The following is a 57,671-nucleotide window of genomic DNA, read 5'->3' as shown; positions in this document are numbered from 1 at the left end:
ATCACTTTAAAACTTGCTTAGGAGCTCAAATCATTTAACTTTTAAAATTTATAATAATCAAGGACACAATCATGTGTCCTTGATTATTTTTTATTTATTATATTTAGATAATTGCTTTGCTCTTAATGGATCAATTATATTATATTTTTTCTTCAGATACATTCGCAAAACAAATGCAATAACACCCATACCAACATTAACTACAGCTGGCAAAACAATATTAATTGGTCTAAAAATTGGCACAACAGATACAATAGCTATCCATACATACACACCTACCAACATGACAATACCATATGCTATTAATTTCCATACAGCTGGTCGGTCTTTTTTATCCATAGCTAACATTCGATTATAATAGGCCATTAAAATACCAAAGATGATACCAACACTCATAATAGTAATAATCCCCATATTTTGACTATTATTTTTTTGGTTAGAAAACATTTGGATCAAACCAAACATGCCCAAAAAGCAAGTTAAATATAAGAGAATATTATCTAAAACTAACATAGTAAATGAAGTTTCTTTAGGCTTTTCTACTGGATGTAGCAATTCATATGCTTTTTCAATAGGAGATTTTCCATAATAATTGACTGCCGTTACTCCTTTTTTTTGAGCAACAACTATTTCTGGTAATAATTTATCGATCAGAATAGCAACTTGTTCTTCTGTTTGCTTTCCTTGATCTGCTAGTTGCTTTTTTAACTTAAAAACATAGTCTCTATTTTTATTACTAAGTAATTCATATAGATCATCTACACTAGCATGCTCTATATCATTAACTTTATTAATTTGCATTGCCTGCTTTTGCAAATGGAGTTTTTGTGCCTTAATTGTTTCAGCATTTTTTTCCTCTAAACTCATGTTTTTTTCCTCTAAACTCATGTTTTTCTCCTTTATACATTAAATCTAAATTCTATAATGTCTCCATCTTGAACTAAGTAATCTTTACCTTCAAGTCGTAATTTGCCAGCTTCTTTGACTTTTTGCATAGTTTCAAATTTATCTAAATCATCATAAGAAACTACCTCAGCACGGATAAAGCCTCGTTCAAAATCAGAATGGATAACTCCAGCAACTTGCGGAGCTTTCATACCATCACGAAAAGTCCAAGCTCTAGTTTCTGTGCCACCAGCAGTAAAAAATGTACGCAATCCCAAAATATGATATGCAGCCTTAATCAAGCGATCTAGTCCAGATTCTTCGACACCTTCTGCTTCCAAAAACTCCTGCCTATCACTCTCATCCATAGATGCTATTTCTTCTTCAGTAGCAGCACTAATACCTAAAGCTTCTGCATTTTCTGATTCTGCATGCTTTTTAACTATTTGATATAAACTATCTGATTCTGGATCCGCCATGGATGATTCGGCAATATTTGCTACATAAATTACTGGTTTAGTCGTTAACAAAAATAACCCTTTAACGATTTGTTGCTCGTCATCATTAAATTCAATAGAACGTGCAGCATTTCCTTCCTCAAGTACAGGTTTTAATTTTTCTAAGACAGCCATTTCAGCTTTAGCTGCTTTATCTCCTTGTTGTGCAACTTTTTGAACTTTGGCAATACGACGATTAACTGCATCTAAATCGGCAATAGCTAATTCCAAGTTAATTGTATTAATATCTTCTTCAGGATCAACTTTACCAGTGACGGAAGTAATATTATCATCTTCAAATGCCCTAACTACATGTACGATTGCATCCGTTTGTCTAATATTTTCTAAGAATTTATTACCTAGACCTTCGCCTTTTGAAGCTCCTTTTACTAATCCAGCTATATCTGTAAATTCAAAAGTAGTGTGCACCACTTTTTTAGCTGGGATTAATTCCTGAATTCTAGCTAAACGTTTATCTGGAACTTCAACCATCCCCACATTGGGCTCAATAGTAGCAAATGGATAATTGGCCATTTCGGCACCCGCTTTAGTAATAGCATTAAATAAAGTTGATTTACCCACATTAGGTAATCCTACAATACCTGCAGTTAATGACATTTTTTTCTCCCCTTAGTTATTTATATTTGGAATAATAATTTTATCTTTTGGTACATAAAATTCAGATTTTAAATTAACTGGATCTTTGGCTGTACGCAAAACCTTTTTATGTTTTTTATTAAAATCAGCACGTGACATCATAATTAGATGACCACATCCGAGACATTTTATTCTGATATCTGCACCAATTCGCAAAACTTCCCATTGATTTTCACCACAAGCATGTGGTTTTTTCATTTGAACCACATCAGCTAACTGATACATTAAAATCACTCCCACTATTCTTTATCTAAATCAATACCTAATACATCTAAGATACGATTTAATTCTTCCGTTGATTTAAAGCTAATAGATAGATGACCATTTCCTCGATTGCTGGAACTAATGTTAACTTTTGTGCCAAATTTATCCGAAAGCTTATTTTCACTGGCAGCAATGAATTTCGACTTATTAGTAACTTTTCTAGATTTTTCTTGACTCTTAGTATTAATCTTATTAACTAGTAATTCTAATCTACGAACTGTTGTGCCTTCATCGGCTACCTTTTTAGCCAAACTATCAATCTGACTTTTATCTTTTAAGCCTAAAAGTGTACGTGCTTGTCCCATTGATAACTTACCATATTGTAGTAGTCTTTTAGTTTTTGGAGGCAATGTTATCAAACGTAAATAGTTTGCAATATATGGTCGTGACTTGCCTAAACGTTTAGATACATCTTCTTGTGTTAATCCCAGATTTTTCTGAAGTGTTTCGTACGCTTGAGCTTCTTCTAAAGGCGTTAAATCTTCACGTTGCAAATTTTCCAAAATAGCAACTTCCATCATTTTTGCTTCATCAAAATCACGAACGATACCTGGTATCGTTTCTTTGCCTGCTATTTTAGAAGCACGAAAACGCCTCTCACCCGCAATTAATTCATATCCTTCAACAGATTTTCTTACAATAATTGGTTGAAAAACGCCATTTTCTTTTATTGATTCAGCTAGTTCTTGCAATCCCTTATCATCAAAATTTTTTCTAGGTTGGTAAGGATTAGGTCGAATATCATCTAATTTTATGTCCTTAATCTCCTCACCGTCTTTTATTTTTGGACCATCATCAAAAAGTGCCTCTAATCCTCTACCTAAGCTCTTAAAACCTTTAGATCTTTTTTCCATGAGATTTTAACACCTCCTTAGCCAATGAATCATAAACTTGAGCACCTCTAGATTTAGGTGCATATTCTGTAATTGGTTTTCCAAAACTTGGTGCTTCTGCTAATTTAGTAATCCTTGGAATAATAGTTTTATACACTTTTTTATTGAAATATTCTTTAACTTCTTTTACTACATCTGCACCTAAATTAGTCCGAGCATCCAACATCGTTAATAAGACGCCTTCGACACCAAGATTTTTGTTGAAATGCTTTTGAACTAATCTAATAGTATTAAGTAGCTGACTTAATCCCTCCATAGCATAATATTCACTTTGTACGGGAATCAAAATCGAATCCGAAGCAGTAAAAGCATTTATTGAGAGTTGTCCTAAAGAAGGTGGACAATCAATAAGAATAAAATCATATTGATCACTAATTTCATCTATGCCTTGTTTAAGTCTAGTTTCTCTAGCCATCAATGATGTTAATTCTATTTCAGCACCTGCCAATTGAATAGTTGCAGGTACTATGTCTAAATTTGGAGTTGAAGTATGATGTATTGTTTTGGACATGGATATTTCATCAATTAACACATTATAAACATCTTGATCAACAGATGACTTTTCTATACCAAGTCCAGAAGTGGCATTACCTTGAGGATCAGTATCAATAATTAATACTTTATAACCACGAATAGCAATACTAGCTCCCAAATTAATTGTCGTTGTAGTTTTACCAACGCCACCTTTTTGATTGGCTATTGAGATTACTTGTGCCATAACTACTCCCCTTTTAATATTTCAATTGTAATTTTATATGAATCTTTTGATTTATTTTCATGCTGTTTGACTATCATACCTGAATCTTTAACCATCTTTATAGCCTGCTTAATAGTATTAATTTGTACTGTAAAATCACTACCTGTTTTTACAGTAACTTTTCTTGAAGCTTTCGCCTTAGTTGCACCTTCTTGACCCATATTACTAAAATAACGATCAATATCTTGAGCCATATTCTCTGTTTCTTTAACAGTTAAATCTTTTTTTACTATCTCACTTACTGCCCTATCTTGATCAGATGCAGATAATGTAAGTAAAGCACGACCGTGACGTGGTGTGATTTTTTGAGCAACTAAAAAACTTTGTACCTTAGGAGTAAGCTTTAATAATCGGATCTTATTAGCAATATATGACTGTGTCCTACCAACCTGATGTGCCAATTGCTCCTGAGTAAGGTTATTAATTTTCATCAATTGTGCATATGCTTTTGCTTCATCAATCGGATTAAGATTTTCACGTTGTAAATTCTCAATCAAAGCTAAAGAAGCAACTTGTTCATCAGCCATTGAATTGACAATAGCTGGAATTGTAGCCCATTTAAGCAGCTTAACTGCACGATATCGACGTTCACCGGCAATGATTTCATATTTATCAGAATCTAATATGTGTCTGACAACAATTGGTTGTAATAATCCTTGTTCCTGAATAGTTTGGGCCAACTGTGCTATCGTTTCATCATTGAATGCTCTTCTAGGCTGATAACGATTAGGAACAATATTATCCAAATCAATATCCGTTATTTTTTTATTTTCCGGTAACTTATCTTTGTGACTAAAAAATAATGACATCATTAATTACCTCCGAAAAAATTAAAGGGGTTTACGATTAGGTATACCAGCTTGTCTAGGATACTTATTAGACACTTTTTTGATTTTTTTAACAGCTACTAGTGTTCTATCATCCATACTATCTGGTAAAGTAAACTCACATGTTTTTTCTATCTGACCACCTAATATTGTTAAAGCATTGTGTGCTTCAAATAACTCATCTGATAGCTTAGGTCCCTTCAAAGCAACAAAATAACCTCCAACCTTAACTAAAGGCAAACAATATTCACTTAAAACACTCATTCTTGCTACTGCTCTAGCTGTAACTATATCAAAGTTTTCACGTAATTTGATATTTCTACCTGCATCTTCAGCACGACTATGAACTAAAGTAATATTATCTAAGCCTAATTGCTTAACTAATTTATCCAAAAAAGTAAGACGCTTGCCTAAAGAATCAATAATGGTTAATTTTATATCAGGATATATTATTTTGATAGGTACAGAAGGAAAGCCAGCACCAGCACCAACATCACATAAAGATTCAGCATTGGATATCATTTCTCTGAATTTGATAATTGGTGTCAAACTATCATAAAAATGTTTCAAATACACCTCGTCTTCTTCAGTAATTCGTGTAAGATTTGTTTTTTCATTAGCAACAATTAATTGATGATAATATGTCCTAAACTGTTCTTGTTGCCTAGCACTAAGCTCTATACCTTGCTTTAATAGTAATTCTTTAAATATGTCTGAATTCATTTTTCACCCCAACGAAACTACTGTTACACAACTTATAATTTACCGCAATTTAGGCTTTAGGGCAACATAATACATACCATTTTACCTATGAAACTTTTTGCATAAATCATTACATAAATCATTAAAATATGTTTTAATATCACTAAAGGAGGTTGATACAAGCTTATGATTATATTAATACTAGTATTAGCATATTTAAGCTATCAAACTAATAAAGGATTTCAGATTGGCTTTGCACAACGCATTATTAACTTGGTTTTTTCTGCCATCATTTTTTCTATAGCAGTCATATTTCAAAATCCACTAGGAGATTGGCTTTTTATGGAATTCTCCAATAAAACACCTAATCTTAACTCAACAAATAATAGTTCTGATTTAATCTTATATCATTTCATTGGATTCTTCATTATCTTATTCATTGGTAAAATAATCAAAAGATTTATCAAAAAACGACTCCCAAAGAGAGAACATAATAAACATCATTTGATAGGATTACTAGATAGTATATTAGGGGCTTGTATTTCATTTTTTGCGGCATATTTCTTTGTATATATCATACTATCCATGTTTGAATTTTTCGAAAATCCATGGTTTATCCAGCAAACAATCGATGCACCATTCTTGAGATTTATCATTTATAGTACGCCTTTAATATCCAATGTTATGTTCAAGAGCATCTTTGGTATCAGTCAAACCTTAAGCTAAAAAAAAGATTCTTCAAAATTAATTGAAGAATCTTTTATTTTACTTCTAAATATAAATTGCGAAATTCTTGAATAAATTCTTGATCTAATCCTAATTGATTATGAATAAAATTGTCTATTCCGTCATATTCTTGTTTAATGGTTAATAAAGCCGTATCTAAATATTCATTGGCTACACCGGCTAGTGATCTAATATTAGAACGTAAAATATCATTACCACCCTCAGCTATAATTTTTTTATCCATAGCAGCCTGATAGTCTCTCAACGTAAAATTAGAATATAAATAATCCTGTCTAATTGTCTCCCAGTTAACACCTAACAAATATAGAATAAAAACAGTAGTTAATCCTGTTCGATCTTTTCCTTCAGAGCAATGAAAAATAGTCGCACCATCTTTTTGGGAGGCCAAAGTCTCTAATATCTTTTTAAACGCATTTTGCGAAAAAGGTTCCGTGATGCTACGACGATATTGGTAGCACATAGACTTAAATCCTGCATATTGAATCTTATCATAAGTCTGTCTCATAGCTATTAATTTTGTATCTAATTTTGCATCCCTATGGACTGGAATATGTACATCCTCTACACCTTCAATTGGAGTATCAGGGTTGACATTATATTCAGACGGCGTACGTAAATCAATCACCGTCTTCACTCCATAATTAATTAAAAACTTTTTATCATCATTAGATAAATCAATTATCTTTCCTGTTCGCAATAAACGTTTTTTTAGAATTTTTCGACCATCTGCACCTAGATAGCCTCCTAAATCACGAGCATTAGGAATTTTAATATGATCTAAAACAATTGGTTCTTGCATATATGCCTCCTCATTTTTTATTTATTCCATTGATTAATAAATTGATAAAAATTATCCATAGCAACATCAAGTTGTTTAATAATTGTTTTATTAATTAGATCATGACTTTGTTTGTCAAAATTTGTGGCTGCATAACCAATCAAAATCTCATTGGCTGGTAAAACTAAAGCTCCTTCATCAGATGATAATAAAATCTCACGCATATCTTCTTGAGCCCGAGATGCACCTTGTACACCATATGATGTACCTACTACCATTGTCGGTTTAAGTCGCATAACATCATTACCACTACCTAATGAATGCTTTCCTGTCCATTCCATAGCACTCTTTAAAGCGGCTGGAATTGCGTGATCGTACTCTGGTGTAGCAATAATTACACCATCAGCTAGACGTAATTTTTTTCTGAAATTTTGTACAGCTTCATTAGGATAATCATCTTTGGAAAATAGTGGTAAGTCATTAATTTCACAAACTTCAATGTTAAACTTATCCCCATAACGTTTAGCAATATATTGACATAAAAAACGGTTAAAGGAAAATTCTGCATTAGTTCCTACTATAGCTATTAATTTTAACATTGATTATCTAATTTCCTTCCATTAATTGTTTGATAAAAATCCATAAACTGATGCCAAAACTTATCTAAAAATTCAACTGTAGCTGAATCTAGATTCCCATCTTCATCAAATTTTTCTGAAGCATTACCTAGCATAAATTCATTACCATTGTAAACAATAGCTCCAACGCCAGGGGAGGCTAAAACATTCTTCAATCGAACTTGTGCTCTAGCAGAACCTGTATGTTGACTAGAAACTCCAATTACCATTACTGGCTTATTCAAAAATGGATGTTCTACTGATGATAACCATTCAATAACACTTTTTAAAGCAGATGATACAGAATTCTGATTTTCTGATGTAGCAATAATCACCATATCAGAATCAAGAATTTGGTTAGCTAAATTTTTAACACTATCAGGTTCAGCTAAACCCTCACAGAACAAAGGAATATTTTTAATTTCAGCTAATTTTATCTCATAATTATCTATATAATGTTTTTGAATAAATTTTAACAATTCTCGATTATAAGAAAACTTAGCATTACTACCGACTAAAGCAACTATTTTCATTAACTTAGTTCCTTAATCTTCATTATTCTGTGACAAAAATTCACTATACTGATTATCTATAATATCATGTAATACTTCTTTGCTAACACCTTGATGAGCCGCAAAGGACAAAAAACTAGACGATAAGATATAACCTATCTCCATTTCATCAGTCAAATCTGGTGAGAAATTCATATCGATAGTATGCTCTTCAGTATTAAATTTTAAAACTATTGTTTTTTTATTATCTTCCATAATTGTACCTTCTACTTTTTAATTTTATGATTGTTGCCATAATGCCTTTATACTACAATTATATATGATATTACAAAAACATGGAAAAGGGAAAATTATGATAAAAAAAATGGGACGTTCAGCATGTACATCAATTTTAATTGGTAAAAAAGCAACAATAGATCAAAGTATTATTATTGGTCGCAATGAAGACTGCAAGACTGCTTGGCCAAAACATTTAGCATTTAACCAACATCAAGTTAAAATCAATAATATTTTTAAATCAAAGGCTAATAAATTTACAATTGATTTGCCTAACGAAATTTTTTCATATTCATCTACTCCTGAATGGACAGATCAATATGGTCTCTTTGAAGAAGATGGATTTAATGAATATCATGTAGCAATGAGTGCAACAGAAAGTGCCTATGCCAATGAACGTGTACTAGCTTGTGATCCTTTTAATGAAGAAACAGGTATTCTGGAAGAAGCTATGATTACTGTTGTTCTTCCATATATTAAAACAGCACGTGATGGTATTAAACGATTAGGTAACATAGTAGAAACTCATGGTGCAGCAGAAGCCAATGGTATTTTATTTGCTGACAAAAATGAAGCATGGTATATGGAAATTGGTTCTGGTCACCACTGGGTAGCTCAAAGAATACCTGATGATTCGTATGCTGTCGTAGCTAATCAATTATCTATCCAAATCATTGATTTTAATGATGCAGATAATTTTATGTATTCCAACAATATCAACCAATTTGTTATTGATCATAATTTATGGCCACAAGATAAACCCTTTGACTTTAGGCGTATCTTTGGAACGCATGATGATTCTGATTTAACCTACAATACCCCACGTGTTTGGATAGGTCAGAAAATTTTAACACCATCGGTAAGCAACCAGCCTCAAAGTTTTGAATTGCCTTTTATTCAAAAACCTGATCATCCTATTTCAATTGAAGATGCCCAAAGAGTCTTAAGTGATCATTATAACGGCACACCGTATGACTTAACGAAGGCAAAGAATGTCAATAATTCCACTTTTAGACCTATTAGTATAGCAACTACACAAGAATCTCATTTATTACAATTAAAAGATCAGAATATGACACAGTGGCTTGCTTTAGGTATTGCATCACAAAGTGTATATATTCCTTTTTATCCTCAAGGTACTATTGTTCCCAACTTATTTAAATATGGCAAAAAAGAATACTCTGCCAACTCAGCATATTGGGTATTTAAATTAGCTGGAACTCTTGTAGACAGAAATTGGACTAAATATTCACCATATTTGATTAATACACAAAAAGAAGTTCGCTATACTCTGAAAAAAATTAGATATCAATATGATCAAAAGTTGGTTAACGAAACTCAACAAAATAAAGTTATAGATATAGTTAATCAGGCTAATAAAGAAATGGCCCAAGTAGCAATTAAAGCTTTTAAAAAATTGATTTCGCAACTAATTACCTTACAAACAGCTGACTCTCCTTTAAGTTTCAAAATTGATCCTAATTTATAATATTTATTAGATAAGGAGACAAAATGTCTAATTTCGTTTTTAAAACTAATTCTATAAATAATCTTGAGTCATATTATGATGCTATCGTAATTGGCTCAGGAGGTGCAGGACTTAGTGCTGCTATTCAAGCTCATGAACTTGGATTAAAAGTTGCAATACTCGAGAAAAACAATAAACTGGGAGGAAATACTGCAAGAGCATCCTCGGGAATGAATGCTGCTGAAACTAATATTCAATATCAGCAAGGAATTATTGACAGCATGACCAAGTTTTATCAAGAAACATTACAAGGTGGCGGTCAACTTAATGATCCAGATATGCTACATTTTTTTGTAGAACATGCTCCCCTAGCTATTGCATGGTTAAAAGACCACAATATTCTATTAAATGAACTCACCATAACTGGTGGTATGACGATTAAACGTACACATCGGCCTGCTTCTAAAGAACCCATTGGCAATTTTTTAATTACCAATCTTCTAAAAGAAATTACAAAGCAACATATAAGTGTCTTTAACAACGCCAAAGTCGTTGAGTTAATACACAAGGACCAAGATTTTGCTATTAAATTGGAAAATGGACAGCTTATTTCGGCTAAAGTCGTTATCTTAGCAACTGGTGGCTTTGGTGCATCAAAAGAAATAATCAAAAAATATCGACCAGATTTATTATCATATAAAACAACAAATCAAGATGGGACTACCGGTGATGGCCTCAAATTAGCTACTAAAATAGGTGCTCAACTTATCCAGATGAACTTTATACAAGTTCATCCAACTGCTCAAACAGATAATCAACACACATATTTGATAGGTGAAGCAGTACGTGGCGAAGGAGCTATTTTAATTAATCAAGCAGCCGCTAGGTTTGTAAATGAACTCGATACCAGAAAAATCGTAGCAAATGCCATCACAAATTTACATGAAGGCGGAGCTTGGCTAATCTTAGATCAGGAAATTCGTAATCATGTCAAAGCACTTGAATTTTATGATGCAGTAGGTTTAGTCAAAACAGGACAAACAATATCTGAATTAGCCAATGCTATCTCTATTAGTCCTCAAGCATTAATAAAGACCATCCAGCGTTGGAATCAAGCTATCGCCCAAAATAATGATGTCGATTATCATCGAACGACAGGGTTGGAACGTCCTATTGCTACTGCACCCTACTTTGCTATTCACGTCCATCCTGCTATTCATTATACTATGGGCGGAATTCATATTGACCAGCATGCTAGAGTACTAGATATATCGGGTAATATTATTAAGGGCTTTTATGCTGCAGGAGAAGTAACAGGTGGCTTACATGGAAATAATCGAATAGGCGGTAACTCAATTACTGAAACTATCGTTTTTGGAAGAGAAGCAGCGATCCAAGCCGCAAAATATATTCTTAGTAAATAATTTTTTTAATTTAAAATACCAAAAAAGCCTCTTGCTTTTAAAGCAAGAGGCTTTTCACGCATAAAACAAATTAAATCATTAACCTTTATCTGATCCAGCAGTAATTCCACTAACATAGAATTTTTGCATAATCATAAATAAGATCGTAATAGGAATAGCAATTATTACACATCCAGCAATAAACTGGGCAAAGTTAGAAGTGGATGCACCTTTAGATGATGTAAGCATATTATACAATCCATACGCAATCGTGTAATTCTTGGAATTACCTGAAGTTGATAAGATAATTCCTGAGAAAATAAAGTCAACCCACGGTGCCATAAATGTAGTTAATGCTGTATAAACAATCATAGGCTTAGAAAGTGGCAATCCAATGTGAATAAACACTTGCCAAGCGGTAGCACCATCAATTTCAGCGGCCTCATCAATAGCACGCGGCATTGTATCGAAGAATCCTTTGGCGATGTAGAATCCCAATCCTGATCCTCCAACATAAACAAGCAACAAACCTACTAAGTTCAACATGTTTAATGCTTTCAAAATATAGTACAATGCGATCATTGACATAAAGCCAGGGAACATTCCTAATACTAATGCAATTTGCAAGAATGGCTTTCTGAATCCAAAACGTAATCTTGACAAAACATATGCTACCGAAATGGTAATAAATGTAGACAAGATGGCAGAGGCAATGGCTACCAATAACGTATTAATAATCCAGTTAACTATAGGATATTGATTATTAGTAAAGATACCAATGTAGTTATCCAATGTGAATTTTTCAGGCCAGAACTCTGATACAAATCCTGTATTGTTGAATGAAAAACTGGCTAAAATAATCCAAACGATTGGTAAAATCCAAAGAATAGCTAAAAATCCTAAGAGCAAGTAACGCAAAGCTAATGATAATCTTCTTTGTGCAGAATATGATTTCATTTTTTTAGACATTATCTTTAGCCCTCCTTAAATGCATTAGTGTGACGATATGCAATCAATGATACTGTAGCACTAATAATAAAGATCAAAATACCTAAAACGGCTGAAGCGTTATACCTTTGTTGCTGACCGAAAACTAACTTGTAAAGCCAAGTTACCAATAAGTCAGTCGACCCAGCACCATTATAGTTGTTATTAAATGGTTTACCACCAGTCAATAAGAAAATAACATTGAAGTTGTTAATATTACCTATAAACTGTTGAATTAAAGCTGGAGACATAACAAACAAAATTTGAGGGAACGTAATGTATCTGAAAATTTGTACAGCTGAAGCACCATCAATCTTAGCTGCTTCAATTTGATCTTGTGGCAAGTTTTGAATAATAGCAGTAGATGTTAGCATAGATACTGGCACACCTATCCACATATTGACAACAATAACAGTTATTCTAGCTACCAATGGCGATGCTTGGTCGTCGATAAAGTGAATAGCATGAATACCTACCATTTTCAGCAAGGAATTCAACGGACCTTGTAAGTCCAAGAATTGTGCCATCATCAATAACGAAACGAACTGTGGTACCGCAAATGTTATAACGAATATTGTACGCCAAAAGTTCTTATGCTTGATTCCCTTCGACTCTATTAACAAAGCTAATAATACACCGAAGAAGAATGTAGTAACAGTAGCAGCAACAGCCCATATCAATGTCCATCCTAAAACTGGGAAGAACGTTCCAGCCAAATCACCACTAAGAACACTACCAAATGCACTAAATGCCGTCCATGAAAATCCTATAGAATGATGCGAATCATAATTAGTAAATGCCATGGAAATCATGAAGACAGTCGGCAAAACTGTAAACAATAAAATACCTAAAATTGGAAGAAACATCAAAGTCGAATGTAATCTAGTATTTAACAAAGATGCCAATTCTTCCATATTAGTCGGAATATGCTTGTGATCCCGATCTAATACGTACAAATTACGATTAGACTTTAAATTTATATAATATAAATAAATAAATCCAATAGTAAGTAAGATAGCAAGGATACCAAATAAAAGTATCAAAACTGAATTATCTGGCTGCTTGGTGAGATAAATTCCTTGTGCCTTATCAAAAACGACCTGCTTTTTCTTTATTTTTCCCAAGTTACTTAGCATACTTAATGCACTAATACCACTTAATACTAGCCATACAAAGTACACGATCTCAGTAACTAAGAATGAAAGCCCTTTAACCCATTGTTTGTGTTTTAGAGCATTTACACCCATTAAGAAAAATGACAATTTCGTAGCTATATCACCCTTAGCAAATGTCTCACCAAACGTTGCCTCAGGAGCTACATGCTTTTTCTTAAACATATTATCAACCTTTGCTTATGCGTTTTGTTAAATTAATAACAAATAATACTTATCAACTTAAATTAATTTTTCTTTGAAATCTTTGCTGCAAATTTATCAAGTTGTGCTTTGAATTGGTCAGCTTTAATCTTACCATCGTATGCACCACTGATAAGAGGACTAGCACCATCCCAGAAGATTGCCATTTGTGATAACTTAGGCATTGATACTGATTGTTTCTTAGCCATTGCAATAACAGCTTTAGCAACGTCATCATTCTTAATTTCATCACTTGCTTGAGCAGCTTTATTTACAGGAATTTGGCCTGCTTCTTTGTGTGCTACTAATTGTGCAGCTTTATTAGTAATGAAGGCAGCTAACAATGTTGCGTTCTTTGCGTTTGAAGTATGTGAGTTAACAGCAAATCCTTCAATACCTAAAAATGCTTGCATTGGAGCGTCTTTACCAGCAACATTAATCTTTGGATATACTGTTACTGCAAAGTTCTTACCTAAAATCTTCTTAATGTTTGCTGCGTTCCAAGGACCATCTAAGATAGCTTGTGCTTTATCTTTCTTCAATTGGTTCAATCCGTTAGAAGTTTGCATTACACCCTTGTTACCTTTTTGTTCTGCAAACCATTTCAATGCTGCAACACCATTTTCAGATGCAACTGTACTTCCCTTAGGATCTTCACCATTAGCACCGAATAACTTGTTACCTGCAGTAAAGAATACTGGGAACATAGTATATGCATTAGTAAAGTCTGTAGCAACTACACCTTTAGAAGTTAAAGTCTTCCAGTCTTTAACATCAGATGCGGATAATTTAGACTTGTTGTAGTAAAGTGTTTGTGCTTGTTCTGCAAATGGATATGCGTAAACCTTACCCTTCCATTCAACACCTTTGTAAGCTTCTGGAACATTGTCAGCTTTAATTTGCTTTACTGCATCTGGAGAAAGTGGGTTAATATAACCTGATTCTGCCATTTGACCTAATTGGTCATTTGGAACTTCAAAAACATCAGCTGCTTTTGCAGGGTCTTTACCAACATCAGTCTTAGCTTGTGCTGATCCATTAGGGCTTTGAGTAACTCTAACTTTAATTTTTGGATACTTCTTGTTAAATTCTTTAACAATCTTCTTGTAGTAACCAACTTGTTGAGTATCTACCCACAAAGTTAAAGGCTTACTACTCTCAGCTGACTTATCAGCACCTTTTTTACTACCACATGCAGCCAATGAAACAGCTGCTAAAGCAACAACACTACTTACACCTAATTTTTTCAACAAACTCATAATATATTTCCTCCTAGTTTTCAACTAGACAAAGAATAGATAGATATTTTTTTTGCAACGACGTTCTTCTACATCGTTGCAAGTATTAACATAAAAACAACGATTAACGAATAGCTTTTTGAGTATCTTTATCAAAGAAATGTGCTTTATTTACATCAAAGCCCATCTTAACTTTATCACCAGGTTTATGATAATCACGTGCATTAACATTAGCAACGAACTCCGTACCATTAACCTTTTGGTAAAGTTGGATAGTAGCACCCAAAAGCTCTGAAACAACAACTTCTGAATCAATCACAGCGTGAGGCCAAGTTTCAAGGAAAGCTTCCTCTGAGTGAATATCTTCTGGGCGAATACCAAATACAAGATCTTTATCAGCATAGCCTTTAGATTCCAACATGCTTGCCTTACCAGCAGGAACTTCAATATTAAGTCCCTTTCCGTCTGAAATATATCCATCCTTATAATGGACATTAAAGAAGTTCATTTGAGGTGAACCAATAAATCCAGCAACGAACATATTCACTGGTTTATTATACACTTCTAATGGAGTTCCTATTTGCTGAACTTCACCTACTGACATAACAACAACTCTATCTGCTAAAGTCATGGCTTCTGTTTGGTCGTGAGTAACATAAATAGTAGTTGTGCCTAATCTTTGATGTAACTTAGCAATTTCAGCACGCATAGTAACACGCAACTTAGCATCCAAGTTGGATAAAGGCTCATCCATCAAGAAGATAGGTGCATCACGCACAATAGCACGTCCTAGAGCTACACGCTGTCTTTGACCACCAGACAATTCAGATGGACGCTTTGTTAGATAGTCTTCCAAGCCCAAAATCTTAGCAGCATGTTTCACACGCTTATCAATTTCTTCCTTGGCATAGTGCTTTAATTTTAAACTAAATGACATATTATCATAAATTGTCATATGTGGATACAAAGCATAGTTTTGGAAAACCATAGCAATGTTTCGATCCTTAGGAGCAGTATCATTCATCACTTGGTGATCAATTTCAAATGTTCCTTCTGATATATCTTCAAGCCCAGCAATCATTCTCAACGTAGTTGATTTACCACAACCTGAAGGGCCAACGAATACAATAAATTCCTTATCCTTAATATGCAAGTCGAAGTCATTAACAGAATATCTGTCATTGCCTTCATACTTCTTGTAGATATGGTTTAAATCAACTTCAACCATTTGCCCTTACCTGCTTTCTCTATTTTTGATCAAATGCGGCTTCGATCTCCTCTAACCGCAATTTACCAGTATCAGAAACTATGTAATCTGCAGCCGCCATGACCTTTTCATCACCTATACCAACGGCAAATTGACCTGCCGCTTTAATAGATGCAACACCTGCTGCAGCATCTTCAAAACTAATAACCTCGTCAGATTCTAATCCCAAAAGTTCCTGTGCCTTTTGGTATATTTCAGGATCTGGCTTACCTTTGTGCAATGTACTTGGATCTACAATTGCATCAAACTTATCCATAATATTTAATTGATTTAAAATTGTTGGAGCATTTTTTGAAGCAGAAGCAATTGCCAATTTCAAACCTTGTTTTTTAGCATCTGTCAACAACTGCTCAATTCCTGGCAAGATATCACTAGCTGTCATAGCTTTTATAGATTCAACATATAAACTATTTTTTTCAGCAGCAAATTCTTCCTTTTGGGCTTCTGTATATTTATCTTCTTGATGTCCAAACTTAAGAATAAGATTAAGTGAATCCATTCGTGACAAGCCCCTTAAGCCATCACCCGCCTTAGCATCTAAATGGATACCTAACTTTTCTGCTAATTGACTCCAGGCTGCTAAATGATACCTAGCTGAATCTGTCAACACACCATCTAAATCAAAAATTAAGCCTTTAAGCATTGGGTTTCGCCTTCCTTAAGTTGTACTTTATCACCTTTTACAATAATTTCAAGATCTGCACCTTTAAGAAGTGATACCTTAATTTCTTTATGATCAGCATAAACTTCGATCAATCTGCCACGATAGTTTAATTTGAAACTATAATGATTCCATTTATCAGGAACAAATGGATTGAACTTCAAATGATCTGCATCATAACGCATGCCTGCAAAGCCTTGAACAATAGCTAACCAAGAACCACTCATTGAAGTGATGTGCAATCCATCAACTGTATCATTGTTGTAGTTATCCAAATCTAATCGAGCAGTTCTTTCATATAATTCAACAGCTTTTTCTTTCTTACCCAATTCAGCTGCCAAAATGGAGTGAATACATGGTGATAATGAACTCTCATGCACAGTCATTGGCTCGTAGAAATCAAAGTTCTTCTCTTTTTGTTCCATTGTATAATGGTCATTCAAGAAGTAAATACCTTGTAATACATCAGCTTGCTTTATGAATGGTGATCTCAAAATCTTGTCCCATGACCAGTTTTGGTTAATTGGACGCTGATCTTCAATTTCACTAACTGGTCTCAAATCTTTATCAAGGAAAGTATCGTGTTGAACAAAAATACCTAATTCCTTATCTTCAGGAAGGTACATATTATCAACAATATCTTGCCACTTAGCTTTTTCTTCATCAGTAACAGCTACACGCTTTTGTGCTTCGGCAGTTGCCTTAGGAAGTCTTTCCAAAGTATAACCAATCAACCATCTAGCCATAGTATTGGTGAACCAGTTATTATTAACATTGTTTTCGTACTCGTTAGGTCCAGTTACACCATGGATCATGTATTTACCCTTACGTTTAGAGAAGTGAACACGATCTGCCCAAAATCTTGCAGTACCTACTAATACATCCATACCTTCGTCTTTGACATAACTATCATCACCTGTGTAATTAGTATATTGATAAATAGCAAAAGGTATATCCGCATTACGGTGAATTTCTTCAAAGGTAATTTCCCACTCATTATGACATTCAATACCGTTAAATGTAACCATTGGGAATAAAGCACCCTTCAAGCCTTGTTGTTTAGCATTATGATATGCTCCTGGCAATTGCTCATGACGATACTCTAGCAATGCCTTAGTAACTTCTGGCTTAGTAACAGCCAAATACATTGGGACGATATATGCTTCAGTATCCCAATAAGTTGCACCACCATATTTCTCGCCCGTGAAACCTTTTGGTCCAACGTTAAGACGACGATCTTCGCCATAGTATGTCATAAACAATTGAAGAATATTAAAGCGAATACCTTGTTGTGCAGCTTCATCACCTGCAATAACAATATCACTTTGTTCCCAGCGTTTTTCCCAAATAGCAGTATGATCAGCTAAGTTATCAGCAAAACTTTCAGATTGAACAGCATCTAACAATTCTGTAGCTTTTTTAGCTTGCTCAGCTGGTTCAACATCACGACTAGTTACAACAACAACATCTTTTTCTAATTCGTAGGTGTCGTTTTCATTTAATTCAATTTCAACTGTTTCGGAAAGCACACCAGTAGTTGTAGTAACTTTGCCTTCGATTTTTTCACCATTTGCTTTTAAGCCTTGTTTTAACAAAACTGTAAATTGAGGAACACCTTCATATGGATTGGGTTTAGTAATGACTTGAACTGTTCTACCTTCACCATCTTCACCCAAAGGTTGCCAAAAATGTTCATCATAGTTACTATCTTCATTAACTACGTTACTATCGATCTTGGCATTAAACTTAATTTTTGCACTACCTTCTAAAACAGTAGCCTTGATATCAATTAATGCAGCTTCTTTGATTTTATTACTCAAGAAACGATTAAATTCAAACTTAACTTTAACGTCTTTGCCTTCATAAACATAGCTTCTAGTTAATAAACCTTGATGCATGTCTAATGATAAATAGAAATCTGAAAACTTAGACTTAGCTAAATCAACTCTTTCACCATTAACTGTAATTTCAACATTAATAAAGCTAGGTGCATTAAGTGATTTACCAAAATACTCAGGGTAGCCATTCTTCCACCAGCCAACCCTAGTTTTGTCAGGGAACCAAACACCTGCAAGATAAGTTCCTTGTAACCCATCTGCAGAATATCCTTCTTCAAAGTTACCACGTATACCCATATAGTCATTACCAATGGCAGTCATGGATTCTTGAAGACGTTTATCTTCAGGATTAAATATATGTGATGTTACCTTCCAAGGATCTACTTCAAAAATACGTTTCATTAATTTGTCTTCTCCTCCAGCTATTAACTGGCTTAATCTCTATAAGTCTATTATTATGTTTTTGAAAACGCTTTACAATACCATCTTTGATGTTACCGTTATCAAAATTAATTATACCCAATAACAAAGCCATGAGGCTCTAATATATCATTAGCAAAATTCTGGCTAAGAACCGCTTTCATCTTACAACTTACTGGTTTATCAGTTGTATTAAAGTATCCTAAAATTGACTGTCCTGATTCTGTACGCTTAATTCTAATTAAACCATCCTCAGTAACTCTCATTCTAGTGTTACCTTTTCCTAAAATGCGGGCATTCTGGAGCCTAAATTTAACAAGTCCTGCTATTTTTTGCCAAAATTCATCGCCCTTATGGCTCCAATCCATCGGTTTACGACAGTCTGGATCTGGTCCACCAGTCATACCCATTTCTGTTCCATAATAAATACATGGGCTACCAGTTTGCATAAAAGTAAAGGCAATCGTTTGATAGACAAGCTTTTTATCTCCATTAGCCATCGTTAATATACGTGGTGTATCATGCGAATCCAGAGTATTTAACATAACTTGGTTTGTTTGGGCACGATATAACATTAATTGATCACTAAGCAATTCAACCATTTGATGTGATGTCTTGGTGCCTAATAAAAAGTGATCTTCAATTTGTTGAGTAAAAGGATAATTCATTGTTGAGGAAAATTGATCACCATCAAGCCAAGATTGTGCTGAATGCCAAATCTCACCAACAATATAAAAGTCCTTCTTCAAACTATCAACCTTAGATCTAAATAACCTCCAAAAGTTATGATCAACTTCAGGTGCTACATCCAAACGCCAAGCGTCAATATCAAATTGTTTAATCCAATAACTTGCAATATCTAGAAGATAATTTTGAACCTCAACATTAGCCGTATTCCATTTAGGCATATGTGGTTCCCAAGCAAAAGTATCATAAGGTGGTTCACCTTGTCCTTTAGTAGGATCATGATATGGTTCAACCGGGAAATAATTAATGTGGAACCAATCGGCATATTTTGATTTAGAACCATTTTTAATCACATCATGCCATTGTGGTGAATTAACCCCTATATGATTAAATACTGCATCGAGCATCACCTTCATGCCACGCTTATGAGCCTCTTGGACCAATTGCCTAAACAATCCCTTATCACCAAAATCTGGATCGACTTCTTTGTAATCGATCGTATCATATTTATGATTAGAACTTGCTTTAAAAATTGGACAGAAATATAGTCCATTAACACCCAATTCACGCAAATCATCTAAATGATTAATTACACCTTGTAAATCACCACCATAAAAATCTTCGCGTCCAGGATGAGTTTGTGGATCCCAATCTTTTACATTTGGACGATCATTAGATTTATTACCGTTAGAAAAACGTTCTGGGAAAATTTGATACCAAACAGTACCTTTAACCCATTCTGGTGTTTTAACCATATCTATTTCATGAAAGTATGGCAAACGATAATAATTCTGAGTTTTATTCAATCCTTCTTTACATGCGGTTCTAAATCCTCTATCAGTTAAGAAGATTTTTCTACCAGATGTATCCTGAATCTCAAATAAATATTGAATTCGATGATATTGGGCAGTTAAAGTTACCCCCCAGTGATCATGAACTTGTCCCTTACTAATTAAGTGCATCTTTTTAATATGATAATGAAAAATATATTTACCTTCTTTATCAGGCATGAACATATATGGATCATTATAAAATACTGTAACTTTAGCAATATCATTTTTAGCAGTATGCAACCTAATACGTAAATGATCTTTATCATACAAAAAGGCATCTTCACTATCAGGACGATGACTTATAGCTGATAATTGCATTATAATATTCCATCCTATTTTTTAATTAATACAACACCAGATCCTGGAGCTAATGTTAATTGATTATTAACCAGCTCACAGGTACCGGTTTTGAGCTTGATATAATAGTTTCCAATAGGAAGCTCGATCATCTCTTTTTTTGAGCTCAAAGAGACTGCCACAATACCTACTTCATCTTCCAAATCTCTTTCATATACATAAGTATACTTATTAGTATCAAAAAGATAGTAGGTACCATTAGTAAATAAATCAGTCTTCTTTAAGTCAATTAATTGACGATAAAAATTTAATACACTATTATTATCATTTTCTTCGCCAGCAACATTATCGGCATTGGCTGGTACCCCGACATTCCATGGCTCACCCGTTGTAAACCCGGAATTATCACTATCATCCCATGGCATAACATTTCTAGCTGCGAGTTTATGCATCTTACTTACCATTTCAAGAGCTTGTTCTTTAGTCTTCCCTGCTTTAATTGCCGAAGCTAAAAACTCATCAACAGTTATATCATTAAATGGTTCTGCTGTATCGAAATGTAAGTTTTTAAGACCTAACTCCTCACCATAATAAATTACTGGTATACCTCTTTGCAAGTACATCAACATTGCTAAGCCCTTAACTTGCTGTTCATCTTTGGCAAATCGAGTAGCAACACGTGACATATCATGGTTATTCCAATACAGTGTTGGTAACGAAACATTACTCAATGTTTGTTGCCATACTACCTGATTTTGCTTAAACGCAGGAATATCCAAATCACGTGGCTGGTACCTAGTAGAAAAGCTTTCATCAAGTTTTGTCAAATCTTCAGTAAAATATCTGAAAGTAATCACAGTATCCATTAGCTCATTGCGAGGCAAAGTATAATCTACTGCCAAATTAACATTAGCACTGGCAGCTTCACCTAATAATAAGGTATCTGGATAATCAGCTTTAATTTGTTTACAAAATGGGCGTAACCACTTTTGCACTTGTGATAAATTAGCAAAAAATGGTTCAGCAACAATTGGCTGATCATCATCACTATCAGTAGGATAATTTTGACGTAAATCTGCTTTGCCAATGTGAATAAAAGCGTCTATTCGTAATCCGTCGATGCCTTTTTTGAGCCAAAACTCTGCTACATCTAACATAGCATGTCTAACTTCAGGATTTTTCCAATTGAGATCAGGCATTTTTTTATCAAACAAGTGAAAATAATATTCATCTGTTCCAGCAGGATCTTTCTCCCAAACACTGCCGCCAAAAAAGCTACCCCAATTATTAGGTTCCTTACCATCCTTGCCCTTAGCAAAAATATAGTAATCACGATAAATGCTATCTTTATTATGGATTGCATCTTGAAACCAAGGATGTTGATATGAAGTATGATTTAAAACAAAATCCATTATCACACGAATACCTGCATCATGTAATTCTGATAACAGATTCTCCATATCCTCCATAGTACCCATACTTGGGTCAATTGCATAATAATTAGACACATCATATCCATTGTCTACTTGCGGCGAAACAAACACTGGATTTAACCACACAGCGTTTATACCTAAACTCTTTAAATAGGGAATTCTTTGGCGAATACCATTTAAATCACCAATCCCATCACCATTACTGTCTTGAAATGATTTGGGATATATTTGATAAATAATTGCTCGATCATACCAATTAGCCATGATTATCTCCTTTCTTTTACTAATATCAATTTAACAAGAGTTATCACGTAAATATAGCCCCAATTAATATGTTACCGCTATCAAAAAAGAATATAAACTTATTTTTAAAAATATAATTCAAACAAAAAAACCTGTTTTTTTGAAAACAGGTTTTTAATAAATGTGTTAATTTCTTGTTGTATCTCGTTTTATTAATGTAGGTTCTATCAGTAATTCACCTTGTTGAGCACCTGATTGTGATATTTTTTGCAATAACATGTCAGATAATAACTCACCTAATTTTATAATAGGTTGCTTTACTGTCGTCAATTTTGGATGTGAAACTTGATCTAAAAAAATACCATCAAAACCGATTACTCCAAAATCTTTGGGTATTTCGCCACCTTTAGCTATGATAGCTCTCACAACACCAGTAGCTAATCTATCACTAGCACATATAAAGCAAGTATTATGTGCAAATTCCTTCCAATGTTCATCAATAAAATGCTGTGCACTATGACTATGATTAGGTAATCTAAAAATTTTTGGAACCTTATTATGACTTTGCAAAGTGTTGATATAACCAGCCTCTCTGGAATATTCAAACGCTTCCTTTTCATTGATACCTATAAAAATAATTGACTGATAATTTTTATTCAATGCATATTGAGTAGCTATCTGCTCTCCTACTTTATTATCTGTATCCACATAGTCATACCCGTAGCGATTCTCACCAAAGAGTACAAATGGTTTATCTAATTTATCTAGCCATTCAGAATCACTGGAACGAGCACCTGTAATAATATAGCCATCAGCATTTCCTTTAGTAATTTCATCAACACTAGTTAGCAATTGCAACGCATATTGGTGACGATTTAATCCTTGTGTAATACCAAACAAAAGATTCATATAATATGGTTCTGTAGTATCTATATTTTCTAAAATTATAAACTTAACTACATTTGTACGATTTTTAGCTAAGGCACGTGCAGCTGAATTGGGACTATAGTGTAAAGTTTTCATTGCTTTTTCCACTAAAGATCTTAATTCTTTAGTTACTTGCTCTGGGTGATTAATAACACGAGAAACTGTCATTTTTGAAACATTTGCTTCTTTTGCAACATCAGACAATGTGACCACAATTACCTCCTAAAAATACAATAAATCTATATTTTTATTCTAACGTATGTTATCAACAATTACCATTTAAATACAAGTCAGTTACTGAATAAATCACACTGTCAATTTATTGCGAAACTCACTTAAATCTGCTTTGCTAAAATTTAAAACTTTTAAAAAGTAATTATCAAATCCGCCGAATCCCTGATTAATAGTTTGAATAATTGTCTGAATAGATAGTGCATCAACTCCATTTAAGTTCATCCGCTCAATGATATTTTGTAAATCATCATCTGTAGGTAAAGTATGCTTAATTGAAAAAAGATATAATTCATTACTTAATAAATAATCAGCAATAATATCTTCTTCCTTAACGCCCAATCCTAGCAAAATAACCGCAGCTACTAATCCAGTGCGATCCTTTCCTGCAGTACAATGAAAAACAAGAGCATCGTTTTCATCAAGCGACAATATCTCTTGAAATACCCGCTTTAAAGCCATCTGACCAGTTTTATCCAACAATATTTTTTGATACCGTCGTCCTACAATACCCTGTGGAACTGGAAGACTATTAATTAAATTATTGACAGTTTCTGTAGTTATTTGATTTTCATAAGTAATATCTTCTTCATTATAAATATGGCAATCATAATGAGCTACACCATCCCATAATCTATCCCGCCAATATGATTGCTCATAACTAGTACGCAGATCACAATCAGTAACTATGTGTTTTTGAGCTAAAATTTCCATATCTTGCATTGTTAAATTATCTAATCTATCAGAACGATATATTTTTTTCCAACAAACTGATCGACCATTAGCTGTTACATAACCACCTAGATCTCTAAAATTCACAGCTCCATCCAAGATGATAAGTCTATCATTCATACAAAATAATCCTCCTCTTTTTAATAATATATTAATATATAAAAACATGCTATTTTGGATGCATTCATAAATATGTTTATTACATATAATTTTATAACACTTAGTAGATTTTTATAGTAATATTATTTACAATAATATTATTATATTTACAAAGAAGGCATATAATTATGAATAAAAGTTCAATCAAAATTGCTTATTTATATGAAGATCTGATGAATACTTATGGTGACTCAGGCGATGTTAAAATTATAAAATTTTTATTAAAAAAAGCCGGCTATGAAACTGAAGTAGACAATGTATCATTAGGCACTAATTTTGATGCTTCAAAATATGATTTTGTCTTTTTTGGTGGTGGGCAAGATTTAGAACAAACGATAGTTGCTAAAGATTTACCACGACACAAACAAACCTTACAAAAATATATTGAATCTGGCAATCCTATGTTGTGCATCTGTGGCGGATATCAATTATTAGGCTCTTATTATAAAACTAATGCTGGTATCACCATTAAAGGCTTAGATATCGTTCCAATACATACAGTTTTTAAAGCTGACAAAAGAATGATCGGCGATACACATTACATAACACAATGGGGTGAGGTTAGAGCTTTTGAAAATCATTCCGGACAAACATACTTTGATAATGATAAGTTAAAACCTTTAGGGAAAATGATCGAAGGATATGGCAATAATCCCCAAGATGGTGTTGAAGGTATGAGATATAAAAATCTTATTGGATCTTATTCTCATGGTCCCCTACTCAAAAATGAAAATATTGCCAATGCATTAGTTGATAAAATTATTACACGATATCATAGGAGGACAGAGCATGCCCTATAATTTATTAAGAAAAGAAAACCTAAGCCGGTATATCAATACAGACAAACATTTCGTTAAAACTATAGGGGCTTTTGAACTACTGACGTTAGGTATTGGCTCTGTAATTGGCACTGGAATTTTTATCCTACCTGGAACTGTAGCCGCAACAAAAGCAGGCCCAGCTGTCACTATATCCTTTATTATTGCGGCCTTCGTTTGTGCTTTATGCAGCATGTGCTACGCTGAATTATCAGCTAGCATCCCTATTGCAGGTAGTGCATATTCCTACGGTAACATATTATATGGAGAATTTATCGGTTGGATCTTAGGATGGGCTTTAATATTAGAATATATGCTGTCAGTAGCTGCAGTTTCTACAGGATGGTCTTCTTACTGCAACTCCTTATTGAGTAGTTTTAACTGGCAACTACCTCATTTTCTTTCTGGTCCCTTTAATCCAGCACAAGGAACATATGTTAATTTATTAGCAATTTTAAGCGTAATTTTCATTGCAGCCTTGTTATCGAAAGGTATGAAATCATCTCTAAAATTTAATAATATAGCAGTTCTGCTCAAAATCGGAATTATTTGTGTTTTTATCATAGTGGGACTTTTTTATATCAAGCCTAAAAATTATACACCATACTTTCCTTTCCATTTTTCTGGTATATTTAAAGGAGCAACTACAGTTTTCTTTGCTTTTTTAGGTTTTGATGTTATATCTGCATCAGCAGCAGAAGTTAAAAAGCCAGAAAAAAATATGCCTATAGGCATTATAGGTACTTTAATTATCGCAGTTCTATTATATATAGGAGTTTCTATCGTATTAACTGGTATGATTTCATACAACAAGTTGGACGTAGCCAATCCTGTAGCTTTTGCGCTAAAATCTGTGAACCAAGGTTGGATAGCCGATTGTTTATCAATAGGTGCAATAATAGGAATGAGTACTATGATGCTATCTATGATATATTCCAGTTCACGTTTAATTTATTCTATTGGACGTGATGGATTATTGCCAAACTTTTTAGGAAAAATCAATACAGTAGGATTACCAAAAAACGCCTTGATAGTTGTAACTATTATCATTGCCTTGATGGGTGGCCTATTTTCACTAGATGAACTCACTAGCCTAGTTTCCATAGGAACTTTGTTAGCTTTCACATTTGTTTCGTTTGGTGTTATTTTAATCAGAAGAAGAACCGATATACCATCAGGTACTTTTAAAGTGCCTCTTTACCCTTTTATCCCTTTACTTTCTGGCATATGTTGCATTGGTATGATGACTTTCTTATCAAAAAGAACATTTATTTTTGCCAGCATATGGTTTAGCATCGGCATTCTTATCTACCTATTGTATGGTTACAAGCACAGTAAAATTAATCAAATCAAATAACTGAACAAACTTTTTCAAAAGAGAAATAACTAATGCATAAGTTACTTCTCTTTTTGTTAGTTTAAAAAATAAAAATACAACTATTCTTACTGTACTTTTTTCAAACATAAGTTATAATCAAAAATAAGATTTGTTATTTTAATCATTATTCTATCTAAAAATTAATCAAGCATTTAATTAACAAGATGAAAGGAGTACTACCGTGAAAATCAAGATAAATAAATTAGTTACCTTATTAAGTATTGCATCAACAGGTTTGATGCTTTCAGCAGGTCACAATTTGACATTAACTCACAAAGCTAATGCAACTGAGATTTCTGCTACAAAAGATATAAGAACACAAACACTCGGAATAAAAAACTATAAGTTAGAAAGTCTAGATTTTATTTCAGGAAATCAAGCAATCATAGAACTGAATAACAATCATGCTAATTTGAACCCTAATGATTGGCAAGAACATAAAATAGTTTATAAACGTATAGATCAATTTAATAGAGCAACTGGTGCCAAAACTGCCTTTTTATCTAAATCAAATATAGATTCATTATCTAAAGGCAGAGTTAAACAATATATTAACCCTTCAGGTTGGCATCCCAATCTACCTGATCAAAAAATTTATAATCGTGGACACTTTATAGCTTATTCATTATCTAAAGGAATGGATAAAATGGGAAAATATAGCCCTAATCTCCAAAGAGGTGATCAAAACAATAGAAAAAATCTTTTCACACAAACTGATTTTTCAAATAAAGCATTACAAACTATATTCGAAGATAAGGTTAGAACCGCACTCATGCAAGATAAAAAAGTAATATATCAAGCAAAACCTATTTTTCGCGGTAGTGAATTGATGGCTCGAGGTGTTCATTTACAGGCTATCTCAACAGATAAATCCCTAAATTTTAATGTCTATATTTTTAATGTCCAACCTGGGTACCAGTTTGACTATCAAACCGGCAGAGTAGCTGTAGACAAAGATATGTACGTTTCGTTTAATAATCAAAAATTCAATAATTTTGATTATTATCATGCAAAAGTTAAACAGCTTAATGATCAAACATTCATCCACAAAATTTCTCACTCCAAGATTTATATATTTTTTAAAGAAAAATTGAATGCTTTATTGCAGTACAATTAAATGATCATAGATGTAGGATATAAATTACCTACATCTTTTTATTTATACAAAATAAATTGTCAATTTTAAAAATATAAAAACCTCTAGCTTTGACTGATATGTACCCAGAATACTGGACACATATTTATGAACTAGGCTGAACACATGGATGCTATCCTGTATTGTACAGGAGGCATCCATTTTGTTTTTGCCTGAATTCTTTTGTTATTATAGTAATCTATATATTCTTCAACTGCTTTTGAGAATTCTTCAAAGGAAGAATAGTCTTTCTCATATCCATAATACATCTCGTTCTTTAATCTCCCAAAGAATGTCTCCATGATGCAATTGTCATAGCAGTTTCCTTTACGTGACATAGACTGAATGATCCCACGTTCTTTTAATGTATTTCTAAAATAGGCATGCATATACTGCCAACCTTGATCCGAATGAAATACTAAGCCCTCAACAGAAGGAAACTTATCAAAAGCTTTATCAAGCATTCTTTCTATCTGCTTAAGATTAGGGCTTTTGGACAAATCATATGAGATAATTTCATTTGTATTCATATCCAATACAGGCGATATGTAACATTTCCCCCATGAAAAGTTAAACTGAGAGACATCTGTTGTCCATTTCTGCAATGGTGCTGTTGTACTGAAATCCCTATTTATTACATTATCAGCAATCTTACCTACTTCGCCCTTATAAGAATGGTATTTTTCCTTTGGACGCTTACCGGCTAATCCTGCTTCATGCATAAGGCGTTGAACTCGCTTATGATTTATATGATATCCACGATTTAGTAATTCATGATAAATTCTACGAACACCATATCTATGCTTGTTTTTTTCAAATATTTCTCTAATAACAATCAGTAATTCTTCATTGCGATCAGCAACTACATCTGATTTGTTAATCTCAAAATAATAAGTTGATTTAGACACGCCAATAGCTTTTAAGAGATATTTTAATTGGTATCCTTTTTCTCGGAGTTCTTTGATGATTGCTGCTTTTTCGCCTTGAGTTCCGCAGCCCATTTTTCGTGTCTCAAGGCGATTAATTTTTTTATTGCTTCATTTTCAGTTTTTAAGTATTCAGTTTCTGCTCTAAGACGAATTAATTCTTCACGTTCTGATGGGGTTAAATCAGTGGGTTTGGATTTCTTGCTCACGTTTGCTTCCTTCTTACTTTTTCTACCTTTTTTGAGATTTAATCCTTCATACCCTTTAATTTTATATGTCTGAACCCATTTAGACAATAATCCACTATCAATTCCTGCACTAATAGCAACAGATTTTTGTGATTCACCGGCAAGTACACGAGCTACTAACTGATATCTACATTCAGCCGAACGTTCTTTACATGTAGTTGAATGCCGAAGAGAATCAAGACCATATATATCTGCAATTCTTGACCATTGTACAATTCTTTTTCTAAAATTCTTTTGACTTATACCTTCTGGTGTCTCAATCCACTGACCAGAGCGATATAGTTCTACAGCATTAAGTTTAAAAACATAATCGTATTTCATACAAAACCCCTTTCACCGGTTTGTCCAGTAAAAGGGGTACATATCAGACTTAATGCAAATCTAGAGGTTAATTTTATATATAAACCTACTTGTTTATTTTACAATACATTTAATCAGTTACAGTTTCAGTAGCTGTATTAGTAAATTTATAGACAATAGCTATTACCAATCCTACATAAGCAACAATAGCTAGTAATATTAATACCATTAAATTACTCATAAAGTATCCAGTACCTAGCCCACTAGTTATCGCTTGTCTTAAACCAGCAATAGCATATGACATAGGTAAAAATTGATGTATATTTTGGAAGAAACTATTAGTTACTTCTATTGGAAACATTCCCCCAGCTCCGCCTATTTGCAAAACAAATAGTAATAAACCAGGTAACAGACCCCATCTACCAAACATAAATGTCAACAATTGCATAATACCCAACATAGCTAAAGCATATGCTATACAAATAGTAAATAATTCTACTACGTTGAAAACTTTTAATCCTGATGCGATTAAAATAATATTTTGAACTAGCACCATACCTAAACATGCAATAATTGCTAATTTAAATTCACGGAGGATTAATGATCTATATGATGTGATTTCTGTCATTCTTCGATTAGCTGGAAATTCCACTAATAATATTAATACACCTATGAATAATGCAGTAGCCATAATGAATGGAGCTAAAGCATGTCCATAGTTAGGTACCACACTAACTGTATCATGTTTTAATTCTGCTGGATCAGAAAACATATCGCTATTGGCATCAGCAGCTTGTGTAGAATTCAATTTATCTGCTCCTTGTGATAATTTGTCAGATAATGTTCCACTGCCTTGGCGTAATTTATTAATTCCTTGCAATAAAATTGAGGACTTACTATTTAATTGACTTGAGCCATTAGCTAAGCGATCAATACCTGATAATAAAGCGGGAACTTTTTCATTTAATTGAATTAAAGCAACATTTAATTGATTCGAACCAGATAGTAGCGTTTTACTATTCAAATCCAATAATTTCAACCCACCATTAATCTGAACAATACCACCAGCATATTGGCTAAATCCTAACTTAAGCTTATCAAAACCACTCAACAATTTAGCTGAATTAGCATCTAAAGTTGCTGCACCAGACATTGCCATATCTACTCCATCAGTATATTCATCAATTCCTGATACCAATTGTTTTATTTTACTTTTTGAATCTACTAATTGTTGCGTACCAGCAGCAATTTGTGATGTAGCAGCTGATAATTTCTTTAATTTATCTGGCATGTTATTCAACATATCCTTATTATCAGATACTTTAGATAATAACCCTTTGGTTTCTGAAAGTAATTTTTTAGCACCCACTAATGCAGATTCTATATTTGCAATTTGACTTGATAACCCTTGCAATTGAGCAGGACTTAACTTAGATTGCATCCCCTCCAGCGATAGCAAAAGTGGCACTACAGATTCACCGACATATGCCTCTAAACTAGCATTACCAGCCTGAGCATTAGTTTTTATATCCTTAACTAATCCTAGAATCTTTTGCTTAGTACTTTCATTTATTTGACTTTCGCTGTTAACAAGTTGAGCAATTTTGTCTGCCTTAGTTGCATTTTGATCACTATAATTTATTGCTTGATCAATATTTTTAGCCTGCGACAAGTTTTCGGCATATTGCTTAATATCTGCCATGCTTTTAACAATACTTAAAAGATCTAATGATTTTAATACCTTCAACGTCTCTTGAACAGTTGCTAATTGACTTTCCAATTGGAAAACTTGACCTTGTAAAGAAAGAGCACCATTTAAGGTTCCTAACAAATTACTATCAGATAGCTTACTATTAAATGCGGAAACACCTGCATTTACTTTTTGACTACCAACATTTAATAAATCAAAATTATCGCTAGCAGTTAATAGTGAACGTCCTCCTGCCCTGAGGCGATAAGAGTTGGCACTTAATTTCGACAATCCTGAAGATAAACGACCAACGCCAGAAGTATAAGCAAATAATCCGGTATTGAATTCATTAATACCTTGGGTCAATATTGGTGTTGCATTAATTAATTTTTCGGAACCTAAGTATAACTTAGATACTCCATTCGTATATTTATTAATACCCGTATATAATTTGCTTGATCCTTCAACTAATTTTTTTGATCCTGTAGCTAGTGGCTGCACAGATACCCTTAAAATTTGCATACCATTGGATATTTTAGACACACCAGCAACGTATTTTTTACTACCATCCTGCAAACTAATCATGCCAGTACTAATTTGTTTAGCACCATTAGCAGCTTTGTGCATACCTTTACCTAAAATACGCAACTGATCAAACATAGCATTTGCATAGGCCTTAGTAACTGAAGATCTTACTTTGCCATTTAATCTAATTAATGCCATATCACTCATTGTACTGCCCAGATAATTCAACGAGTCATTAGTTTTATAATACAACTTCATTTTTTGAGGATGCGATGTCAAAACTGTTGTCGCATTTTTAGAAAAATCATTAGGTATTGTTACTACCGTATAAAATTTTCTATTTTGTAAACCTTTTTTAGCCTCTTCTTCAGTTACAAACAACCATCTCATTTGCTTGTTATGTTTTAATTGAGAAACTATCTTATCGCCTACAGCTAATTTTTTGTTATTGTAGTTTACTGCCTGATCATTATTCACCACAGCAATGGGTAAATTCTTAGCACCCGCATAAGGATCCCAAACCGATTTAATAAAAGATAGACTATAAAGTACTGGAGCCAATATAGCTACCGCAAACATAATAATAAAAACCAGATTATGCTGAGATAATTTCTGTTTTATTTTCTTCATACTTTTCCCTCTCCGAATTATATACATAATGTATATTATCAATGGCTATTTAAAATAAACTATGCATATTATAAAATAGCAACCATTGAGGTACAGTATAGTTTATATAAAGCAAAAAAGCAAGAAAAAAATATACAAAATAAAAATAGACAAACCTTAATTGAGCTTTGTCTATTTTTTGTTATTTTTGTATCGATTTGATTTTGCTCTTTGGTTGATAACATATTGCTATAACAGCTAAAATTACCAATATTGTTCCTAACCAATCAATTGGTTTTAAAATTAAATTGAACACAAAGACTGAACCAAGAGTGGCAGATATCGGTTCAAAAGCATCTAAAATACTTGCAGTAGACGGTTTAATATATCTGAGAGAATTTAACATACAATAAAATGGTAAAATAGTTCCCAATATTATTATTACAACCAGCAGGATGATGACTCTAGAATCTTTTGGAATTAAAATCTGCGAAGGATAAGCAATCAGCATCATTAACCCCGTCGCTATCATGGACCACGCAATCAATGTTACACTATCCATCCGTTTAAGTAATGGCCTAGGAATTAATGTATTTGTTGCTACTCCTAACGCAGATAAAAATCCCCAAAATAAAACTTCAGGTGATAATGATATTTTTGAAAAATTACCATGTGTTGCAATAAAGATAATTCCCATGAATGCAACTAACGCTGCAACTATATCTAACCTTCGCAAAAATTGATGTTCAAAAACTACCATATAAAACATAATAAAGAAAGGACCCATAAATTGCAAAATTGTCGCTATAGAGGCGTTAGATTTTTGAACTACAATGAAATAAAACAACTGTATAGGTATTAGTCCAAATAGGCCATAAAGGATAATATCTATAATATTTTTTCTAGAATATAGAATTTTAATCGGCTTTTTGCCAGTAAGTTGTGCTAGTAAAAGTAAAAACAACCCACTAATAAGCATTCTTATTTGTGTGATAGTTATTGGACTGACCTGGGTAGAAAGATCAAACACTCTTTTAGCACATAATCCTGATATCCCCCACAAATTACAAGATATGATTACTAAAAATATCCATAACTTTTTTTGTTGTTTCATTTTTTGGCCTCCAGTGTTTAACTACTTTATCAATAATAACAGATAGTGTCTATATTACACATAATCTTTCAAAATTTTTTTAAAAAATGCTTGAAAGTCAAATAGAAAAGTAGTTAAATAACATTAATGTATGAATAAATTTAAAAGCTATGAAAAAGATGAGTAAGTAATTAATCCAAGCAGTGAGTTGATGGTAGTGAAAAATCAGCAGGCTCTTTTTTACCGAATAACACTTTTTCCTTAATGCTGCTTACCTAAATAAGCCATGATAAGACTTAAAGTAGGTGGAGACGTTTTCGGCACGTTACCTTACCGATGAGACATGTTTGTGTTTCATAAAGTGGGTTTAGCTAAAGCTAAACAATTTAGGTGGCACCGCGGAAAAAAGCCTTTCGTCCTGATATTAATGGGGGCAGAGGGCTTTTTTCTCTGCTTTCAAATATTTTTTGAAGGAGACAAATTATGCCATTAATAATTCCAAAAGATTATGTACCTAAATTAAACATTCGAGATACAGAAGCTGCAATCAGTATCATTCGTGAAACATTTCAAGATAAACTTAGCACTGAATTAACATTACAAAGAATGTCGGCTCCTATGTTTGTTGAAAAAAGCACTGGATTAAATGACAATTTAAACGGTATTGAAAGACCTGTTTCTTTTGATATAAAAAATATTCCAGATGATCAGATTGAAGTAGTTCATTCACTTGCAAAATGGAAACGTTTTGCTTTAAAGAGATATAATTTCCCTATGCACGAAGGCTTATATACTAATATGAATGCAATACGTAGAGATGAAGATTTAGATAACTTTCATTCTATCTACGTCGATCAATGGGATTGGGAAAAAATAATTAAGAAGGAAGAACGTACTGAAGAAACACTAAAAAATACTGTACGTAAAATTTTTGCTGCTATTAAGCAAACAGAACAATATGTACGTAAAATATATCCAGGTTCAATTTATAGATTACCTGATCAAATTAGCTTTGTTACTACACAAGAATTAGAAAATAGATGGCCTGAACTTTCTCCACAAGAAAGAGAAGACAAGATTGCTGAAGAGCAAAAGGCAGTTTTCTTAATGAAAATTGGTGATAAACTAGAAAAAAGTGGTAAACCACACGATGGTCGTGCTCCAGACTACGATGATTGGCAATTAAATGGTGATATTATATTCTGGTATGAGCCTTTACATTGTAAATTAGAAGTATCATCTATGGGTATTCGTGTCAGTGAAACCTCATTAAAAGAACAATTAGTTAAGGCTAATGCACAAGATCGTGAACAATTACCATTTCACAAAATGTTGTTAAATGGAGATTTACCATATACAATTGGCGGTGGAATTGGTCAATCACGTCTATGTATGTTATTGTTAGCCAAAGTACATATAGGTGAAGTCCAAGCAAGCATATGGCCTAAGGAAATGGCTGATCAATGCGAGAAAAATAATATTCATCTCTTATAAAGACTATAATTATAAAAAGTCTACAAAGATGATATTGGATATGAACCCTCAAAACATGATAAGATGCATCAAGTTTAAAAAAAGCATTACCTCTTGTAACGATTAGGTAATGCTTTTTGAGTTAATTTATAACTTATTACGAAATAGATATAACACGCTTAACGTTATCATTTAATCTATAACCACTTTAAATATTCCATTACTATTTAATTTTCAAACAGGCATTGAAAAATTTGATTTATCTTCTTTTCCAAAAAATCCTTCATATTGTAGGGTAGTTTATTCCATTTTTATTTTGAATTACAGCATTATTAATATCATTATTTAAAATTAAAAACTAAGGTATCAAATATGTATTCATAGTTATCTTATCCTTATATTTTTAGTTTTTTCTTCAATTCCAAGATCATGACTAATGATTATAACTAGATTATTTTGTGCTATTTCATTCAACAAGCTTAATACATCTGATTGCAACTCAGGATAAATATTAGCTAAGGGTTCGTCTAATAAAAAACAGTGTGCCTTATTTTTCAAAATAGTAGCGTAAAGCTTCACTAATTGTATTTCACCCGTTGACAGTTCAGTCATTTTTTTATCTAACACTTTCTTTATATTAAATTGAGAAGAGCTAAATACTTTTGGAAAATATTGATATCCAGAAATGCAATTTTCATTACTCTCGTTTACATACATATCTAAATATTCTCTTACAACACAATTGGGAAGAATCGTATCTTGGAATAAACAACTTATATTATCTTCTCTAAGTTTTTTCTTGTTTATTAAGTCAATATCTATATTGTTTATTAAAATTGTACCTTTTTTGGCCGGCGTATACAGTCCTGTTATCGTCCTTAAAAAAGTAGATTTTCCTATTCCATTTCTGCCTCTAACAACATAAAGACCAGAATTATTAAAACTACATGTAAGTTTTTTTGAAAATAAAGTTTTTTGTGCATCTAAACTAATATTGAAATTATGCACTTGGATATTTTCAACCTTAGTAATAACTATTTCCCCGTCTACTTCATTCATGATAGACATCAATTGATCAATTCGCATATATGCAACACGAAAAGATTCAAAATCAAATAAAATAGAAAATAGTGCATCTACTTGTCCTAATAATTGATTAAAATATTGGAAAAGAACTGAAAAAGAGCCTATTGTCATACTTCCTGATATTACTGCCAATCCGCCATTAATAAACAATATTAACTGAAAAATCAATTGTAAGACGATTTCACCAGTAGACATGCCCAAATTAAGAAAGAAGTTTCTTCTTGTAATATTTAAAAGAGATGCTTGGGTCTTTTTCCACCTTTTATATTCTCTCTCTTCGCGTCTATTGCCTTTAATTTCAACATATCTATTCAACCATTCAGCAAATCCTGAAAAATATTCATTATAAACTTGTCTTAATTCTAAGTTTATTTTGAATATTTTAGGTTTCAAAATAAGGTACAAAATAATATATGCTGGCAGCAAAATCATTATAAATAAGAAAAAGTTAGATTTAGCTTTAATAATATAAATAAAAATTATAATCGAGGAAATAATAATTGAAATTATTTGATTTACTGTTTGAAACAAGAAATTCAATATTTCATTAGTATCTTCCGTAATTCTATCTGCAGTTTGAATAGGATCAAGTTTTAAGACCTCTAACGTATCTTTGGAATAAAGCTTCTTTATTATCGTATCGTTTACATCTATGTTTATTTTTCTGTAGTTTAGAATTTGAATTTTATTTATAAAAAAAGACAAAAACAGCCTTATGACGTTTAGAGCTATTATAACTACTACATTGTGTATGAATGATATTCTATCAGCCTTATATACTAGTGAATTTATTAACATACCTTCTAAAAAAATATTAGATGTCTCTATACACGTATTAATAATATTCATTCCTAAAAAAAGAAAATACTAAAACTTGTACTTGCTATTAAGCTCTTTTAAAACAGCACGCATAAAATAACCTACATATTTAATTAAAGAATAATATCTTCTAAGGATTGAAATTCCTTTTCTAATTTTCTTTCAGAACCACCTACGGCTGAATTGATCTTTTTATAATCTGGCATAAATAATACCTCCCCAAATAGAAATTATTAATTTAACCCTTTGGGTATTTTGTTAAAATTAAATTAAGCAAATTATAAAATCATAATTTTAAATTGTCAACACTCTTTTAAATGCTATTTATATTTTGGACTAGCATTATCTGTAAGACTTTGATGTGACCCCCACAACAAAAAGTTATACTTTTTTATTTAACTATTTTTTCTTCCTAATGAAATATAGTATTGTAGCAAATAATAAAACAGCTGCTCCTACTATTACTGATAATCTTGTTTCAGGATTGATAAACATAAATATAATAATCAAAAATAACATACTAAAAGCAAAATAACTAGAATAAGGATACAACGGAAGTTTAAATGTATGTTGTGCCATTTGCTTAGGATTTTCTTTTCTAAATTTTAATTCAGCTATCAAGATTACAAACCACGGTACCATACCAGGTAAAACAGAAGAACTATAAATCAATACAAATAAGCTACTAGCGGACTTGCTAATAGTTGAAAAAATAAGATTTAAAATAAATCCAATTAATATTCCTGCAGAAATTCCCAAAATAGCCTTATTAGGTACAACTCTTTTAGATACTTTACCAAAAAATTTAGGTGCATGACCTTCATGTGCTAATCTAAATAGCATTCTACTTGAAGAATATATGCCTGAATTTGCACCGGACAAAGCAGCTGTTAAAATTACAAAATTAATAAATCCAGCAGCAAAAGGAATGCCCACTTTAGTAAATGTTTCTACAAAAGGTGAACCGATAGCTTTTAATTCATTCCAAGGATATATACACACAATAATGAAGATAGCACCAACATAAAATATCAAAATACGCCATAAAACAGACTTAACACTTTTAACTACGGCTTTATGAGGATCCATAACTTCACCAGCAGATATACCAATCAATTCTATTCCTTCATATGATCCAACAATAATAGCTAAAGAGAAGAAAAATCCCTTAATACCATGTGCAAAAAAACCACCATGTGACCATAAATTAGAAAAGCCAATAGGAACACCTTTATTGCCAAGACCTAACAAAATAACGGCTAACCCAACTACAATCATAAGTACAATTGTAATCACTTTAATCATAGAAAACCAAAATTCTAAAGTGCCATATGCTTTAGCACTAGCTAAATTAGCCAATACCAAAAATACTATAACAATAATACCAGCTATCCACGTTGGAGTTTTAGGCCACCAATATTTAAGATACTCCGTAACAGCTACAATCTCTGATATACCCACCATAATATACTCAAAAATATTCGACCATTCAGCTAAGTATCCAGCTAATGGGGATATATAATGTGTAGCATAATCAGCAAAGGATCCTGTAGTAGCGTTAACATAAAGCATTTCACCTAATGCACGCATTACAATATATAAAATTAGTCCTACTAGCATGTAAGCCAACAATACTGAAGGTCCCGTCCATTTAATAGTTGATGTAGACCCCATAAATAGACCAACACCTATAGCTCCACCTAAGGAAATCATTTCCATTTGACCAGCAGTCATTGATCTTTTTAATTGAATTTTTTTTGAATTATTTTGCATAAATTTTATCCTAATAATTGATTTATCTCATGAGATACAAACAGTCTTATTGAATTATAAAATAAACACTTATTTTTCGCAAATTTTAAACATACCATAAAAATCAAAAGACTTAAAAGTAAAACTCTTAAGTCTTTATATTAATTGAATTAGAAAAAATTAACTCACTTATCCTCATAAACAAAAAAACCAGAAATGATATCTTTTCTGGTTTTTTGCTTGTCTATCTTTTTAAAAAGTTCTTAATAATTTGCCAAAATGTACGTGACTTCCGCATTTTCTCATCTAAAACATGTTTACGTATAGCCCTTAATGTATCTTTAGGGTGTCTAGTTGCAAAAATGAAATCACCACTATTACGTGTTTGTATTTTAAATCTAGGAATATATCTCCCTTTAAAATATACGTCAGCAATCACTAATTTCACTTCTGTCCAAGGTATTTGAACAAAATCATTCACATTCTTTGAAGAATAAAATTCAAAACCTACATCACCAATCAAAACTTGACCGTACACCGACATGCCACGAAACCACGTAGCATCAACATGATATTCACTTTTGGTATTAATAGATTGTACCATATTATAATAAACCAACTACGTGACCAAGGACACCGACAACAAAGATTCCTAAAATAATAGCAATTGGGGAAACTTTCTTCTTCAATAACCACATACATAAGAATGTAAGAAGTAATCCAGCTAAACCTGGAATTAATGAATCTAAGTTACCTTGCAAAGTAGTAACCTTAATTGGTTCCAAGGACAAACCTTTGCCCATATTCCATTGAGTTAAAACTTGATGGATGCCTTTTGCACCACTTGAAATATGATTCCAATCAATATATGCACCTTTAGCTAATTTAACACTTGATACAATTGGCTTGAAAGAAATATTTACCCATCTTTCAATTAAGGCACCTAAAACGAACATACCCATCATAGAAGCACCACGTGTGATCTTTTGAAGCAAACCACCTGAAGCGTCTTCAGTAATCTTGGTACCTGCTTTATATCCCATTTCTTGAGTATTCCACAAGAAACCAATACGAATGGCATTCCAAACAACAAAGAACAAAATAGGTCCTAAAATATTACCAGCACATGCAAGTGATGCACCAATAGCACCTAAAATAGGTCTTACAGTAAACCAGAATACAGGGTCACCAACACCGGCTAAAGGTCCCATCATACCAACCTTAACACCTTGCAATGCAGCATTTTCAACTTTCGCACCATTAGCTTTTTCCTCTTCTAAAGCTAATGTTACACCAATAACAGGTGCTGCTAAGTATGGGTGAGTATTGAAGAATTCCAAGTGACGCTTCAAAGCGGCTGACAAGTCTTCTTTGTTTGGATACAATTTTCTTAAAGCTGGAATTAAACTATAAACCCATCCACCATTTTGCATTCTTTCATAGTTCCATGAACCTTGAAGGAAAGTAGAACGCCAACAAACATTCCAACGGTCCTTTTTACTAAGTATAATCTTATTTTTAGCAGTTTCAGACATGATATATCCTCCTTTAGTCTTATTTTAATAATTATCTAAAATGTCGCCTAAAGGATCTCCAGATCCATTATTTGAGCTCTTGCTACCGGAGCCTTCCAAAGCAAGGTACATAATAGAGAGAGAGACACCGATACCACCAAGGGCGATCAAAGTCAAACCTTGTAATGCTGCCACACAGAAACCAATGACGAAGAATGGCCATACTTCACGACTTGCCATCATATTAATAACCATTGCATAACCAACAGCAACAACCATTCCACCAGCAATAGACATACCGTCATTCAACCATGCAGGCATTGCAGCCAATCCTGCTTTAACAACACTAGCAGGTATAAATAGTAACAAAGCAGCAGGAATAGCAATTCTCAAACCTTGCAATGCAATAGCAACACATTGCCATACGTCAATTGCACGCCAATTTGCTTTTTCAGCTTCTTTATCCATAATATGTACAATAGCAACAGAAATTGTACGCACAATCATAGTCAAGAACAAACCAGCAATAGCTAATGGGATAGCAATACCAATAGCGGCACCAATACCTTTAGATCCTTGACCACCTTGGATCAAAATAATAGTTGATGCAACAGCTGCTAAAGCTGCGTCAGGTGCAACAGCGGCACCAATGTTAGCCCAGCCTAAAGCAATCATTTGCAATGATCCACCTAATAATAATCCTAATTCCAAGTTACCTGTAACTAATCCAATTAAAGTACATGCAACTAAGGGTTGATGAAATTGAAATTGGTCAAGAATACCTTCCATACCAGCTAGGAATGCAACGACCACTACCAGAATCATCTGAATAGCATTCATTTTAAAAAACCTCCTATATAAACAAAATTATTTTTGTTCGTTAATTAATTTTTGTGCCTTGTTAAGCAATTCATTCATATCTTGCTTATTATCTGCTGGCACTTTACGTACATCAAAACTGACACCTAATTTTTCAAGTTCACGATATGCATCAACATCTTTTTGATCCATTGCTAATACAGTATTAACGTTAACTTTACCTGCACTATAAGCCATAGAACCAATATTCAATGTCTTAATATCCATACCGCCTTTTATAGCTCTTAGTGCATCTTCAGGATTTTCAAAAAGAATTAATGCCTTAGTACCACCAAAACGCGTATCTTTAGTAACTTCTAACATCTTATCAATAGGTACGACGTTAGCAGGTACACCAGAAGGTGCAGCTTCACGTATCATAGTCTTTCTAATTTTGTCTTTAGAAACACTGTCTGATACAACAATTATTCTATTAGGAGCTAATGATTTGGTCCAACTAGTAGCAACTTGACCATGTAATAAACGTGAATCTATTCTAGCTAACAGATATTTAATATGACCATCACCAATAACAGTTCCCTCAGGAATGGCAACTTGGTGTTTAGCAGAAACATTACTTTCTGCCTTTTCTACAGGCATTAATGACTCAGGTTTGGTCTTAATGCCGTCTCGACCAGGTTTAACAATTGCTTTAGCAATATCATGTGCATTATTTGAAGCCAATCTTTGTCCAAGTGCTTCTACAACCATTGGTAAGTTCATACCAGATACTATAGCCCAAGTATCTTCATGCTCTTTAACCAAATTGTTGGCTTGATTAAATGGTGTACCACCCCATAAATCAACAATAAACAACACTTGCTCAGAATCATCAAATGAAGCAATGGCATCTTCCATTTTCTTTCTTATGTCATCTGGACCTTCATCAGGCTTTAAAATAACATGTGCAAGATTTTCCTGCTTGCCAAAAATCATTTCAGCAGATTGAAAGATTCCATCAGCAAATCCACCATGGCTTGCAAGGACTATTCCTACCATATTTTTTCCCCCTTACTATGTCTATTATTAAGACTACGTTGATATTTTAACACAATTCGCTTACGTATGTAAGCACTTCCACCAAAAAATATACTTTTTTTACGTAATATTATTTAATAATCACAATTGTATACAAAAAGAGTAGCAATTACATAATTGCTACTCTCTTTTGGTGCACGGCAACGTCCTACCCTCGCAGGCAGTTTCCCACCAACTACTCTCGGCGTTAAGAACCTTAACTTCTGTGTTCGACATGGGAACAGGTGTTTCCTTCTTGCTTTCGCCACCGTACTCTTCCTTGAGCTTTTACACTCAAAACTGAATATAATCTCTGCTTCTTCCGAGCTATCTTTTTGGTCAAGTTCTCGACTTATTAGTACCGGTCCGCTCCAAGCATCACTGCTCTTCCACTCCCGGCCTATCTACCTCATCGTCTCTAAGGTGTCTTACTGCTTTCGCTTCGGAAATCTCATCTTGAGGGGGGCTTCGCACTTAGATGCTTTCAGCGCTTATCCCTTCCATACATAGCTACCCAGCGGTGCCTTTGGCAAGACAACTGGTACACCAGCGGTATGTCCATCCCGGTCCTCTCGTACTAAGGACAGCTCCTCTCAAATTTCCTACGCCCACGACGGATAGGGACCGAACTGTCTCACGACGTTCTGAACCCAGCTCGCGTGCCGCTTTAATGGGCGAACAGCCCAACCCTTGGGACCGACTTCAGCCCCAGGATGCGACGAGCCGACATCGAGGTGCCAAACCTCCCCGTCGATGTGAACTCTTGGGGGAGATAAGCCTGTTATCCCCAGGGTAGCTTTTATCCGTTGAGTGATGGCCTTTCCATGCAGTACCACCAGATCACTAAGCCCTACTTTCGTACCTGCTCGAGTTGTCTCTCTCGCAGTCAAGCTCCCTTCTACCTTTACACTCTGCGAATGATTTCCAACCATTCTGAGGGAACCTTTGGGCGCCTCCGTTACTCTTTAGGAGGCGACCGCCCCAGTCAAACTGCCCACCTGACACTGTCCTCTCACACGCTTAGTGTGACGAGTTAGAGGATCCATCAAACAAGGGTAGTATCCCAACATTGCCTCTGATAAAACTGGCGTCCTATCTTCTCTGGCTCCTACCTATCCTGTACATGTTTAACAAATACTCAATATCAAGCTACAGTAAAGCTCCATGGGGTCTTTCCGTCCTGTCGCGGGTAACCCGCATCTTCACGGGTATTATAATTTCACCGAGTCTCTCGTTGAGACAGTGCCCAAATCATTACACCTTTCGTGCAGGTCGGAACTTACCCGACAAGGAATTTCGCTACCTTAGGACCGTTATAGTTACGGCCGCCGTTTACTGGGGCTTCAATTCTAACCTTCGCTTTCGCTAAGCTATCCTCTTAACCTTCCAGCACCGGGCAGGTGTCAGTACCTATACGTCATCTTACGATTTTGCAGATACCTGTGTTTTTGATAAACAGTTGTTTGGGCCTCTTCACTGCGGCTGATTTCTCTTCAGCACCCCTTCTCCCTAAGTTACGGGGTTATTTTGCCGAGTTCCTTAACGAGAGTTCTCTCGCTCACCTGAGGATTCTCTCCTCGACTACCTGTGTCGGTTTGCGGTACGGGTACTCGCTCTCTGGCTAGAAGCTTTTCTTGGCAGTGTGACTTCATGACCTTCGCTACTTTGATTTCACTCCGCATCACGTCTCAAAATTGGCTACAAGCATTTGACTCGTATCCTCCCTTAACGCTTACACATGATTCCATCTCCATGCGTCATTAGCCTCCTGCGTCCCTCCTTCGCTCTTATCGATTACGAATAGTACAGGAATATCTACCTGTTGTCCATCGGCTACGCCTCTCGGCCTTACCTTAGGTCCCGACTTACCCTGGGCGGACGAGCCTGCCCCAGGAAACCTTAGTCTTTCGGCGGACAGGATTCTCACCTGTCTTTCGCTACTTATACCGGCATTCTCACTTCTAAACGCTCCAACAGTCCTCTCGATCTGCCTTCTCCGCCTTTAGAACGCTCTCCTACCACGCAGCTAACTGCATCCACGGTTTCGGTACTATGCTTAGCCCCGGTAAATTTTCGGCGCAGCGTCACTCGACTAGTGAGCTATTACGCACTCTTTAAATGGTGGCTGCTTCTGAGCCAACATCCTAGTTGTCTGTGCAACTCCACATCCTTTTCCACTTAGCATAGATTTTGGGACCTTAACCGGTGATCTGGGCTGTTTCCCTTTCGACTACGGATCTTATCACTCGCAGTCTGACTCCCGTGCATTGATATCTGGCATTCGGAGTTTATCTGGATTCAGTAACCCCTGACGGGCCCCTAGTCCAAACAGTGCTCTACCTCCATTATCATTCACACGAGGCTAGCCCTAAAGCTATTTCGGAGAGAACCAGCTATCTCCAAGTTCGTTTGGAATTTCACCGCTACCCACAACTCATCCCCGCAATTTTCAACTTGCGTGGGTTCGGTCCTCCAGCGTGTTTTACCACGCCTTCAACCTGGTCATGGGTAGGTCACTTGGTTTCGGGTCTGCGTCATGATACTATCTCGCCCTCTTCAGACTCGCTTTCGCTTCGGCTCCGTCTTTTCTGACTTAACCTTGCACCACAACGCAACTCGCCGGTTCATTCTACAAAAGGCACGCCATCACACTTTAACGTGCTCTGACTACTTGTAGGCACACGGTTTCAGGTTCTCTTTCACTCCCCTCCCGGGGTTCTTTTCACCTTTCCCTCACGGTACTGGTTCACTATCGGTCACTGGTTAGTATTTAGCCTTGCGAGATGGTCCTCGCGGATTCAATCGGGATTCCTCGTGTCCCGACCTACTCAGGATCCTGCTCACCTCGTTTCCGGATTTCGCTTACGGGGCTCTCACCCTCTTTGGCTTATCTTCCCAGATAATTCTGCTATCCTTCCATTCGGCTTTTTACAGTCCTTCTACCCCTAATGGCAAGCCATTAGGTTTGGGCTCTTTCCTGTTCGCTCGCCGCTACTTGGGAAATCGATCTTTCTTTCTCTTCCTGCAGCTACTTAGATGTTTCAGTTCACTGCGTCTTCCTCCTTAATGCTATCTATTCACATTCAAGGTGACACCTCGCGGTGCCGGGTTCCCCCATTCGGATATCTCCGGATCTCTGCGTACTTACCGCTCCCCGAAGCATTTCGTCGTTTGTCACGTCCTTCATCGGCTTCCAGTGCCTAGGCATTCACCGTGCGCCCTTCTCTACTTGACCTATTCAAGTTGAGCTTCTCTCTTCTCGGTCGCTCTTTTTTCAATCTGTTCTTTGATTGTCTCGGTTTTTGCTTTGATTATATTCAGTTTTCAATGTCCTAACTCTTGAGTGCTTATTGCCCTCAAAACTAAACAAAGTTTCTTTGTGTGCTTTCCGCTTGGCTTCTCATATCCTTCTCTTAGCATCTCTGCTCTCCAGATACTTTCGCCTTCCTTAGAAAGGAGGTGATCCAGCCGCAGGTTCTCCTACGGCTACCTTGTTACGACTTCACCCTAATCATCTGTCCCGCCTTAGACGGCTGACTCCTTTCGGTTATCCCGCCGGCTTCGGGCGTTACAGACTCTCATGGTGTGACGGGCGGTGTGTACAAGGCCCGGGAACGTATTCACCGCAACGTGCTGATTTGCGATTACTAGCGATTCCAGCTTCATGCAGGCGAGTTGCAGCCTGCAATCCGAACTGAGAACGGCTTTCAGAGATCCGCTTGCCTTCACAGGGTCGCTTCTCGTTGTACCGTCCATTGTAGCACGTGTGTAGCCCAGGTCATAAGGGGCATGATGACTTGACGTCATCCCCACCTTCCTCCGGTTTGTCACCGGCAGTCTCATTAGAGTGCCCAACTTAATGCTGGCAACTAATGACAAGGGTTGCGCTCGTTGCGGGACTTAACCCAACATCTCACGACACGAGCTGACGACAGCCATGCACCACCTGTCTCATAGTCCCCGAAGGGAACATCTAATCTCTTAGACTGGCTATGGATGTCAAGACCTGGTAAGGTTCTTCGCGTTGCTTCGAATTAAACCACATGCTCCACCGCTTGTGCGGGCCCCCGTCAATTCCTTTGAGTTTCAACCTTGCGGTCGTACTCCCCAGGCGGAGTGCTTAATGCGTTAGCTGCAGCACTGAGAGGCGGAAACCTCCCAACACTTAGCACTCATCGTTTACGGCATGGACTACCAGGGTATCTAATCCTGTTCGCTACCCATGCTTTCGAGCCTCAGCGTCAGTAACAGACCAGAGAGCCGCCTTCGCCACCGGTGTTCTTCCATATATCTACGCATTTCACCGCTACACATGGAGTTCCACTCTCCTCTTCTGTACTCAAGCTCGACAGTTTCTGATGCAATTCTCCGGTTGAGCCGAAGGCTTTCACATCAGACTTATCGAGCCGCCTGCACTCGCTTTACGCCCAATAAATCCGGACAACGCTTGCCACCTACGTATTACCGCGGCTGCTGGCACGTAGTTAGCCGTGACTTTCTAATTGATTACCGTCAAACAAAGGTCAGTTACTACCCCTGTCCTTCTTCACCAACAACAGAGCTTTACGAGCCGAAACCCTTCTTCACTCACGCGGCGTTGCTCCATCAGACTTGCGTCCATTGTGGAAGATTCCCTACTGCTGCCTCCCGTAGGAGTTTGGGCCGTGTCTCAGTCCCAATGTGGCCGATCAGTCTCTCAACTCGGCTATGCATCATCGCCTTGGTAGGCCGTTACCCTACCAACTAGCTAATGCACCGCAGGTCCATCCAAGAGTGATAGCAGAACCATCTTTTAAACAGTTGATAGGCATCATCTGTTGTTATCCGGTATTAGCATCTGTTTCCAGGTGTTATCCCGATCTCTTGGGCAGGTTACCCACGTGTTACTCACCCGTCCGCCGCTAGCCTGTATCTTGTTTCACAGAGTGCAAGCACTCCGATCTTCAAGGCAGACTCGCTCGACTTGCATGTATTAGGCACGCCGCCAGCGTTCGTCCTGAGCCAGGATCAAACTCTCAATTTATTTTTAAATTGAACTGTTCTAGCTCATTTTCGATTTGTTTGATTTGTTATCTCAAATTTATTGCTTGCGAAATTGACTTCGCTTTTGTTTGGGGTCTTACCCCCGCACACAATTAGCGAAACTTTGTTCAGTTTTCAAGGTACTACGCACATCTAGTGCTTGTTTAGTTTATCATACTTAGTTCTGTTTGTAAAGAACTTTTTTCTCATAAACCTGCCGCTCACGTCTTATCCGTGACGACATTTAAAAATTATACATGATTTATATTTTGATGTCAACTGCATTTAAACATTTAATGCATGTTTTGTGGTTAATAAGTGATAATGTCCTAATTGTTATTTAGGTATTATGTCCCATTTAGGTTATGATGAATCCTATTGGAGGATTTGGTCATATGAGGAGAATATTACTTATGTGTAAATATCAAAAAAACAATATGCAGTTATTAAAGAATTAGTTGATCATCATGGAAATAAGAAAAGAGCTGCTATAAAGCTCGGAATCCCTATAAGACAGCTTTATCTTTATTGCATTCAAGATATTCATTAACTTTTTCTATTTCTTCCAAACTAGCGAGTATAAAGTTTATCCTTTTTAGGATTTATTACATTCACATTATTAGCAATTAAATAACCCAAAACAACAATAAAACATTTAATCTATGTTACTTTATGCAAAAAGCCACTTATTACACAAAACACTGTGCAACAAGCGACTTAATTCATATCAGCTTTTCCCAAGTTCTACATAGAATGATGTATTCATGATGTATACGTCTTATTATTTTCAGAAATTAAAACTCCAAAAACTTAACTATTATTCAATATTTAATACATTCCATGTGCCTATTTGGCGCTCTTCTTACTCAAGTCAGCTTGAACTTAGGCATCAATACTTTCAACCTTTTCAGGATGCACTGTTGGGAATAGCAGGAATTATGCAAGTCACATGTATGCCCAATATCTACAAAGTTGATTCTGCCTGATAGTAGTTGATCAATATCTTCTTTAATAGTGACATAATCCGTAAAATGTAGTATCTGACCGTTAATATCTAAAGCGGTTTTATCATTTTGAACAATTTCCTGAATTTGTGAATATACAAAAGCCGACTTAAACATTTTATTGTATAGTAATTCTAATTCAGTAATTTTACTATGCATTATATTAGATATATTTTGTAATTCATCTAATAGGGCAATGGAACTTTTATTTCTTTCACTTGGTCTCTCCTAAATTTCTAGTTATTTGTTACTAAAAATCATATCATAGAGTGTATAAGTTATTTTGTAGTTTTTACAGTTTTCCTGCATTTCTTCTGCCTTTGATAATTAAACTTCTAGTATTAGATTATCTGTTAATGCTGTCTTTTATGGCAGCTTCTTAATATGTGTATTGTCCTTTGTGACATATAGTATAACTACTGTCAAATATGATATTTTTGTAATTATAATTGTAAATCCGAATTTTCTTTTTTTAAGTTATTTTCTTTTTAAGATATTCTTAAACTACTGTTATATTAAACGATTTTAGCCAATAGGAATTAGCTTTCCATTTTTTAATTCAAATTTATCTGTATACCGTTTATCATTAAGGTTATAATGATGAGCTACTTCAATAACAGGAACTGGTGTATTGAATAAAAGATCACGAATCTTTTTAGAATTGTTTTTATCAAGGTTCGCAGTAGCTTCATCAACTAGTAAAACTTTTTTATCTCTTAAAAGTGCACGTGCAATTTCTAATCTTTGAATTTGTCCGCCTGATAAATTTTTTCCCATTGTACCACACATATATTTTAAAGAGTTTTTACCACCTAATTCATCATATAATGAAACCTTTTTCAAAACCCTTATAATCTTTTCTTGAGTAAATTCTTTACTCTGAAATAATGTCAAATTATCTAACAAAGTGGTATCAAAAATATATGGAGTTTGAAAAATATAAGCAACGTCTTGAAAAATAATCATGTCTTTTCCATAAATATCTTTAGCTTCAATATCCCCATTAGCTGGTAATATATCCCCTTTTATTAATCTCAGCAGAGTAGTTTTTCCAGATCCTGATTCACCACAAATTAATACTTTAAACGGAGCTACCAAAGTTTTATTAAGGGTTAAGGTGATTTTATCATTTATTTCGTAAGTGACATTGTTAAATTTTAAGCTCTGCAAATCATTAACAGGAGTAGTTTTATGTAAATCGCTAGCAACGGATACTCGATTTTCAAAAATAAACAATTTTTTTCTTAATTCATCTGTCGTTTTAATCTCATTAAAGTCACTTGCGACAGAAGTTAAAGGACCTACAACACGATCATTTAATAAAAAGATACCCATCAATGCACTAAATGAAAGAGTGTTAGTGTTTATTATTACGAAACAGCCGACTACAAAAGGAACTATAAAACTTACTCCTGCACATAAAGAAGAAAGAAGTCCTGCTACTGCCTGTGTTTTCATAAGGTCATAGTTTTTTTGCTCTAAGAATTTTAGATTTTTAAGACTTTTTTGATAAATTTCTTTATAAATAGAATAAGTACGTAATACATTGAATCCTTGAAGGTAATCTTTAATATGATTTATATAAATTTCATTTGCCTTTGACCAATTATTTCCTGCTAGCTTAAGTTTTTTAGAAAAAGCAAATGGAACTATCATTGGAAGAAATGACATTGATAAAAATAAAAGTGATATGTATATATTAAATTTAAGCATATAAATAAGAGACACAATACACAGTAAAATATCACTAGTAAGCGAAAAAATCCCTTGAAAATATTTGTTTTCAATTAACTTAAAATCATTAGAAAGATTAGAAATGATTCCGGAACTATTCGGTATATTTTTTTTATCACTAAATTGATTCCAAAAGAAATTCTGTTTTAAATAGATATTTAAGTCTTTAATAATAGATGCAACGCTAATGGTATATAAAAACTTACCTATATAAACTAAGCTTAGTCCTATTAAACTTTTTATACCAAAATTTAACACTGATGTATTATTTGAAGAAGATGATAACGTACCAGCTTCTGAAACTATATAAGATAAAACTACTCCATCGAATGACGCAATAAGCATAAAGATAAATGCAAGCACTATCTTCCCTTTACTTTCAAAATGTATTAACTTTATCATCTTATATCCCTCCTTATTTTTAACTATCGAGCTAAAAGCTTTTTCTTCTAAAAATCAAATAGCCTAAAATAGTGAAAATAGCAGTATAACACAGTGTTCCGATCAATAACTGTGTACTTGAAAGCATAGAGGTTAGATGATAAGTCGCATAATTGTAATATTGAGTCGTCAAGTTAAGCATATTTAAGGGATTCCAGCGGATCAGCTTAATAGGACCAATATTTGCGTTTAATAAATTAACCGATAAGGTGCTACCCATAAAGATAATCAGGGCATTTACAACAATGACAATCGTATCAGAGTTAATTAAACATGAGGTCAGGCAAATCAGACTAATAATTAAAGTTGAAGTGACAATATCTACACCAGTTGTAGCGATCATGTTAATGAATAACGATTGCTGGTATTTATAAGTTGTAGACCAAGCAACTGGATTGACTAATATGGGGACAGTGTTGAAGAATATCGTTACAAGCATGGCCACAAGATGTAAAAATACATTGTAAATAAAAATCGTAATAAATTTTGCTAGATATACCGCTCCTTTGTTTGAGGCACGATACATTACCATTAGAATCGTTTTGTTTTGAAATTCCATCGAAAAAATAGTTGAACCTACTACGACCAGAATTAACATGATCGCTTGGCTAGAGTCATAGCAAGTCATAACTAGCAGTTTGCTATAATCTCTTCCCATGGCGAGTCCCATAAAGATCATAAACAGGATTAGAAAACTAATGATCCACCAAGGAAGCTTGCGGTGACCTAACTTATATAATTCTTGTTTTAGTTCTGTATACATAAAAGATCACCTCCGTTTTAAATAGCCCGTTTCTTAAAAATCGATAGACCAATGCCAAAGAAAAGAGCGGCATAAATCAAATTAGCAATAATTAGTTGCGAGTTCGTCAAATACGTGATCTTTTGCATGTCATTATTGGAAAGTTGAGAAATAATATTAATCATATTTAATGGGTTCCACGCAAGAATTGCTTTTAAACTAGGAAAAGCAACCATGGCTAAACTAGAAAGATCAGCACCTAAAAACCCGATTGCTAAACCAATCATAATTACTGTTGCATTATTTTTGATTAGTAAAATTAGCACTAAAGAAAATGCAACAATAAACAGGAGATAAATTAGCGTTCCGCCCACGTTAAGCAAAAGAGCATTAATTAATGAATGACCATGATAATTTTCTAGCCAATAATATCTTGAGCCAACCAGTATTCCTTTAATAATAAAAGAGAATAGCACACCACAAGCTAATAAAAGGATGCTATAAATTACCAATACGATGAATTTGGCCGTATAAAGAGCAGATTTATTGGATGTTTTGTACATCAAAGTTGCCATCGTATGGTCACGATATTCCATTGAAATCATATCTACGCTAAGAGCAATGATAATAATGATTGCCCATTGACCAGCACCAAAGCCTTGGGTTAAGAGATATGGTGAAATTTTATAACTAGTTCCAATGGTGTATAGCATTAACCCTAATAAGATAAGAATTCCATACAAGGGGATCCGCCGATGAGCGAATTTATAGAATTCATGTAAGAGATCAATTTTCATTATTATCTCCCCCTTGTTTTGTTTGTAAAACATTAACAATCTTTTGTTCAAAGGTTAATCCAGCTGGAGCTAAATAATTTATCCAGATTTTATTTTCAAAAAGTAATTGTTGAATTGTAGCTATATTCTCTTGGTTAACAATCAAGTAATCGCCTTTTTGGTTAAATGAAATTTTAGCTTGCTGTAATAATTCGGTTGTTTGTTTCATGGCCGTTGTCTGTAATTTAGACTCTGAACTTATTTCTTGAGTAAATCTGGACATTGGAGAATTCATAGTAATTTTGCCATGATTAATAATAATTACGGATGTCATCACTTTTTGCAGTTCACTTAAAACATGGCTGGAGATCAAAAAAGCCGTCCCTTGAGCAGCATATTCGTGAATTAATTTTCGAATAGAAATTGTTGCTTCAATATCTAGACCATTCATTGGCTCATCAAGAATCACAAGTTTCGGATTATTTAATAAGGCGAGGGCAATGCCAAGCTTCTGTTTCATACCTACTGAATAATCTTTGGCTTTGCGATCAATATAACCATCCATTCCCAGGCGGGTAATTAATTTAGCCGTATCGGTAGAATCTTGAGAATAAAGCTTAAGATTATCACGTCCTGTTAAAAAAGGATAAATGGCGGGATTTTCAATTAATGCACCGACTGTTTGTAGTGCAGCATGATCTTTAAGAGTAATTGGTTGACCATTAAAACTTAGTTTTCCAGTAAAATGTGTTAAACCAAGCAACGTTTTCATAATGGTTGTCTTACCTGCACCATTTGGCCCAATAAGCCCCACAATTTCACCTGAAGAAATTGTGAATGATGCATCTCTGATAATTTCTTTATGTCCATAATAAATATTAATATTTTTTACATCTAACATATTATTTCATCACCTTTAATTGAGTAGTAGGTTTGGAATTAAAAATATTCAACGGATTATTTGCTAATAATGGTAACCAATTTATCTGATTCTCAATATTTAGTAAAGCAATTAAGACACCAGCAGCTCCTGTCTCATAATCCATAGAACATTTCACACCAAATTGACCAGGTACAAGCATATTTTTTCTATTTGTAGATAACATAAAATTATTTAAAGCCTGCAAATATATATCAAACGAATTAGTTTTGTTAAAGTTTAATTTAACCGTGTTTGAATACATTGCCAGTCCAGCAGTCCCACTAAATAAGCAACATTGGTATGTACAAAATGAACCCACATCTTTTTGTATAGTTTCCCAAATATTGGAATACTTTTTTCGAATTATATTTGGTGCATCAAGATTTATATCCATAAGTACCAGAGAAAGTCCGGCAAAGCCTGTATCTAAATATGGTAAAATTCTTACCATACCTTTACTCTTGTCTGATAATGCAGATCCTTGCTCAGTATTAATAATTCCTGTTGCAACTATTTTATCCAAAATTATGATAGCTTCTGATCTATAGTGCAGATCATTTATCAAAGTTCCTAACTTCCACAAAAATATTACTGGTCCAGCCCAACCTTTTATCAAGCCAAGTCTACCTTCGTATTCTTCTTGGTTATCAAACTCGCCTGAATGATAGCGAGAAATAATTGTATCTGCAATTTGTTTTGCAACTCGCATATAATTATTCTTATTTGTTGATAAATACAATACTAAATTTACTAATCCCAACCCTGTTAGGCCGGAATACATAGAAATGTTCAATGCATTATGTGTTGAATTACATCTATGAATTAATTCTTCTGCCATATCTTTGTGTCCAAGTTCATATAGAATTAGTGCTATTCCACCCAAACCATCAAATAATCCTACATTGAAACTTGAATCTTGTTTTGTTATTGAATCAATTCTCTCTTCTACTTTATTTAACCAGTTTCTAAAAGCAGATGTTCGTAAAATATTACTATTATTACGCTGTAAAGCCATAATAGTGCCCATTGTGCCGTAGTTGATAGCATACCAACTTAATGAATCATTATATTGCTTTATGTCTCCATATATCAGTCCTTTTAAGTCATAATTAATATTTTGCGTAATACCTTTTTCTAAAGCAGCAATGTTTTGTGCCAAATTATTCGAATTAATTGATTCTTGAGGTGTTTCAACATAACCATCATAAAAAGCAGGTTGTCGATATATTGTAGTATGTTTAGCACATAAATTTTGAACTTTAGTTAGATAATCTACTACATCTTTTCCAAATTTAAATTTTATATTTTTATTCTGCCTTTTTTCTAATTCAGGACTATAAAACATGGTACTTTCAACAGGTAAAAATATACTACGTGCAATTCTATTTAAAGTATACCAATCTGCATCTTTAAATGTTTTGCTCTGAAACGAAGTATAATCCTGTGTAACTAGATTGGGATTATATCTATTATTAAGGGGGCCTGCACTTTCAAAGTCAATAAGCCGAACATTAATTGTGCCATGCCTCTTATCAGTGTCAATCATAATATTTTCAGGTTGAAAATCTACAATCGCAAATCCTTTTTGATGAATTTCTTTAACTAAATTTACTAATTTGTGAATAATTTGTAATGCATTATGTTTATAAAGAGTAACGTCTGAATTGTTTGGAAAAGGAAAATTTACTGCCATGTATTCACCCAAAGTCTCTCCGGGAATCTTTTCTTCAATAAGATAATTGTGCTTCCAAATTTTTTCATATCCTATTGGATCAACAACACCTGCAACATACTTCAGCTTCATTAAAGTTTTGTATTCGGCTTTAATTCTTGTAAATCCATCACATTGTTTTTGATCTATTCCAATAAAAGGACGTCCTTCCTTTATAACAACATCATGCCCCTTATACTTTCCTACATAAACACCGCCAGCATTGCTAAAATGTAGTGCCTCTTTAATATTTAATGAATCCAATTTTGCAAATGTTTCAGGATTAGGATATGTATTGTTTTCTTGTATATATATTGGTTCATTTACAAAATCAGGTTTACTAAAATAAGGTACCCTTTTATCCTCAATGAAGTCACCATCCGGCGTTCTTATAACATAAATAGTTCTACCATCCTTTATGGCTGTCATTGCCCTAAAACCACCATATCGATAGTAAACATTACTTTGTTTCCATGGTCTATCGTTTAATATATATGGTCCTTCTTTAAATTGATCAGTTATCCTTTTAAGAGGATCTAACAACTCACAAAATTCTGTATCATTCTTTGGATAAATAGTTATAAATTTACCAGCTTCTATACGATCAGCATTTTTAGAATACGACAGTTCTAAAGTTAAAAAATCTGGAATAAACTTAAAAGATACTTTTGTAGTAATTAGTAACTCACTTACTTTAATAAGAACTTCTTGTGCATCCTCCAAGTTTGCTGATATATGAATTTTCCAGCCTTGATCTGGTAAATCATTGCTATTGTGCATCATATAATGCCAATCATCTGTAATTATAGAATTCCAATTTGACTTATTATAGCTTGCAGAATGAAATGTAATACTGTCATCCTTCTTGTTGTTTGAATGTGAATAAAAAGGAATGCTTTTATTCTTAATATATTTTACATAATCTGTACCATTAATCATTTAAATCACATATCTTTCATTTCTTGTAAAAAATGATAAAGTAGATAAATAAAAACCGATTGAGAAATATTTTTGAAGTCTCAGTCGGTTTTTATGGTTAAAGTCCTAGCGACAATTAATACTCAAAGTGCTTTGTCCACGGCAATTAAAGCTGAAGCCACTATTACGCATTCTTACACTGGAACTTATTTTACTTGCAGGTGTTTTCTGTAAGTTGACAACAGGATTTTTCATTTTCAATGTCTCCTTTATCATTTTATTCCTCACTGCACTTGCATAGTAGCATAATGCTTTATATAAGTCAAGTAAGCGGTTATATTTTAACTGACAATGTGGTTAATAAGTGATAATGTCCTAATTGTTATTTAGGTATTATGTCCCATTTAGGTTATGATGAATCCTATTGGAGGATTTGGTCATATGAGGAGAATATTACTTATGTGTAAATATCAAAAAACAATATGCAGTTATTAAAGAATTAGTTGATCATCATGGAAATAAGAAAAGAGCTGCTATAAAGCTTGGAATCCCTATAAGACAGCTCAATAGAAGAATCAGACAATATCAAGAGAAAGGAAAAGCGGCCTTTATTCATGGGAACTATGGTCGCAAACCCGTCAATTGTCTTTCCACGGAAATCAACAATAAAATTGTAACCTTATACCAGACTAAATATCAAGATTTTAATTTCATGCATTTTACGCAATTCCTAAATGAATTTGAAGGAATTAATGTTTATTATTCAACTGTTTATCAACTCTTATCTCAAGCTGAAGTTGACTCCCCTAAAATTCAAAAGGCTACTCGTGGAGACCGCACCAAGGCAAAATATAGGCTTAAGCATCCTGAAGCTGCTAAAACCGAAACCGAGCAAGCCGCTGATCTCAGCCTAGTTCATAAATATGTGTCCAGTATTCTGGGTACATATCACATTGATAATGCCACCGGGGTTATTGTGGATGCTTGGTTTGCTTGGCAGGAAACACTTGAAGGCTACTATCACGTCTTCTATCAAATTTTAGAAAACTATGGGATTCCCTATCGTTTCAAAACCGACAACCGAACTGTCTTTAACTACAACAGCTCAAATAAAAAAGACGATACCATGGACGTTCTGACTCGGTTGGGCTATGCTTGCAAGCAGTTGGGGACAGAAATAGTAATTACTAGCGTCTCGCAGGTCAAGGGCATGGTTGAAAGAGCCAATCAGACTTTCCAAGGCAGACTCAAGCAAGAATTCAGAATTGCTCAAATAAATGATATTGAGACCGCTAATGATTATCTGCTCAATACTTTTGTACCAGACTTTAATGAGAATAATAATTTAGTTTGTTTTAATAATCATACCAAATGCTTGGTAATTGAAGCCTTCGATAAGCAGCGTTTCATTACTGTAGACGATGAAATCTACTTCATGAGAGAAATTCCAAAGAATGTTAAGTACTCTCCTGATTAGGATCTGAAAAGGACACGAAAACCAAAATCTAAAGCTCACAAACCGCCTATGTCGCACCCATGGAAGAGAGCATCATTTATTAAACAGCAAGCAGGAAAGAGCACACAATAAAAAGCAATATGCTTAAGAAAAAAGCGGAACAAAAAGGTTCCCCTAATGTTTATAATTTTTTAGGACATTTTCCTTTAATATTGACACTGCATTTAAACATTTAATGCATGTTTTTATATAGTACATTAATTAAAACTTGCGTTTATAATATCATTATAAATATTAAAATTATCAGAATCAAAAACGCAAAAAATTATTTCAATATCGTAATTCTCATCTATAATCCATTTTCTACATGTTTCTATAGCAGTCATGGCAGCTATCTTTTTTGGATATTTATAGACACCTGTAGAAATACACGAAAAAGCTATACTTTTTAACTTATAGGCTTTAGCGATATTTAAACTATTTATATAGCATGAACTTAAAAGTTTTTTATTTTCACTAATTGTATGAAAAGGGTATATAGGACCAACTGTATGAATAATATATTTAGCTGGCAATTTAAATGCCTCTGTAATCTTAGCTTCACCTGTCATACAACCATTTAGTTTCCTACAAACTTCTTTCAATTCAGGACCCGCAGCCTGATGAATAGCACCATCAACGCCGCCACCACCTAATAGAGTCTTATTAGCAGCATTAACAATAGCATCAACTTTTAGTCTAGTTATATCCTCTTTTACAACTCTCAAATTCACAATTATTCCCCCTAATGAAAAAGAAGAAGATTTATACCTTCTTCTTTATAAAGTTACAATTATCTCCGATATAATCTTACAAAAACATTATACATGTACATCCATTATTTTTATACAGATCATTTATCCTACTCAAGAAAATTGCCAATAAGCTGTAAAACAAACCTAATCTAAAATTTAGACAATCACATTAATTGCAACTGGAAATAGTGCATTAGTAACAAAAAAAGAGGAGATATCTCTCCTCTTTTCGTTAGCTCCGGCTGTCAGGCTCGAACTGACGACAACCTGATTAACAGTCAGGTGCTCTACCAACTGAGCTAAGCCGGAATGACCGCAC

General features: G+C 34.2%; 47 protein-coding genes, 1 tRNA gene, 4 rRNA genes and 1 other annotated feature (2 of these 53 cut by a window edge). Of the genes, 10 read left to right on the top strand and 42 right to left on the bottom strand.

All coding sequences use genetic code 11. The annotated features are described in order from the left end of the window. A protein-coding gene (locus tag G6Z82_RS00510; protein WP_006730249.1) for a cysteine hydrolase family protein crosses the window boundary here: on the top strand, nt 1–38 show its 3' portion. 514 nt of this gene lie to the left of the window's left edge; 38 of the gene's 552 nt are visible here — the last part of the coding sequence; the start codon falls outside the window, past its left edge; the stop codon is at nt 36–38. A 52-nt stretch (nt 39–90) separates the two neighbouring features. On the opposite strand, the gene G6Z82_RS00505 is transcribed toward G6Z82_RS00510, so the two are convergent. Genes G6Z82_RS00505 through rsmG form a run of 7 tightly spaced genes read right to left on the bottom strand, consistent with a single transcriptional unit; the run spans nt 91 to nt 5,503 of the window. Next, complete coding sequence (locus G6Z82_RS00505) at nt 91–867, bottom strand: DUF1129 family protein (RefSeq protein WP_006734952.1); 777 nt, start codon at nt 865–867, stop codon at nt 91–93. Between the two features lie 32 nt (nt 868–899). Continuing rightward, nucleotides 900–2,000 carry a redox-regulated ATPase YchF gene (ychF, locus tag G6Z82_RS00500; protein WP_006729744.1) on the bottom strand — a complete coding sequence of 367 codons (1,101 nt, stop codon included), beginning with the start codon at nt 1,998–2,000 and terminating at the stop codon, nt 900–902. Between the two features lie 12 nt (nt 2,001–2,012). Then, nucleotides 2,013–2,264, bottom strand: coding sequence for a DUF951 domain-containing protein (locus G6Z82_RS00495; RefSeq protein WP_006730260.1), 252 nt, complete (start codon nt 2,262–2,264; stop codon nt 2,013–2,015). Nucleotides 2,265–2,278: 14 nt separating this feature from the next. After that, complete coding sequence (locus G6Z82_RS00490; RefSeq protein ID WP_164785684.1) at nt 2,279–3,157, bottom strand: ParB/RepB/Spo0J family partition protein; 879 nt, start codon at nt 3,155–3,157, stop codon at nt 2,279–2,281. Continuing rightward, complete coding sequence (locus G6Z82_RS00485; RefSeq protein WP_006729741.1) at nt 3,141–3,914, bottom strand: ParA family protein; 774 nt, start codon at nt 3,912–3,914, stop codon at nt 3,141–3,143. The genes G6Z82_RS00490 and G6Z82_RS00485 overlap by 17 nt, the downstream gene beginning before the upstream one ends. A gap of 2 nt (nt 3,915–3,916) precedes the next feature. Beyond that, nucleotides 3,917–4,762, bottom strand: coding sequence for a nucleoid occlusion protein (noc, locus tag G6Z82_RS00480; RefSeq protein WP_006730278.1), 846 nt, complete (start codon nt 4,760–4,762; stop codon nt 3,917–3,919). A gap of 21 nt (nt 4,763–4,783) precedes the next feature. After that, nucleotides 4,784–5,503 carry a 16S rRNA (guanine(527)-N(7))-methyltransferase RsmG gene (gene rsmG / locus G6Z82_RS00475; RefSeq protein WP_164785683.1) on the bottom strand — a complete coding sequence of 240 codons (720 nt, stop codon included), beginning with the start codon at nt 5,501–5,503 and terminating at the stop codon, nt 4,784–4,786. Nucleotides 5,504–5,668: 165 nt separating this feature from the next. Between rsmG and G6Z82_RS00470 the strand changes: the two genes are divergently transcribed. Continuing rightward, nucleotides 5,669–6,208, top strand: coding sequence for a CvpA family protein (locus G6Z82_RS00470; RefSeq protein WP_164785682.1), 540 nt, complete (start codon nt 5,669–5,671; stop codon nt 6,206–6,208). Nucleotides 6,209–6,242: 34 nt separating this feature from the next. Here G6Z82_RS00470 and G6Z82_RS00465 read toward each other — a convergent pair whose 3' ends face one another. The 4 genes from G6Z82_RS00465 to G6Z82_RS00450 are packed head-to-tail and all read right to left on the bottom strand — an operon-like array spanning nt 6,243 to nt 8,391. Next, nucleotides 6,243–7,028, bottom strand: coding sequence for a tyrosine-protein phosphatase (locus G6Z82_RS00465; RefSeq protein ID WP_006729737.1), 786 nt, complete (start codon nt 7,026–7,028; stop codon nt 6,243–6,245). A 17-nt stretch (nt 7,029–7,045) separates the two neighbouring features. Then, complete coding sequence (locus tag G6Z82_RS00460; RefSeq protein ID WP_006729736.1) at nt 7,046–7,606, bottom strand: NADPH-dependent FMN reductase; 561 nt, start codon at nt 7,604–7,606, stop codon at nt 7,046–7,048. Further along, nucleotides 7,600–8,157, bottom strand: coding sequence for an NADPH-dependent FMN reductase (locus G6Z82_RS00455; protein ID WP_164785681.1), 558 nt, complete (start codon nt 8,155–8,157; stop codon nt 7,600–7,602). The genes G6Z82_RS00460 and G6Z82_RS00455 overlap by 7 nt, the downstream gene beginning before the upstream one ends. A gap of 12 nt (nt 8,158–8,169) precedes the next feature. Continuing rightward, nucleotides 8,170–8,391 carry a hypothetical protein gene (locus tag G6Z82_RS00450; protein WP_006733506.1) on the bottom strand — a complete coding sequence of 74 codons (222 nt, stop codon included), beginning with the start codon at nt 8,389–8,391 and terminating at the stop codon, nt 8,170–8,172. A 97-nt stretch (nt 8,392–8,488) separates the two neighbouring features. On the opposite strand from G6Z82_RS00450, the gene G6Z82_RS00445 reads away from it, so the two are divergent. Beyond that, nucleotides 8,489–9,901: a C69 family dipeptidase gene (locus G6Z82_RS00445; RefSeq protein WP_164785680.1), complete on the top strand. Its 1,413-nt coding sequence runs from the start codon at nt 8,489–8,491 to the stop codon at nt 9,899–9,901. Between the two features lie 23 nt (nt 9,902–9,924). Beyond that, nucleotides 9,925–11,304 carry a flavocytochrome c gene (locus tag G6Z82_RS00440; protein WP_164785679.1) on the top strand — a complete coding sequence of 460 codons (1,380 nt, stop codon included), beginning with the start codon at nt 9,925–9,927 and terminating at the stop codon, nt 11,302–11,304. A 78-nt stretch (nt 11,305–11,382) separates the two neighbouring features. Here G6Z82_RS00440 and G6Z82_RS00435 read toward each other — a convergent pair whose 3' ends face one another. From G6Z82_RS00435 to G6Z82_RS00390, 10 genes are all read right to left on the bottom strand, one after another. Further along, nucleotides 11,383–12,240 carry a sugar ABC transporter permease gene (locus G6Z82_RS00435; RefSeq protein WP_006731534.1) on the bottom strand — a complete coding sequence of 286 codons (858 nt, stop codon included), beginning with the start codon at nt 12,238–12,240 and terminating at the stop codon, nt 11,383–11,385. 17 nt (nt 12,241–12,257) lie between these two features. Beyond that, complete coding sequence (locus G6Z82_RS00430) at nt 12,258–13,607, bottom strand: carbohydrate ABC transporter permease (RefSeq protein ID WP_006731546.1); 1,350 nt, start codon at nt 13,605–13,607, stop codon at nt 12,258–12,260. Between the two features lie 62 nt (nt 13,608–13,669). After that, complete coding sequence (locus tag G6Z82_RS00425) at nt 13,670–14,884, bottom strand: extracellular solute-binding protein (protein WP_164785678.1); 1,215 nt, start codon at nt 14,882–14,884, stop codon at nt 13,670–13,672. Between the two features lie 103 nt (nt 14,885–14,987). Beyond that, nucleotides 14,988–16,091 carry an ABC transporter ATP-binding protein gene (locus tag G6Z82_RS00420; protein ID WP_006729728.1) on the bottom strand — a complete coding sequence of 368 codons (1,104 nt, stop codon included), beginning with the start codon at nt 16,089–16,091 and terminating at the stop codon, nt 14,988–14,990. A gap of 19 nt (nt 16,092–16,110) precedes the next feature. Then, nucleotides 16,111–16,773, bottom strand: a complete 663-nt coding sequence (gene pgmB, locus G6Z82_RS00415) for a beta-phosphoglucomutase (protein WP_006732156.1) — start codon at nt 16,771–16,773, stop codon at nt 16,111–16,113. Further along, nucleotides 16,758–19,031, bottom strand: coding sequence for a glycoside hydrolase family 65 protein (locus tag G6Z82_RS00410; protein ID WP_006732151.1), 2,274 nt, complete (start codon nt 19,029–19,031; stop codon nt 16,758–16,760). The genes pgmB and G6Z82_RS00410 overlap by 16 nt, the downstream gene beginning before the upstream one ends. Nucleotides 19,032–19,138: 107 nt before the next feature. After that, a complete protein-coding gene (locus G6Z82_RS00405; protein WP_006730276.1) occupies nt 19,139–20,887 on the bottom strand; it encodes a glycoside hydrolase family 13 protein in 1,749 nt (582 codons plus the stop codon). 14 nt (nt 20,888–20,901) lie between these two features. Further along, on the bottom strand, nt 20,902–22,563 hold the full coding sequence (locus tag G6Z82_RS00400) for an alpha-glucosidase (protein ID WP_164785677.1): 1,662 nt from the start codon (nt 22,561–22,563) through the stop codon (nt 20,902–20,904). Between the two features lie 165 nt (nt 22,564–22,728). Then, nucleotides 22,729–23,682 carry a LacI family DNA-binding transcriptional regulator gene (locus G6Z82_RS00395; protein ID WP_006730313.1) on the bottom strand — a complete coding sequence of 318 codons (954 nt, stop codon included), beginning with the start codon at nt 23,680–23,682 and terminating at the stop codon, nt 22,729–22,731. A 93-nt stretch (nt 23,683–23,775) separates the two neighbouring features. Continuing rightward, complete coding sequence (locus tag G6Z82_RS00390; RefSeq protein WP_006732158.1) at nt 23,776–24,552, bottom strand: tyrosine-protein phosphatase; 777 nt, start codon at nt 24,550–24,552, stop codon at nt 23,776–23,778. Nucleotides 24,553–24,719: 167 nt separating this feature from the next. Between G6Z82_RS00390 and G6Z82_RS00385 the strand changes: the two genes are divergently transcribed. From G6Z82_RS00385 to G6Z82_RS00375, 3 genes are all read left to right on the top strand, one after another. After that, a complete protein-coding gene (locus tag G6Z82_RS00385; RefSeq protein WP_006729720.1) occupies nt 24,720–25,391 on the top strand; it encodes a type 1 glutamine amidotransferase in 672 nt (223 codons plus the stop codon). Next, the gene (locus G6Z82_RS00380) at nt 25,381–26,766 is read left to right on the top strand and encodes an APC family permease (RefSeq protein WP_006732153.1); all 1,386 of its coding nucleotides are present in this window, start codon (nt 25,381–25,383) and stop codon (nt 26,764–26,766) included. Before G6Z82_RS00385 ends, G6Z82_RS00380 begins: the two co-directional genes overlap by 11 nt. A 202-nt stretch (nt 26,767–26,968) precedes the next feature. Next, complete coding sequence (locus tag G6Z82_RS00375; protein ID WP_164785676.1) at nt 26,969–27,904, top strand: DNA/RNA non-specific endonuclease; 936 nt, start codon at nt 26,969–26,971, stop codon at nt 27,902–27,904. 131 nt (nt 27,905–28,035) lie between these two features. Here the strand turns inward: G6Z82_RS00375 and G6Z82_RS00370 are convergent, their stop codons facing one another. The 4 genes from G6Z82_RS00370 to G6Z82_RS00355 all read right to left on the bottom strand — a co-directional run bounded on the left by G6Z82_RS00370 (nt 28,036) and on the right by G6Z82_RS00355 (nt 33,334). Next, on the bottom strand, nt 28,036–28,923 hold the full coding sequence (locus G6Z82_RS00370) for an IS3 family transposase (RefSeq protein WP_164785675.1): 888 nt from the start codon (nt 28,921–28,923) through the stop codon (nt 28,036–28,038). Next, a complete protein-coding gene (locus tag G6Z82_RS00365; protein ID WP_164785674.1) occupies nt 28,854–29,417 on the bottom strand; it encodes a helix-turn-helix domain-containing protein in 564 nt (187 codons plus the stop codon). The genes G6Z82_RS00370 and G6Z82_RS00365 overlap by 70 nt, the downstream gene beginning before the upstream one ends. Nucleotides 29,418–29,526: 109 nt before the next feature. Then, nucleotides 29,527–32,241: a YhgE/Pip domain-containing protein gene (locus G6Z82_RS00360; RefSeq protein WP_035511906.1), complete on the bottom strand. Its 2,715-nt coding sequence runs from the start codon at nt 32,239–32,241 to the stop codon at nt 29,527–29,529. A gap of 181 nt (nt 32,242–32,422) precedes the next feature. Then, nucleotides 32,423–33,334, bottom strand: a complete 912-nt coding sequence (locus tag G6Z82_RS00355) for a DMT family transporter (RefSeq protein WP_006734956.1) — start codon at nt 33,332–33,334, stop codon at nt 32,423–32,425. 140 nt (nt 33,335–33,474) lie between these two features. After that, nucleotides 33,475–33,737 (top strand) — a binding site (T-box leader). Between the two features lie 59 nt (nt 33,738–33,796). Between G6Z82_RS00355 and asnA the strand changes: the two genes are divergently transcribed. Then, complete coding sequence (asnA, locus tag G6Z82_RS00350; RefSeq protein ID WP_006730262.1) at nt 33,797–34,807, top strand: aspartate--ammonia ligase; 1,011 nt, start codon at nt 33,797–33,799, stop codon at nt 34,805–34,807. 363 nt (nt 34,808–35,170) lie between these two features. Here asnA and G6Z82_RS00345 read toward each other — a convergent pair whose 3' ends face one another. The 9 genes from G6Z82_RS00345 to G6Z82_RS00305 form a co-directional block, all read right to left on the bottom strand. Then, complete coding sequence (locus tag G6Z82_RS00345; protein ID WP_241243739.1) at nt 35,171–36,721, bottom strand: ATP-binding cassette domain-containing protein; 1,551 nt, start codon at nt 36,719–36,721, stop codon at nt 35,171–35,173. A gap of 369 nt (nt 36,722–37,090) precedes the next feature. Next, nucleotides 37,091–38,464 (bottom strand): amino acid permease, encoded by a 1,374-nt coding sequence (locus G6Z82_RS00340; protein WP_164785673.1) that lies wholly within the window; start codon nt 38,462–38,464, stop codon nt 37,091–37,093. A 223-nt stretch (nt 38,465–38,687) separates the two neighbouring features. After that, nucleotides 38,688–39,047, bottom strand: a complete 360-nt coding sequence (locus G6Z82_RS00335) for a DUF956 family protein (RefSeq protein WP_006730296.1) — start codon at nt 39,045–39,047, stop codon at nt 38,688–38,690. Between the two features lies 1 nt (nt 39,048). Beyond that, on the bottom strand, nt 39,049–39,978 hold the full coding sequence (locus G6Z82_RS00330; RefSeq protein ID WP_006730280.1) for a PTS system mannose/fructose/sorbose family transporter subunit IID: 930 nt from the start codon (nt 39,976–39,978) through the stop codon (nt 39,049–39,051). A gap of 24 nt (nt 39,979–40,002) precedes the next feature. Further along, on the bottom strand, nt 40,003–40,797 hold the full coding sequence (locus G6Z82_RS00325) for a PTS mannose/fructose/sorbose transporter subunit IIC (RefSeq protein ID WP_006729708.1): 795 nt from the start codon (nt 40,795–40,797) through the stop codon (nt 40,003–40,005). A 27-nt stretch (nt 40,798–40,824) separates the two neighbouring features. Continuing rightward, nucleotides 40,825–41,814 carry a PTS sugar transporter subunit IIB gene (locus G6Z82_RS00320; protein ID WP_006729707.1) on the bottom strand — a complete coding sequence of 330 codons (990 nt, stop codon included), beginning with the start codon at nt 41,812–41,814 and terminating at the stop codon, nt 40,825–40,827. A gap of 174 nt (nt 41,815–41,988) precedes the next feature. Further along, a 5S ribosomal RNA gene (gene rrf / locus G6Z82_RS00315) occupies nt 41,989–42,105 on the bottom strand. Between the two features lie 62 nt (nt 42,106–42,167). Then, nucleotides 42,168–45,067 (bottom strand): 23S ribosomal RNA (locus tag G6Z82_RS00310). 217 nt (nt 45,068–45,284) lie between these two features. Further along, nucleotides 45,285–46,855: ribosomal RNA gene (locus G6Z82_RS00305) — 16S ribosomal RNA — on the bottom strand. The 16S, 23S and 5S rRNA genes sit together here, the layout of an rRNA operon. A gap of 420 nt (nt 46,856–47,275) precedes the next feature. On the opposite strand from G6Z82_RS00305, the gene G6Z82_RS06730 reads away from it, so the two are divergent. Further along, nucleotides 47,276–47,404 (top strand): helix-turn-helix domain-containing protein, encoded by a 129-nt coding sequence (locus G6Z82_RS06730; RefSeq protein WP_080550880.1) that lies wholly within the window; start codon nt 47,276–47,278, stop codon nt 47,402–47,404. Between the two features lie 979 nt (nt 47,405–48,383). Here G6Z82_RS06730 and G6Z82_RS00295 read toward each other — a convergent pair. Genes G6Z82_RS00295 through lanKC form a run of 5 tightly spaced genes read right to left on the bottom strand, consistent with a single transcriptional unit; the run spans nt 48,384 to nt 55,123 of the window. Continuing rightward, nucleotides 48,384–49,994: an ABC transporter ATP-binding protein gene (locus tag G6Z82_RS00295; RefSeq protein WP_006731068.1), complete on the bottom strand. Its 1,611-nt coding sequence runs from the start codon at nt 49,992–49,994 to the stop codon at nt 48,384–48,386. Nucleotides 49,995–50,025: 31 nt separating this feature from the next. Next, nucleotides 50,026–50,796, bottom strand: a complete 771-nt coding sequence (locus G6Z82_RS00290) for an ABC transporter permease (protein WP_006731067.1) — start codon at nt 50,794–50,796, stop codon at nt 50,026–50,028. A gap of 17 nt (nt 50,797–50,813) precedes the next feature. Beyond that, nucleotides 50,814–51,572, bottom strand: coding sequence for an ABC transporter permease (locus G6Z82_RS00285; RefSeq protein WP_006731065.1), 759 nt, complete (start codon nt 51,570–51,572; stop codon nt 50,814–50,816). Further along, on the bottom strand, nt 51,562–52,452 hold the full coding sequence (locus G6Z82_RS00280; RefSeq protein ID WP_006731066.1) for an ABC transporter ATP-binding protein: 891 nt from the start codon (nt 52,450–52,452) through the stop codon (nt 51,562–51,564). Before G6Z82_RS00280 ends, G6Z82_RS00285 begins: the two co-directional genes overlap by 11 nt. A gap of 1 nt (nt 52,453) precedes the next feature. Further along, nucleotides 52,454–55,123 carry a class III lanthionine synthetase LanKC gene (gene lanKC / locus G6Z82_RS00275; protein ID WP_006732872.1) on the bottom strand — a complete coding sequence of 890 codons (2,670 nt, stop codon included), beginning with the start codon at nt 55,121–55,123 and terminating at the stop codon, nt 52,454–52,456. Between the two features lie 448 nt (nt 55,124–55,571). Between lanKC and G6Z82_RS00270 the strand changes: the two genes are divergently transcribed. Continuing rightward, nucleotides 55,572–56,579, top strand: coding sequence for an ISNCY family transposase (locus G6Z82_RS00270; RefSeq protein WP_102695590.1), 1,008 nt, complete (start codon nt 55,572–55,574; stop codon nt 56,577–56,579). A 236-nt stretch (nt 56,580–56,815) separates the two neighbouring features. Here the strand turns inward: G6Z82_RS00270 and G6Z82_RS00265 are convergent, their stop codons facing one another. From G6Z82_RS00265 to rrf (G6Z82_RS00255), 3 genes are all read right to left on the bottom strand, one after another. Continuing rightward, nucleotides 56,816–57,331, bottom strand: a complete 516-nt coding sequence (locus tag G6Z82_RS00265; protein ID WP_006729705.1) for an O-acetyl-ADP-ribose deacetylase — start codon at nt 57,329–57,331, stop codon at nt 56,816–56,818. A gap of 257 nt (nt 57,332–57,588) precedes the next feature. Then, nucleotides 57,589–57,661: transfer RNA gene (locus G6Z82_RS00260), tRNA-Asn, on the bottom strand. Between the two features lie 6 nt (nt 57,662–57,667). Further along, nucleotides 57,668–57,671: ribosomal RNA gene (gene rrf, locus G6Z82_RS00255) — 5S ribosomal RNA — on the bottom strand (it continues 113 nt past the right edge of the window).

The organism is Lactobacillus iners (genome assembly GCF_011058775.1).
Lineage (GTDB): Bacteria > Bacillota > Bacilli > Lactobacillales > Lactobacillaceae > Lactobacillus > Lactobacillus iners.
This window is presented reverse-complemented; position numbering and strand designations above follow the sequence as displayed.

What these genes read in the sequence shown, in the direction of transcription:
- G6Z82_RS00385 (WP_006729720.1), top strand. Translation starts at nt 24,720, where the DNA reads ATGAATAAAAGTTCAATCAAAATTGCTTATTTATATGAAGATCTGATG.
- G6Z82_RS00320 (WP_006729707.1), bottom strand. Translation starts at nt 41,814, where the DNA reads ATGGTAGGAATAGTCCTTGCAAGCCATGGTGGATTTGCTGATGGAATC.
- G6Z82_RS00370 (WP_164785675.1), bottom strand. Translation starts at nt 28,923, where the DNA reads ATGGGCTGCGGAACTCAAGGCGAAAAAGCAGCAATCATCAAAGAACTC.
- G6Z82_RS00490 (WP_164785684.1), bottom strand. Translation starts at nt 3,157, where the DNA reads ATGGAAAAAAGATCTAAAGGTTTTAAGAGCTTAGGTAGAGGATTAGAG.
- G6Z82_RS00405 (WP_006730276.1), bottom strand. Translation starts at nt 20,887, where the DNA reads ATGCAATTATCAGCTATAAGTCATCGTCCTGATAGTGAAGATGCCTTT.
- pgmB (WP_006732156.1), bottom strand. Translation starts at nt 16,773, where the DNA reads ATGCTTAAAGGCTTAATTTTTGATTTAGATGGTGTGTTGACAGATTCA.
- G6Z82_RS00340 (WP_164785673.1), bottom strand. Translation starts at nt 38,464, where the DNA reads ATGCAAAATAATTCAAAAAAAATTCAATTAAAAAGATCAATGACTGCT.
- G6Z82_RS00455 (WP_164785681.1), bottom strand. Translation starts at nt 8,157, where the DNA reads ATGAAAATAGTTGCTTTAGTCGGTAGTAATGCTAAGTTTTCTTATAAT.
- G6Z82_RS00460 (WP_006729736.1), bottom strand. Translation starts at nt 7,606, where the DNA reads ATGTTAAAATTAATAGCTATAGTAGGAACTAATGCAGAATTTTCCTTT.
- ychF (WP_006729744.1), bottom strand. Translation starts at nt 2,000, where the DNA reads ATGTCATTAACTGCAGGTATTGTAGGATTACCTAATGTGGGTAAATCA.
- G6Z82_RS00410 (WP_006732151.1), bottom strand. Translation starts at nt 19,031, where the DNA reads ATGAAACGTATTTTTGAAGTAGATCCTTGGAAGGTAACATCACATATA.
- G6Z82_RS00380 (WP_006732153.1), top strand. Translation starts at nt 25,381, where the DNA reads ATGCCCTATAATTTATTAAGAAAAGAAAACCTAAGCCGGTATATCAAT.
- noc (WP_006730278.1), bottom strand. Translation starts at nt 4,762, where the DNA reads ATGTCATTATTTTTTAGTCACAAAGATAAGTTACCGGAAAATAAAAAA.
- G6Z82_RS00435 (WP_006731534.1), bottom strand. Translation starts at nt 12,240, where the DNA reads ATGAAATCATATTCTGCACAAAGAAGATTATCATTAGCTTTGCGTTAC.
- G6Z82_RS00345 (WP_241243739.1), bottom strand. Translation starts at nt 36,721, where the DNA reads ATGAATATTATTAATACGTGTATAGAGACATCTAATATTTTTTTAGAA.
- G6Z82_RS00450 (WP_006733506.1), bottom strand. Translation starts at nt 8,391, where the DNA reads ATGGAAGATAATAAAAAAACAATAGTTTTAAAATTTAATACTGAAGAG.
- lanKC (WP_006732872.1), bottom strand. Translation starts at nt 55,123, where the DNA reads ATGATTAATGGTACAGATTATGTAAAATATATTAAGAATAAAAGCATT.
- G6Z82_RS00295 (WP_006731068.1), bottom strand. Translation starts at nt 49,994, where the DNA reads ATGATAAAGTTAATACATTTTGAAAGTAAAGGGAAGATAGTGCTTGCA.
- G6Z82_RS00445 (WP_164785680.1), top strand. Translation starts at nt 8,489, where the DNA reads ATGATAAAAAAAATGGGACGTTCAGCATGTACATCAATTTTAATTGGT.
- G6Z82_RS00285 (WP_006731065.1), bottom strand. Translation starts at nt 51,572, where the DNA reads ATGAAAATTGATCTCTTACATGAATTCTATAAATTCGCTCATCGGCGG.
- G6Z82_RS00495 (WP_006730260.1), bottom strand. Translation starts at nt 2,264, where the DNA reads ATGTATCAGTTAGCTGATGTGGTTCAAATGAAAAAACCACATGCTTGT.
- G6Z82_RS00440 (WP_164785679.1), top strand. Translation starts at nt 9,925, where the DNA reads ATGTCTAATTTCGTTTTTAAAACTAATTCTATAAATAATCTTGAGTCA.
- G6Z82_RS00335 (WP_006730296.1), bottom strand. Translation starts at nt 39,047, where the DNA reads ATGGTACAATCTATTAATACCAAAAGTGAATATCATGTTGATGCTACG.
- G6Z82_RS00330 (WP_006730280.1), bottom strand. Translation starts at nt 39,978, where the DNA reads ATGTCTGAAACTGCTAAAAATAAGATTATACTTAGTAAAAAGGACCGT.
- G6Z82_RS00325 (WP_006729708.1), bottom strand. Translation starts at nt 40,797, where the DNA reads ATGAATGCTATTCAGATGATTCTGGTAGTGGTCGTTGCATTCCTAGCT.
- G6Z82_RS00365 (WP_164785674.1), bottom strand. Translation starts at nt 29,417, where the DNA reads ATGAAATACGATTATGTTTTTAAACTTAATGCTGTAGAACTATATCGC.
- G6Z82_RS00485 (WP_006729741.1), bottom strand. Translation starts at nt 3,914, where the DNA reads ATGGCACAAGTAATCTCAATAGCCAATCAAAAAGGTGGCGTTGGTAAA.
- G6Z82_RS00355 (WP_006734956.1), bottom strand. Translation starts at nt 33,334, where the DNA reads ATGAAACAACAAAAAAAGTTATGGATATTTTTAGTAATCATATCTTGT.
- G6Z82_RS00425 (WP_164785678.1), bottom strand. Translation starts at nt 14,884, where the DNA reads ATGAGTTTGTTGAAAAAATTAGGTGTAAGTAGTGTTGTTGCTTTAGCA.
- G6Z82_RS00290 (WP_006731067.1), bottom strand. Translation starts at nt 50,796, where the DNA reads ATGTATACAGAACTAAAACAAGAATTATATAAGTTAGGTCACCGCAAG.
- G6Z82_RS00280 (WP_006731066.1), bottom strand. Translation starts at nt 52,452, where the DNA reads ATGTTAGATGTAAAAAATATTAATATTTATTATGGACATAAAGAAATT.
- G6Z82_RS00470 (WP_164785682.1), top strand. Translation starts at nt 5,669, where the DNA reads ATGATTATATTAATACTAGTATTAGCATATTTAAGCTATCAAACTAAT.
- G6Z82_RS00360 (WP_035511906.1), bottom strand. Translation starts at nt 32,241, where the DNA reads ATGAAGAAAATAAAACAGAAATTATCTCAGCATAATCTGGTTTTTATT.
- G6Z82_RS00390 (WP_006732158.1), bottom strand. Translation starts at nt 24,552, where the DNA reads ATGAATGATAGACTTATCATCTTGGATGGAGCTGTGAATTTTAGAGAT.
- G6Z82_RS00465 (WP_006729737.1), bottom strand. Translation starts at nt 7,028, where the DNA reads ATGCAAGAACCAATTGTTTTAGATCATATTAAAATTCCTAATGCTCGT.
- G6Z82_RS00505 (WP_006734952.1), bottom strand. Translation starts at nt 867, where the DNA reads ATGAGTTTAGAGGAAAAAAATGCTGAAACAATTAAGGCACAAAAACTC.
- G6Z82_RS00430 (WP_006731546.1), bottom strand. Translation starts at nt 13,607, where the DNA reads ATGTTTAAGAAAAAGCATGTAGCTCCTGAGGCAACGTTTGGTGAGACA.
- G6Z82_RS00420 (WP_006729728.1), bottom strand. Translation starts at nt 16,091, where the DNA reads ATGGTTGAAGTTGATTTAAACCATATCTACAAGAAGTATGAAGGCAAT.
- rsmG (WP_164785683.1), bottom strand. Translation starts at nt 5,503, where the DNA reads ATGAATTCAGACATATTTAAAGAATTACTATTAAAGCAAGGTATAGAG.
- asnA (WP_006730262.1), top strand. Translation starts at nt 33,797, where the DNA reads ATGCCATTAATAATTCCAAAAGATTATGTACCTAAATTAAACATTCGA.
- G6Z82_RS00400 (WP_164785677.1), bottom strand. Translation starts at nt 22,563, where the DNA reads ATGGCTAATTGGTATGATCGAGCAATTATTTATCAAATATATCCCAAA.